Annotated in this window: 49 protein-coding genes and 1 riboswitch (1 of these 50 running past the window's edge); of the genes, 18 read left to right on the top strand and 31 right to left on the bottom strand. The window is 67.3% G+C overall.

Annotated features, from left to right (window positions below; all coding sequences use genetic code 11):
- From ompR to Q0S71_RS20385, 5 genes are all read left to right on the top strand, one after another.
- Nucleotides 1-416: the 3' portion of a two-component system response regulator OmpR gene (gene ompR / locus Q0S71_RS20405; RefSeq protein ID WP_295999880.1), read on the top strand. It extends 286 nt beyond the left edge of the window; the window shows 416 of its 702 coding nt (coding positions 287-702); its start codon lies beyond the left edge, outside the window; it ends in the stop codon at nucleotides 414-416.
- 13 nt (nucleotides 417-429) lie between these two features.
- A complete protein-coding gene (locus tag Q0S71_RS20400) occupies nucleotides 430-1788 on the top strand; it encodes a sensor histidine kinase (protein ID WP_295999879.1) in 1359 nt (452 codons plus the stop codon).
- Between the two features lie 23 nt (nucleotides 1789-1811).
- Nucleotides 1812-2501: a hypothetical protein gene (locus Q0S71_RS20395; protein WP_295999878.1), complete on the top strand. Its 690-nt coding sequence runs from the start codon at nucleotides 1812-1814 to the stop codon at nucleotides 2499-2501.
- Nucleotides 2502-2567: 66 nt separating this feature from the next.
- On the top strand, nucleotides 2568-4619 hold the full coding sequence (locus Q0S71_RS20390) for a serine hydrolase (RefSeq protein WP_295999877.1): 2052 nt from the start codon (nucleotides 2568-2570) through the stop codon (nucleotides 4617-4619).
- Entirely contained in the window at nucleotides 4619-5836 is a 1218-nt protein-coding gene (locus Q0S71_RS20385; protein WP_295999876.1) for a diguanylate cyclase, read from the top strand. The genes Q0S71_RS20390 and Q0S71_RS20385 overlap by 1 nt, the downstream gene beginning before the upstream one ends.
- A gap of 27 nt (nucleotides 5837-5863) precedes the next feature.
- Here the strand turns inward: Q0S71_RS20385 and Q0S71_RS20380 are convergent, their stop codons facing one another.
- Nucleotides 5864-6322 carry an Imm26 family immunity protein gene (locus Q0S71_RS20380; RefSeq protein ID WP_295999875.1) on the bottom strand — a complete coding sequence of 153 codons (459 nt, stop codon included), beginning with the start codon at nucleotides 6320-6322 and terminating at the stop codon, nucleotides 5864-5866.
- A 56-nt stretch (nucleotides 6323-6378) separates the two neighbouring features.
- Complete coding sequence (locus tag Q0S71_RS20375) at nucleotides 6379-6702, bottom strand: hypothetical protein (protein ID WP_295999874.1); 324 nt, start codon at nucleotides 6700-6702, stop codon at nucleotides 6379-6381.
- Nucleotides 6703-6814: 112 nt separating this feature from the next.
- A riboswitch (TPP riboswitch) is annotated at nucleotides 6815-6922 on the top strand.
- Nucleotides 6923-7010: 88 nt separating this feature from the next.
- On the opposite strand from Q0S71_RS20375, the gene Q0S71_RS20370 reads away from it, so the two are divergent.
- On the top strand, nucleotides 7011-9131 hold the full coding sequence (locus tag Q0S71_RS20370) for a TonB-dependent siderophore receptor (protein ID WP_295999873.1): 2121 nt from the start codon (nucleotides 7011-7013) through the stop codon (nucleotides 9129-9131).
- Nucleotides 9132-9200: 69 nt separating this feature from the next.
- On the opposite strand, the gene Q0S71_RS20365 is transcribed toward Q0S71_RS20370, so the two are convergent.
- The 9 genes from Q0S71_RS20365 to Q0S71_RS20325 form a co-directional block, all read right to left on the bottom strand.
- On the bottom strand, nucleotides 9201-9917 hold the full coding sequence (locus Q0S71_RS20365) for a hypothetical protein (protein ID WP_295999872.1): 717 nt from the start codon (nucleotides 9915-9917) through the stop codon (nucleotides 9201-9203).
- A 74-nt stretch (nucleotides 9918-9991) separates the two neighbouring features.
- Nucleotides 9992-10504, bottom strand: coding sequence for an ATP-binding protein (locus Q0S71_RS20360; protein WP_295999871.1), 513 nt, complete (start codon nucleotides 10502-10504; stop codon nucleotides 9992-9994).
- Entirely contained in the window at nucleotides 10501-11160 is a 660-nt protein-coding gene (pnuC, locus tag Q0S71_RS20355; RefSeq protein ID WP_295999870.1) for a nicotinamide riboside transporter PnuC, read from the bottom strand. The genes Q0S71_RS20360 and pnuC overlap by 4 nt, the downstream gene beginning before the upstream one ends.
- Nucleotides 11161-11162: 2 nt before the next feature.
- The gene (locus tag Q0S71_RS20350; protein WP_295999869.1) at nucleotides 11163-13304 is read right to left on the bottom strand and encodes a S46 family peptidase; all 2142 of its coding nucleotides are present in this window, start codon (nucleotides 13302-13304) and stop codon (nucleotides 11163-11165) included.
- A gap of 70 nt (nucleotides 13305-13374) precedes the next feature.
- The gene (locus tag Q0S71_RS20345) at nucleotides 13375-17064 is read right to left on the bottom strand and encodes a chemotaxis protein CheB (RefSeq protein ID WP_295999868.1); all 3690 of its coding nucleotides are present in this window, start codon (nucleotides 17062-17064) and stop codon (nucleotides 13375-13377) included.
- 275 nt (nucleotides 17065-17339) lie between these two features.
- A complete protein-coding gene (locus tag Q0S71_RS20340; protein ID WP_295999867.1) occupies nucleotides 17340-18785 on the bottom strand; it encodes an efflux transporter outer membrane subunit in 1446 nt (481 codons plus the stop codon).
- Nucleotides 18782-22087: an efflux RND transporter permease subunit gene (locus Q0S71_RS20335; protein WP_295999866.1), complete on the bottom strand. Its 3306-nt coding sequence runs from the start codon at nucleotides 22085-22087 to the stop codon at nucleotides 18782-18784. Before Q0S71_RS20335 ends, Q0S71_RS20340 begins: the two co-directional genes overlap by 4 nt.
- On the bottom strand, nucleotides 22084-25200 hold the full coding sequence (locus Q0S71_RS20330) for an efflux RND transporter permease subunit (RefSeq protein WP_295999865.1): 3117 nt from the start codon (nucleotides 25198-25200) through the stop codon (nucleotides 22084-22086). The genes Q0S71_RS20335 and Q0S71_RS20330 overlap by 4 nt, the downstream gene beginning before the upstream one ends.
- 30 nt (nucleotides 25201-25230) lie before the next feature.
- Complete coding sequence (locus Q0S71_RS20325; protein WP_295999864.1) at nucleotides 25231-26709, bottom strand: efflux RND transporter periplasmic adaptor subunit; 1479 nt, start codon at nucleotides 26707-26709, stop codon at nucleotides 25231-25233.
- A gap of 438 nt (nucleotides 26710-27147) precedes the next feature.
- Here Q0S71_RS20325 and Q0S71_RS20320 point away from each other — a divergent pair, with 438 nt between their 5' ends.
- The 3 genes from Q0S71_RS20320 to Q0S71_RS20310 are packed head-to-tail and all read left to right on the top strand — an operon-like array spanning nucleotide 27148 to nucleotide 29616.
- On the top strand, nucleotides 27148-27621 hold the full coding sequence (locus tag Q0S71_RS20320; protein WP_295999863.1) for a Spy/CpxP family protein refolding chaperone: 474 nt from the start codon (nucleotides 27148-27150) through the stop codon (nucleotides 27619-27621).
- Nucleotides 27622-27640: 19 nt separating this feature from the next.
- Complete coding sequence (locus Q0S71_RS20315) at nucleotides 27641-28360, top strand: response regulator transcription factor (protein WP_295999862.1); 720 nt, start codon at nucleotides 27641-27643, stop codon at nucleotides 28358-28360.
- The gene (locus Q0S71_RS20310) at nucleotides 28360-29616 is read left to right on the top strand and encodes a HAMP domain-containing sensor histidine kinase (protein WP_295999861.1); all 1257 of its coding nucleotides are present in this window, start codon (nucleotides 28360-28362) and stop codon (nucleotides 29614-29616) included. The genes Q0S71_RS20315 and Q0S71_RS20310 overlap by 1 nt, the downstream gene beginning before the upstream one ends.
- A 132-nt stretch (nucleotides 29617-29748) precedes the next feature.
- Here the strand turns inward: Q0S71_RS20310 and sppA are convergent, their stop codons facing one another.
- From sppA to Q0S71_RS20295, 3 genes are all read right to left on the bottom strand, one after another.
- Nucleotides 29749-31608, bottom strand: a complete 1860-nt coding sequence (sppA, locus tag Q0S71_RS20305; protein ID WP_295999860.1) for a signal peptide peptidase SppA — start codon at nucleotides 31606-31608, stop codon at nucleotides 29749-29751.
- A 78-nt stretch (nucleotides 31609-31686) separates the two neighbouring features.
- Entirely contained in the window at nucleotides 31687-33135 is a 1449-nt protein-coding gene (locus tag Q0S71_RS20300; protein WP_295999859.1) for a sodium:solute symporter, read from the bottom strand.
- Nucleotides 33136-33264: 129 nt separating this feature from the next.
- Nucleotides 33265-34476, bottom strand: coding sequence for an MFS transporter (locus tag Q0S71_RS20295; protein WP_295999858.1), 1212 nt, complete (start codon nucleotides 34474-34476; stop codon nucleotides 33265-33267).
- 146 nt (nucleotides 34477-34622) lie between these two features.
- Between Q0S71_RS20295 and Q0S71_RS20290 the strand changes: the two genes are divergently transcribed.
- The gene (locus Q0S71_RS20290) at nucleotides 34623-34856 is read left to right on the top strand and encodes a DUF3820 family protein (RefSeq protein WP_295999857.1); all 234 of its coding nucleotides are present in this window, start codon (nucleotides 34623-34625) and stop codon (nucleotides 34854-34856) included.
- Nucleotides 34857-34962: 106 nt separating this feature from the next.
- Here the strand turns inward: Q0S71_RS20290 and Q0S71_RS20285 are convergent, their stop codons facing one another.
- The 7 genes from Q0S71_RS20285 to Q0S71_RS20255 all read right to left on the bottom strand — a co-directional run bounded on the left by Q0S71_RS20285 (nucleotide 34963) and on the right by Q0S71_RS20255 (nucleotide 41560).
- Nucleotides 34963-35976: a S41 family peptidase gene (locus Q0S71_RS20285; protein ID WP_295999856.1), complete on the bottom strand. Its 1014-nt coding sequence runs from the start codon at nucleotides 35974-35976 to the stop codon at nucleotides 34963-34965.
- Nucleotides 35973-36422, bottom strand: a complete 450-nt coding sequence (locus tag Q0S71_RS20280) for a PPC domain-containing DNA-binding protein (RefSeq protein WP_295999855.1) — start codon at nucleotides 36420-36422, stop codon at nucleotides 35973-35975. The genes Q0S71_RS20285 and Q0S71_RS20280 overlap by 4 nt, the downstream gene beginning before the upstream one ends.
- Nucleotides 36422-36796, bottom strand: coding sequence for a glutaredoxin (locus Q0S71_RS20275; protein WP_295999854.1), 375 nt, complete (start codon nucleotides 36794-36796; stop codon nucleotides 36422-36424). Before Q0S71_RS20275 ends, Q0S71_RS20280 begins: the two co-directional genes overlap by 1 nt.
- A 13-nt stretch (nucleotides 36797-36809) precedes the next feature.
- Entirely contained in the window at nucleotides 36810-37235 is a 426-nt protein-coding gene (locus Q0S71_RS20270; RefSeq protein WP_295999853.1) for a DUF1810 domain-containing protein, read from the bottom strand.
- Between the two features lie 64 nt (nucleotides 37236-37299).
- A complete protein-coding gene (locus tag Q0S71_RS20265) occupies nucleotides 37300-39453 on the bottom strand; it encodes an EAL domain-containing protein (protein WP_295999852.1) in 2154 nt (717 codons plus the stop codon).
- On the bottom strand, nucleotides 39446-40414 hold the full coding sequence (locus Q0S71_RS20260; protein ID WP_295999851.1) for an EAL and HDOD domain-containing protein: 969 nt from the start codon (nucleotides 40412-40414) through the stop codon (nucleotides 39446-39448). Before Q0S71_RS20260 ends, Q0S71_RS20265 begins: the two co-directional genes overlap by 8 nt.
- 213 nt (nucleotides 40415-40627) lie before the next feature.
- Nucleotides 40628-41560, bottom strand: a complete 933-nt coding sequence (locus Q0S71_RS20255; protein WP_295999850.1) for a LysR substrate-binding domain-containing protein — start codon at nucleotides 41558-41560, stop codon at nucleotides 40628-40630.
- Nucleotides 41561-41724: 164 nt separating this feature from the next.
- Here Q0S71_RS20255 and Q0S71_RS20250 point away from each other — a divergent pair, with 164 nt between their 5' ends.
- The 4 genes from Q0S71_RS20250 (at nucleotide 41725) to Q0S71_RS20235 (ending at nucleotide 45648) form a co-directional block, all read left to right on the top strand.
- Nucleotides 41725-42429 carry a pirin family protein gene (locus Q0S71_RS20250; protein ID WP_295999849.1) on the top strand — a complete coding sequence of 235 codons (705 nt, stop codon included), beginning with the start codon at nucleotides 41725-41727 and terminating at the stop codon, nucleotides 42427-42429.
- 137 nt (nucleotides 42430-42566) lie between these two features.
- Nucleotides 42567-43220, top strand: coding sequence for a GTP cyclohydrolase II (ribA, locus tag Q0S71_RS20245; RefSeq protein WP_295999848.1), 654 nt, complete (start codon nucleotides 42567-42569; stop codon nucleotides 43218-43220).
- Nucleotides 43221-43237: 17 nt separating this feature from the next.
- On the top strand, nucleotides 43238-44674 hold the full coding sequence (locus tag Q0S71_RS20240; protein ID WP_295999847.1) for a serine protease: 1437 nt from the start codon (nucleotides 43238-43240) through the stop codon (nucleotides 44672-44674).
- Nucleotides 44671-45648, top strand: a complete 978-nt coding sequence (locus Q0S71_RS20235) for an FHA domain-containing protein (RefSeq protein WP_295999846.1) — start codon at nucleotides 44671-44673, stop codon at nucleotides 45646-45648. The genes Q0S71_RS20240 and Q0S71_RS20235 overlap by 4 nt, the downstream gene beginning before the upstream one ends.
- A 56-nt stretch (nucleotides 45649-45704) precedes the next feature.
- Here the strand turns inward: Q0S71_RS20235 and Q0S71_RS20230 are convergent, their stop codons facing one another.
- Nucleotides 45705-46352 (bottom strand): TetR/AcrR family transcriptional regulator, encoded by a 648-nt coding sequence (locus Q0S71_RS20230; RefSeq protein ID WP_295999845.1) that lies wholly within the window; start codon nucleotides 46350-46352, stop codon nucleotides 45705-45707.
- A 127-nt stretch (nucleotides 46353-46479) separates the two neighbouring features.
- Between Q0S71_RS20230 and Q0S71_RS20225 the strand changes: the two genes are divergently transcribed.
- Entirely contained in the window at nucleotides 46480-47709 is a 1230-nt protein-coding gene (locus tag Q0S71_RS20225) for an MFS transporter (protein WP_295999844.1), read from the top strand.
- 10 nt (nucleotides 47710-47719) lie between these two features.
- Here Q0S71_RS20225 and Q0S71_RS20220 read toward each other — a convergent pair whose 3' ends face one another.
- Together Q0S71_RS20220 and Q0S71_RS20215 are read right to left on the bottom strand one after the other, a co-directional pair.
- Complete coding sequence (locus tag Q0S71_RS20220; protein ID WP_295999843.1) at nucleotides 47720-48022, bottom strand: hypothetical protein; 303 nt, start codon at nucleotides 48020-48022, stop codon at nucleotides 47720-47722.
- Nucleotides 48023-48464: 442 nt separating this feature from the next.
- Nucleotides 48465-49373 (bottom strand): LysR family transcriptional regulator, encoded by a 909-nt coding sequence (locus Q0S71_RS20215; RefSeq protein WP_295999842.1) that lies wholly within the window; start codon nucleotides 49371-49373, stop codon nucleotides 48465-48467.
- 112 nt (nucleotides 49374-49485) lie between these two features.
- On the opposite strand from Q0S71_RS20215, the gene Q0S71_RS20210 reads away from it, so the two are divergent.
- The 3 genes from Q0S71_RS20210 (at nucleotide 49486) to Q0S71_RS20200 (ending at nucleotide 51071) form a co-directional block, all read left to right on the top strand.
- Nucleotides 49486-50346 carry an NAD(P)H-binding protein gene (locus Q0S71_RS20210; protein ID WP_295999841.1) on the top strand — a complete coding sequence of 287 codons (861 nt, stop codon included), beginning with the start codon at nucleotides 49486-49488 and terminating at the stop codon, nucleotides 50344-50346.
- 163 nt (nucleotides 50347-50509) lie between these two features.
- Entirely contained in the window at nucleotides 50510-50794 is a 285-nt protein-coding gene (locus tag Q0S71_RS20205; RefSeq protein WP_295999840.1) for a BrnT family toxin, read from the top strand.
- Nucleotides 50718-51071 (top strand): BrnA antitoxin family protein, encoded by a 354-nt coding sequence (locus tag Q0S71_RS20200; protein ID WP_295999839.1) that lies wholly within the window; start codon nucleotides 50718-50720, stop codon nucleotides 51069-51071. The genes Q0S71_RS20205 and Q0S71_RS20200 overlap by 77 nt, the downstream gene beginning before the upstream one ends.
- 4 nt (nucleotides 51072-51075) lie before the next feature.
- Here Q0S71_RS20200 and ispF read toward each other — a convergent pair whose 3' ends face one another.
- From ispF to Q0S71_RS20165, 7 genes are all read right to left on the bottom strand, one after another.
- Complete coding sequence (ispF, locus tag Q0S71_RS20195; RefSeq protein ID WP_295999838.1) at nucleotides 51076-51600, bottom strand: 2-C-methyl-D-erythritol 2,4-cyclodiphosphate synthase; 525 nt, start codon at nucleotides 51598-51600, stop codon at nucleotides 51076-51078.
- A gap of 31 nt (nucleotides 51601-51631) precedes the next feature.
- On the bottom strand, nucleotides 51632-52300 hold the full coding sequence (gene ispD, locus Q0S71_RS20190; protein ID WP_295999890.1) for a 2-C-methyl-D-erythritol 4-phosphate cytidylyltransferase: 669 nt from the start codon (nucleotides 52298-52300) through the stop codon (nucleotides 51632-51634).
- Nucleotides 52301-52394: 94 nt separating this feature from the next.
- Entirely contained in the window at nucleotides 52395-53177 is a 783-nt protein-coding gene (locus Q0S71_RS20185) for a hypothetical protein (RefSeq protein ID WP_295999889.1), read from the bottom strand.
- A gap of 13 nt (nucleotides 53178-53190) precedes the next feature.
- Nucleotides 53191-53745 (bottom strand): NUDIX hydrolase, encoded by a 555-nt coding sequence (locus tag Q0S71_RS20180; protein ID WP_295999837.1) that lies wholly within the window; start codon nucleotides 53743-53745, stop codon nucleotides 53191-53193.
- Between the two features lie 34 nt (nucleotides 53746-53779).
- On the bottom strand, nucleotides 53780-54103 hold the full coding sequence (locus tag Q0S71_RS20175; protein ID WP_295999836.1) for a DUF2818 family protein: 324 nt from the start codon (nucleotides 54101-54103) through the stop codon (nucleotides 53780-53782).
- Nucleotides 54103-55608: an NADH-quinone oxidoreductase subunit NuoN gene (gene nuoN, locus Q0S71_RS20170; RefSeq protein WP_295999835.1), complete on the bottom strand. Its 1506-nt coding sequence runs from the start codon at nucleotides 55606-55608 to the stop codon at nucleotides 54103-54105. Before nuoN ends, Q0S71_RS20175 begins: the two co-directional genes overlap by 1 nt.
- A gap of 21 nt (nucleotides 55609-55629) precedes the next feature.
- On the bottom strand, nucleotides 55630-56363 hold a 734-nt coding region (locus Q0S71_RS20165; RefSeq protein ID WP_295999834.1), incomplete at its 5' end, for an NADH-quinone oxidoreductase subunit M.

The following is a 56363-nucleotide window of genomic DNA, read 5'->3' as shown; positions in this document are numbered from 1 at the left end:
TGCCGAAACCGTTCAACCCGCGCGAGCTGGTGGCCCGCATCGGCGCCGTGCTGCGCCGCAAAGGCCCGGACGAGATTCCCGGCGCGCCGTCGGAGACGCCGCAATCGTTCGAGTTCGGCCAGTTCGTGCTCGACCTGGGCACCCGCACGCTGAAGAAAAACGGCGAAACGGTGCCGCTGACGACCGGCGAATTCTCGGTCCTCAAAGTGTTCGCGCGCCACGCGCGCCAGCCGCTGTCGCGCGAAAAGCTGATGGAGCTGGCGCGCGGCCGCGAATACGAGGTGTTCGACCGCAGCCTGGACGTGCAGATTTCGCGCCTGCGCAAGCTGATCGAACCCGATCCGTCCAGCCCCCTCTACATACAAACCGTGTGGGGCCTGGGCTACGTCTTCATCCCGGAGGGGCAGCCACGCTGACCGGCGGCCCGCGATGTTCGCGTCTTATTTTTCCCGCGTGCGCTGGCTGCGTAGTGGCCTGTTCTGGCGCACCTTCTTCCTGCTCGGCGCGTTGACGACGATGAGCATGTCGGCCTGGGTCGGCATGATCAGCATCGTCGAGCGCGAGCCGCAGGCGCAGCAGATTTCGGCCCAGGTGATTTCGGTCGTCACCATCACCCACGCCGCGCTCACGCATTCGGCGCCCGAGCTGCGGCGCGAACTGCTGTTCGACCTGGTGTCCAACGAAGGTATACGCGTGTTTCCGCTGGAGGACGACGACAAGGTCGAGCCGCCGGCCAAGAACGCGCTGATGCCCGACATCGAACGGCTGGTCAAGGCCAAGCTCGGGCCGCAGACGCGCTTCTCGTCCGAAGTCAATGGCGTGGCCGGCTTCTGGATCAGCTTCAATATCGACGGCGACCAATACTGGCTGATGCTGGAACGCGAGCGCATACGCGGCCTGACCGGCGTGCAGTGGCTGGGCTGGGCCAGCGTGGTGTCGCTGCTGTCGCTGGTCGGCGCGGCGCTCATTTCCAGCTTGATTAACCGCCCGCTGGCGCGCCTGACGGCCGCCGCGCGCCAGATCGCCGAAGGCAAACGGCCCGACCCGCTGCCCGAAAAAGGCCCGCGCGAAATCCTGCAGGCGAACCGCAGCTTCAACCAGATGGTCGACGACCTGCAACAGGTCGAGTCGGACCGCGCCGTGATTTTGGCCGGCATCTCGCACGACCTGCGCACGCCGCTCGCGCGCATGCAGCTGGAAGTGGAGTTGGCCCATTTGTCGGACGAGGCGCGAGTAGGCATACAGTCCGACATCGGCCAGATGGACGCCATCATCGGCCAGTTCCTCGACTACGCCAAGCCGACCGAGGCCGCCAGTTTCATCAACGTCGATCTCGGCGCGCTGCTGGCCGAAACGGCGCGCGAGGCCGAGCGCCTGGCCGACGTGCGCATCCACACCGACATCGCCGACCGGGCCCACGTGATGGGCAACGGCACCGACCTGAAACGCGTCATCAACAACTTGATCGAGAACGCGCGCCGCTACGGCAAAACGCCCGGCACCGACGTCACCGAGATCGACATCAAGTGCAGCGTCAAAGGCATGCACACGTCCAAGCGCGTCATCGTCGACATCGGCGACCATGGCGGCGGCGTGCCGGACGATAAACTGGGCGAGCTATTGAAACCGTTCACGCGGCTCGACACCGCGCGCGGCCAGGCCAACGGCGCCGGCCTCGGACTGGCTATCGTCGACCGCGTGCTGCTGCGCCACGGCGCCGAACTCCATGTCAGCAACCGCGATGGCGGCGGCCTGCAATTCCAGATCATCTTGCGCGCCGTCGCCTGAACCATCCCTCCTTGACCATGCCGATGCGCCCCGCCCTCCTGCCGCTGCTGCTGGCCGTCGCCGCCGGCGCGGCAGCACCAGCACCCGAAGCAGCCACCGAAACGCGCGCCGCCACCGCGCAGGAAATCGCGTCCTTCGACGCCTACCGCCGCGCGCTGCCCGCCGATCCCGCCGACGCCGCCGATGCAGACCATGCCGCGCCGCGATTCGACATCCAGCGCCAGCATCGCGCCCGCGCCTGGACCATCGCCGCCTACGTCGACGCGGCGCCGCTGCGCTCCTCGCCGGCGCTGTGCCGCATGCGCCGGCGCGCCTATGATTACTCCGCCGCCGCGCCCAAAGACCAGCGCTGGAGCGCGCGCCTGCCGGAGCAGCAGTTGGTCTGGCTCGCCAACGGCGCCGCCTGCGCCGCGCCGACGCAGCCGGTCGAACTGACGCGGCCCTTGCCGGACGCCGCCATCGTCGGCCTGCTGCGCCAGCATCCGGCGCTGATGCAGCGCGCGCGCCTGCTCCTGGCCGGGAACAGCGCATGCATCGGCCTGCGTTCGCTGCCCTTCCATCCGATCGCGCTCGGCCCGGCCGCGCCGGCGCCGGGCGCCGTCGCCATGTATAGCCTGACGTTCCAGAGCGACCGCGATAGCACGGCCCAGGTCACGGTGCGCAACAGCGGCGCGGAACTCAGCGCGTGGGGCGTCAGCTGCCGCGCGCATTGACAGCGCCGCCCATCCATGGGACGATCCTGCAGTTGTCGATTTAGTCACAACCCAGGAGCCCAGCCCATGCATCCTTCCCCACTGTCCGCCGTCTCCGCGCTCGCGCTTGCGCTGCTGGCGACGCCGTGCCGCGCCGACGATGCGGCGGCGGCCCACGCCATCGCCGCCGACGCCGCCAGCATCACCGGCAAGCTCGATGCCGACCATCCTTTGCTGACCGCCGGCGGCACCGCGCTGACCGCGCCGCGCGACTGGAGCGTGCGGCGCGCCGCCGGCATGCTGCTGCTCGACGCGCCCGAAACGGACAGCCACGTCGTCATCGTCGACCTGGCCGCCGGCGGCGCCGACAACGCCGCCGCCGCCATCGCGCAGGCCTGGGCCATCTACCGCCCCGCCGACCACCACATCTACCACCTGCTGACGGAACGGGCCGCGCACGAAGGCTGGGACGAACGCCGCGTCGCCGACTACGACATTCCGCCCAACGAGCGCGCCGTCATCGAAGCCATCGCCTCGCGCCATGGCGATGGCTGGAACGTGATCCTGGTCGATGCCGCCGAAGCCACCGCTTCCAAGCGGAACACGGCCATCTCCCTGATCGTCGACAGCGCGCGGCCGCCCGGCTACACGGCCGAAACCTTCGCCGGCCGCGCGCCGCATCCGCTGAGCCCCGAGCGCATCGAACAGCTGCGCGCCTTCGTGGCCGAATCGATGAAGCAGCTCGGCATCCCCGGCGCCGGCCTGGCGCTGATGGACCACAACCGCATCGTCTACGAAGGCGGCATCGGCGTGCGCGAACTGGGCAAGCCGGAAGCGGTCGACGCCGACACCCTGTTCATGGCCGCCTCCAACACCAAGGGCATGAGCACCCTGCTGCTGGCGACACTGGTCGACGACGGCAAACTGCGCTGGGACGAGCCGGCCATCGAGGCCTATCCCCGCTTCAAACTGGGCGACGCCGCCGTCACGCCCAAGGTGCAGATCCGCCACCTGGTGTGCGCCTGCACCGGCCTGCCGCGCCAGGACTTCGAGTGGCTGTTCAACTTCGGATCGGCCACGCCGGCCACCTCCTTCACGCTGCTGGCCGTGGCCAAACCGACCAGCGGCTTCGGCGAGGTTTTCCAATACAATAATCTGATGGCGTCGGCCGCCGGCTACATCGCCGCCGCGCAGATCTATCCGAAGATGGCGCTCGGGCCGGCCTACGACAAGGCCATGCGGACCCGCATCTTCGACCCGCTCGGCATGGACTCGACCACCTTCGACATGGCCGCCGCGCTGGCCGCCAACCACGCCAGCCCGCACGCCATGGACCTCGACGGCCAGGTGGCCGTGGCGCAGATGGCCAACAACTACAGCGTGCTGCCGTTCCGGCCCGCCGGCGGCGCGTGGACCTCGGCCCATGACCTGATCCGCTACGTGCAGCTCGAAGCGAACGGCGGCAAGCTGCCCGACGGCAGCCAGCTGGTCTCGGCCGAGAACCTGCTGCGGCGGCGCGCGCCCGGCGTCGCCTCCGGCCCACACGAGCATTACGGCATGGGCCTGGAAACCGGGGACCAGTGGGGCGTCAACGTGGTGCGCCACGGCGGCAGCCTGTTCGGCTACAAAAGCGACATCTACCTGCTGCCCGACGAGGGCATAGGCGCGGTCCTGCTGACCAATGCCGACGAAGGCCGGCCGCTGCTCGGGCCCTTTTTGCGGCGCCTGCTCGAACTGCTCTACGACGGCAAGCCGGAAGCGGCCGACGCGGTCCGCATCGCCGCCGCCAACGACGCCGCCGAACGCGCCAGCGACCGCGCCCTGCTGACGGCGCCGGCCAGCGCGGACTTGAGCGCGCAGCTGGCGCAGCGCTACCGCAGCGCCGAACTGGGCCAGCTGACGGTGCTGCATAAGGGGCGCGACACCATCTTCGACTTCGGCGCCTGGCAGTCGCCGGTCGGCTCGCGCCGCAACGCCGACGGCAGCATCTCCTTCATCACCACGCGCGCGGCCGTCGACGGCTTCGACTTCGTCGCCGCCACCGACGCCGGCGCCCGCGCCGGCAAAACCAAGGCCAAGCGCGCGCTGATCGTGCGCGACGGCCAGCACGAATACCGCTATATCGAGCAAGGAAAATAATGGATGCCTACACGCTGACCCTCGCCACCGGCATCGCCGCCGCCATCATGGCGATGACGATGGCGCTGCTGCACAACGCCAGCCCGCGTGAAACCTGCCTGCTCGACTGGGCCATGGTCGGCATCCTCAACGTCGCCTCCAACGGCGTGGCCATGCTGATGATGGCGCTGCACATCGACAGCTTCCTCATGCCCGCCCTCATCAACACGCTCTACATCGCCGGCCACTACGCCATCCTGGCCGGCCTGCGCCGCCATTTCGGCCTGGCGCCGCGCTGGCGTCCCGTGGCGCTGCTGGCGCTCGCCATCCTGGCCACGCACTTGTCGGGGTACGCGCAGGCGTCGGTCACGCACCGGCTGATGCTGTTCTACCCGGTCATCATCACCCTGAATATTTTCATCATCAAACTGCTGTGGCGCGCGCCGGACAACGAGGCCAGGCCGGCCTACCGCGCGCTGCTGGTGCTGGAATCGGCGTTCTTGCTGCAGACGGTGCTGCGCTTCGGCTTCATCCTGTTCGGCGACCCGTCGGCGCTGACGCCGGGCGGCAGCCAGTTCCTGCAGACTTCCGGCTCGCTGGCGACGTTCATCTTCCTGTCGGTGGCGACGATGAGCTGCGCCCTGATCGTGATCCGGCACCAGGAGGTGGCGCTGCGCCGGGCCTCGCTGACCGACAGCCTGACCGGCTGGCTCAATCGCCGCGCGCTGCAGGACATCGCCGAGCGCGAATTCCTGCGCTGCCGCCGCATCCGCGCCGGCATGTCGTTCATGATCTTCGACATCGACCACTTCAAGTCCGTCAACGACCGCCACGGCCACGCCATCGGCGACGCCGCGATCCGCCACGTGACCGACCTGGCGGCGCACGCGATGCGCGGCTACGATGGCCTGTTCCGCATCGGCGGCGAGGAATTCGCCGTCATCGTCGCCGGCGTCACGCTGGAAGAACTGCTGCTGATCGGCGAGCGCCTGCGCGCGCTGATCGCCGACCAGCCGCTGGTCATCGACGACAAGACCGGCCGCATCACCGTCGGCGTCACCGTCAGCGTCGGCCTGGCCACGCTGGAACACGGCGACGCCGGCTGGGAAAGCATCTTGCGCCGCGCCGACGACGCGCTGTACCGCGCCAAGAAAAATGGCCGCAACCAGGTCAATCTATACCACCACAGCCTGGCCGAAAACCCGGCCGAGCGCCGCCCCTTGCAGGCCGCCGCATGAGGTGACGGGATGGGATGCGCCGCGCCGCTAGGCCAGCAATTTCGTCAGCAGCAATTCGATCGAGCCGTAACCGTAGAGCAGGTCGATATCGAGTCCCGTCATATCGTAAGGCACCGACACTTCGCGCTCGGGCCGGCCCGGATCGGTGTCGGCATAGACCGCGCGCCACGCGTGGCGCACCGGCTCGGAACGGCGGATGAAGGCCGGGATCGGCCACAGCTCGCGCTGCCAGTCGGGCGCGTCGCCGATCACCTGCCAGCGGCCATTGGCCAGGCCCATGTCGCCGGTGCGCGCCACCTTGACGGCGTCGCCGGGCCGCATGCCGGCCAGTTCGGCCAACGTCGGTAGCGCGGCCCTTTTGGGACCGTAAAAATATGCCAGCACCACCTTGCCGCCGGGGGCCATGCGCGCCAGCAGCCCGGCCGCGTAACCGCCTTGATTCAGTGGCACGGCAAACCACGTGCCCTCGCGGTATGATTGTTTCATGCATGTCCTCTCTGATACGGAGCTGCGGGCGGGCGATACCGCGATACGCCGGGCGCCTATTCGTAATGAAATTGCGCCGCGATCGGTCCGGCCTTGAACAGCACCGCCTTCATCTCCTGGTCCAACTTGGGATCGCGCCGGCGCACCCACTCCAACAACATCGCCATGTGCAGACGCGTGCTGTCGCGCTGGTGCGCCAGCACCAGTTTCAATTCGGGATCGGTGCACGTCTCGTGGCGCTGGTTGAGCGCATCGAGCGCGCCCACCTTCTCGGCCAGCGACGTCAACGCGCGGTGCATGTCCAGCGTCGGCGCCGACAAACTGTCGGGCGCCTCGGCCAGCGCCGCGTGATCCGTGATGCTCATCGATTGCGGGGCCATGGCGTTTCCTTGCTGGTGAATGATGACGCTATTGTCGGCGTCCACGGCCCAAAGTTCAAGTTTAACGGCGCACGACTTTATGCGTCGCACGCGACCGCGATGTGCTAAACTCGCGCTTCGCTAGGGGTCCTGGATCGGTGGTCTACACTGTTCCGGGTGAGAGATACCCTTCGTACCTGATCTGGATAATGCCAGCGAAGGAAAGCGCAAAGTGGTCCCCCTCCTTTGAAATGCTCCTGCGTTGGCTCCGGCCGAATAAGCATCAAACGCAGCAAGCCGGCAGCACCGGCCTGACACAAGAGCACACCATGCCCACACCAAAATTCGCACTCTCCGCCGTCGCCGTCGCGCTGTTGCAGGCCTACGCCGCCCACGCCGCCGGCGCACCGTCCACCCCTGCCGCCGCCGACGCGGCCGACCAGCCGCTGCCCGAAGTGATCGTCAGCGCCAGGGCGCCGGGCGCGCGCGCCGCCGTCGGCGGCTTCGCCGACACGCCGCTGATGCAGACGCCGGCCTCGGTCAGCGTATTGAGCGCGCAGCAGATGCAGGACCGCGACATCCACTCCACCACCGACGCCGCCCGCTACGACGCCAGCATCAGCGACTCCTACAACGCGGTCGGCTACGCCGAGCAGTTCTCGATCCGCGGCTTCGACCTCGATCCGGCGTCGAGCTACCGCAAGGACGGCATGGCCATCAGCGGCGACACCCAGATCCCGCTGGAGAACAAGGAGCGCATCGAAATCCTCAAGGGCCTGGCCGGACTGGAAGCGGGCATCGCCGCGCCGGGCGGCATCGTCAACTACGTGACCAAGCGCCCGACCGCCACGCCGCTGCGCAGCGTCGTCTTCGAGGAGCGCGAGCGCGGCACCCTGTACGGCGCCATCGACCTCGGTGGCCGCTTCGACGATCCCGCCTTCGGCTACCGCATCAACGCCGCCGCCGAACGCCTGCGCTCCTCCATCAAGGGCGCCGACGGCAACCGCAAATTCATCTCCGGCGCCTTCGACTGGCAGATTTCGCCGCAGGCCCTGCTGCAACTGGACGCCGACTACCAATACAAATCGCAGATCACCGCGCCCGGTTTCCAGCTCATCGACGGCGCCACGCTGCCGAAGGTCGATCCCGACACGCTGCTCAACAACCAGCCCTGGACCAAGCCGGTGACGACCACCAGCAGCAATATCGGCCTGCGCTTCGAGTACACCTTCACGCCGCAGTGGAAAGCCACCTTCAGCGCCAACCAGCACCAGTTCCGCCGCGACGACTACACCGCCTTCCCCGAAGGCTGCGGCGACATGGACCCCGGTTTTTGCGCCAACGGCGACTACAACGTCTACGACTACATCAGCGTCGGCGAACGCAAGTCGCCGCTGACGGCGCAAGCCATGGTGCAGGGGCAGTTCGCCACCGGCGCGCTGACCCACGACGTCACCGGCGGCTACTCCTTCTTCCGCAACCGCGAACAGTGGGGCGACGATTTCTACACGCTGGCGGGCCTGAGCAACATCTACCACCCGGTGGTGGTGGCGCCGCCGGAAGGCGGCAGCGGCCCGGTCACCGTGCGCCGCACCGACCACGAACGGGCCCTGTTCGCGCAAGACATCGTCGGCTTGAGCAGCACCGTCAAGCTGCACCTGGGCGCGCGCTACACCCAGGTCAAGCGCGACGAGGCCGACGCCCTGACCCAGGTCGACCAGGGCTTCTGGCTGCCCAACGCGGCGCTGGTGTACAGCCCGACGGGCGGCCTGTCGCTGTACGGATCGTACGCCCAGGGACTGGAGCACGGCGGCATCGCGCCGATCGGCACCAACAACGAACAGGACGCGCTCAATCCGAGCAAGTCGAAGCAGATCGAAGTGGGCATCAAGGCCAATATCACGCCGGAGCTGAACCTGACGGCCGCGCTGTACCAGATCCGCAAGGGACTCGAATACATCGACGGCGACAACAACTACGTGCGCAACGGCCAGGCGCAGCATCGCGGCATCGAGCTGGGGGCCAACGGCCGCGTCACGCGCGCGCTGGAAATCGGCGCCTCGGCGGCGGCGCTCAACACCAAGCAAAGCGGCACCGGCGACGGCGACATCGACGGCAAGCGCGTGACCAATGTGCCGGCGTTCAAATCGACCGTGTACGCGGAATACGCGCTGCCGCAGTTGGAGGGCGTGAAGCTGAACGCCAACTGGCAGTACGCCAGCAAGAAAGCGTTCGACGTGCAGAACACCGTGTTCGTGCCGGGCTACCACGTGCTCAATCTGGGCGGCTCGTATGCGACGCGGGTGGGCAAGACGGCGGCGACGTTCCGCGCCTATGTCGACAACGCGCTGAACCGCTACTACTGGCGCGACGTCACGCCGCAGCTGGGCGGCTACCTGCTGCCCGGCGCGACGCGCACCTTCCGCATCTCCGCGCAGTTCGACCTGTAATGGCAAGTTGACGCGCGGCGCGGACAGCGGGGTTCCGTCCCCGTTTTCGCACCGCGTGGCATGGGGGCCTTAGAAGATGTACTGGACCCGCATCGTGAAGCTCTTCGCGGGGCGGTCCGAATTTTTGCCGAACAGGTAAGCCGCTTCGTACTTGAGCTCCTGCTTGGCGCCGACGTCGCGGCTGCCGAAAAACGCCGGCCCGATGCGGTGCGATTGCTGGTCGCGCGGCAGCGGACTATCCCACTTCCCCACTTCGCCGAAACCCTGCAAGCCCGGCTGGAACCAGCTTTTCCAGCGATGCTTGACCTGCCACTGGTACGTCAGCTGCAAGGGATTACTTTCATCGGTCCGGTAATCGCGCTGGAAAAACACATTGAAATTCAATTGCGTGCGCCCGATTTCCGTTTGCAGCACCGGCCCGAATTCCACGCCGTATCCCTCGCTGCTGGTGCGCGGACGCTCGATCTTCGTATGCAGCGCCAGGTCGAAATCGTACTGGCCCTGGGTGAGCATGAAGTCGTTCTGCCACGCCGTCTCGTGCCACTTGCTGCCGCCGCCGTTGATCTTGACCGCCGTCGCGTAAAGCTCCGTGTACCAGCGCGACGTCACGCCGTAGCCGACGCCGATCTCCGGCGCGGCCACGGTGAGCGCGGCGTAGTGGGCGTTCCAGTATTTGTAATCGATCGACGTCTGTCCCTCGACATCGTAGGTCGACACCAGGTAATAGCCGGTGTCGGCCAGCGCAAACTGCGGCAGGATCGCTGCCAGCAGGACCAGCTTCTTCATGGGTGGCCTTTGACACGGCTTGTTCGGAACGGCCCTCAATTTAGCGCGCACCGCATGGCTTGGCAATACAAAAATTAATTCTGTAGCAGTTCTTCCACCTGCGCCAGGCGCGCATCGAGGCTGCCCGACACCAGCAGGTAGGGAATCGCCCTCGCCTCGAGCTCCTCGAACAGCATGGCGTCGACGATGCGGCTGACGTCTTCGGACTCGCGCTGCAAGCCGTCCGCCACCCACGGGATATCGGGCGCGCAGACCAGCGTGACATCGTAGCGGTGGCGCTCGACCAGGGCGGCCAGCCGCGCGTCGATACCGTGAAAATAATGGCGGCTGTAGATCGCCGTCATCAGCGGCGTGGTGTCGCAAAACAGGTAGCGGCGGGCGCCGGCCAGCGCCGCCTCCTCGCGCGCGACCTGCATGCTGGCGATGGGGAACTGGTCCGCCGCCACCGGCACGCGGGCTTGCACGTCGACGAATTCGCGCAGGTATTCGCGCACCCAGACGGTCTGATAACGGGTCGCCAGCGCGGCGGCCAGGGTCGACTTTCCGGACGACGCGGTGCCGACGATGGCCACGCGCAGCGCCTTCATTTCAGCACCATGCCCGCCGCCACATCGCGCCGATCGCCTCCGTGTTCGCCCTCCTCGCCGCCGTCGCCATCGGAAGCGGCGCCGCGCCACGCGCGCAGGCCGATCACCGCCATCGCCACGAACACCGCCGACAGGATCGCCGTCAGCGTCAGGTGCTTGTGCAGGTAGAGCGCCACATACAGCACGTCGACGATGATCCACACATGCCAGTTCTCGACTTTTTTACGCGACAGCAGGAACTGCCCCACCAGGCTGCCGGCGGTGAGGAAGCCGTCGGCGTAGGGCACGTCGGTGTCGGTGTACGATTTCAGGAACCACGCCAGCGCCGCGAAGCCGCACAGCCAGCCGGCGACGGCGGCCACGCGGCCGCGCCCATCGAGGCGCGACACGCGCAGCGCGTCATGATGTTCGCCCCCGTGCAGCCACTGATACCAGCCCCACACCGAGACCACGATGAAGACCAGTTGCAGCCCCATGTCGCCGTACAGCCGCGCGTCGAGGAACACCAGTCCATACAGGGCCGACGAGAGTATCGAGAACAGCCAGGCCCAGTGGTTCTGGCGGATGTTGAGCCAGACCGTCAGCACCGACAGCAGGAACGAGACCAGTTCCAGCGGCGTGGTGCCAAAGCCCAGCAGGACAAAGGGGTCGTTCATGCCTAGCGCTTGCCGTGCTTCGGATATTTCACCGTCATCTCGGCGATCACGTTGTCGGCGTGGTCGACTTCCTTCATCACCCACAGCATGTAGCGGATGTCGAGATGGATGGCGCGCGTGATGGCGGGGTCGAAGTACCAGTCCTTGGTGATCGATTCATAGGTCGAGTCGAAATTGAGGCCGATTAATTCGCCGCGCCGGTTCATCACGGCCGAACCGGAATTGCCGCCGGTGGTGTCGGCGCTGGTCAGGAAATCGACCGGCACGGTGCCCAGCGCCGGGTCCTTGAACTGGCCGTAACGCTTCTGGGCGATGGCGTCGAGCAGCGCCTGCGGCGCGTCGAACGGCGCCTTGCCGGTGTTCTTTTCGGCGATGCCTTCGATGGTCGTGAACGGGCCCTTGGTGACGCCGTCGCGCGGCGCGTAGGCCGAGACGGTGCCGAAGGTCACGCGCAGCGTCGAATTGGCGTCGGCGTAGACCGGCTTGCCCTGCGATTGCTTCCACGCGATCACGGCCTGCATGTATTGCGGGATCACGAGTTCGAGGTTGCCGTCGACTTCCTTGCGGCGGTGCTCCAGCGCCAGCGCGACGTCGTTCAAGGTCACCGCCAGTTTCAGGAAGGCGTCGTCCGATGCCGCGATCGCCGCCGCGTCCTGGTCCATCCACGCCACGCGGCGCGCGGTGTCGCCGAGCTGCGAGCGCTGATACAGCGCCGGCACCGCGTCGGCCGCCGGCAGCAGGGCGTCGAGTCCCCGCACGTGCATGGCCGGCGCCAGCGCCCCATAGCGCCGCAGGCCGGCGACGTAGCGGGCCTGGTCGACCGCGCCGGCGTAGGACTGCTCCAGCCGGTTCAGGCGCGCCTTGATGAAGGCCGCGTCGCGCTGCTGGAAGCCGGGCTCGCGCTCGGCGTCCGGCTGGCGCCGCTCCAGCGCCAGCCGATACAGGCTGCGCGCGCTTTTCAGCAGCTCGCTATTGGTGGCGACGGACCAGCCGAATTCCTCGTCGGCCAGCGCGAGGTCGGCGCCGATGACGGCGTCGAGTTCCCTGAGCATGGCCGGCGCGGCGTCGGGCTGTTGCGCGTACCAGGCGCGGAAGCCGGCGTCCTGCACGTCCTTGATGGCGGCGATGTCCTTGCGCGCGAAGCCGTCCAGCAGGCCCTGGGTTTTCTTCATCACGTTGTTGATGCTCTTGACGACGCTGGCGTAGCGCACCACGTCGGCCGGATTGCCGGCGCTGGCGGCGCCGATCACGTCGAGGTCCGCGCGCAGCTCGGCCACCTTGGCCGGATAGGCCGCGTCGCGCGCGGCGCGCACTTCGCTGGCCAGCTTGTAGCGGCTGGTGCGGCCGGGATAACCGGCCAGCAGTATCGGATCGCCGTTCTTCAAGCCTTCGGCCGACACCACCAGGAAGTCCTTCGAGTGATAGGGCAGGTTGTCCGGCGACGGATCGGCCGGCCGGCCGTCCCTGCCGACGTAGGCGCGCAGGAAGGCGTAGTCGCCGACGTGGCGCGGCCACTCGTAGTTGTCGATGTCGCCGCCGAAATCGCCGATGGCGTTGGCCGGCGCGTACACCAGGCGCACGTCGCGGATCAGCATCTGGCGCACGCGATAATATTCGAGGCCGCGATGGAAGGCCGGCACCGAGCAGCGGTAGGCCGGGTCGCTTTCGCATTCGGCGATGATGGCCTTGATGTGGCCCTCGACGGCTTCGTGGCGGGCGCGCCCGCTCATGCCGGCGCCCAGGCCGGCCAGCACGCGCGCGGTGACGTTGTCGACCTTGTCGGTCAGGTAGACCAGCGTGTTCGGGCCGCCGGCCAGTTCCTCGGCGCGGCTGTGGGCCAGGTAGCCGTCGGCGATGTAGTTGTGCTGCGGCGTCGAGTTGCGCTGGATCGCGCCGTAGCCGCAGTGGTGGTTGGTGACGATCAGGCCCGCGTCGGACACGAAGGCGGCCGAGCAGCCGCCCAGCGACACCATGGCGCTCATCGGATGGCGCGACAGGTCGGCCAGTTGTTCGGCCGGGATCGTGATGCCGACCCGCTTCAATTCGGATTTCAGCTGCGGCAGCTGGTAGGGTTGCCACTGGCCTTCATCGGCGTGCGCGGCGGCGCACAGCAGTGCGGCGGGGAGGAATAAATATTTCAGCAAGATGGTGGCCTCGGATTAAAAACGCTGCGGCAGTATACCAGTCCAGCCGCAGTCCATAAGCGGCGGGCGCCTACAGCGCCAGCGCCTGGCCCGGCAAGGCGAAGCTCATCGTCAAGGTGCAGCCGCTGCCGGCGGCATAGGCGCCGATGTCGAAGCGTCCGCCCAGCGCGCCCACCCGCTCGCCGATGCCGATCAAGCCGAAGGAACCGTTTTTAGCGCGCTGCTCGGGCGCGATGCCGAGGCCGTTGTCGCTCACGCTCAGCGCCAGCCTGCCCTCGCTGAGCGCCAGCCGCACTTCGACCTGCGTGGCGCTGGAATGGCGCTGCACATTGGTCAGCGATTCCTGCAGGCTGCGGAACAGCACGATTTCCACCTCCGCCGGGATCGCCGCGAACACCGCGCCGTCCGGCATCACCAGCTGGCAGACCAACCCGCTGCGCTTGCGGAATTCGCCGACCTGCCATTCGATGGCCGCCTGCAAACCGAGGTCCAGCACCGGCGGGCGCAGTTCGTTCATGATGCCGCGCACGCTGCGTATCGTCGTGTCGACATTCTGCAGCACCGCGTTGACGCGCTTGTGCAGGCGCGGATGCGTGCTCTCGGTGCGGGCCCGCAGCATTGAAATATCGATGCGCAGCGCCAGCAGGTTCTGTCCCAGTTCGTCGTGGATTTCACGGGCGATGCGGCGCCGCTCGTTTTCCTTGACCGTCGCCAGATGCTCGGCCAGCTGGCGCATCTGCTCGCGCGAGCGGCGCAGCGCCGCCTCGGCGCGGATGCGCTCGGCCACTTCCAACATCAGCTTGCGGTTGGCGTCGGTCAGCTCGGCGGTACGCGCCAGCACGCGCGCATCGAGTTCGCGCGTCAGTTCCTGCAAGGCCGTTTCGGACTGCTTGCGGGCGCTGATGTCGGAAAACACGGCGACGAAATTGCCGATCGCGCCGTCGTCGGCGCGCATCGCCGTCAACGACATGCCGGCCACGAAGGTGGTGCCGTCCTTGCGCGCGTTGACCACTTCGCCGTGCCAGCGGCCCTGCCCCAGCAAGGCGCGCCACGCCGCCGCGTGCAGTTTCGGCGGATTGATGCCGCGCCCGAGGAAGGAGGGGTCGCGGCCCAGCGTTTCCTCGGCCAGGAAGCCGGTGATGCGGCTGAAGGCCGGGTTGACGGCGACGATGCGGTTGGCGGCGTCGGTCACCATGACCGCCTCGTCGATGTTGTCGAGCACCGCGTAGGCGCGCCGGCGGCCGTCCTCGCGCAGATCGCGGTCGCTGATGTCGCTGACGATCATGCGGCCGTCGCCGGTGGCGGTCTGGCGCTCGCTGAACAGCAGGGTGCGCAGCACTCCCTGCGCATCGCGCGCCAGTTCCGGGTATTGCAGCTCGGTGGCGATGTCGCTCAGCGGCCGGTTCAAATCGCTCGGGATCAGCTTGTAAATCTGCGTGGCCTGGTTGGTGAAGCGGCGGGTGCGCAGATTATTGTCGAGGAAGATGGTGGCGATGTCGGTGCTGTTGAGCAGATTCTTCATGTCGCCGTTGACCAGCGACAGGTCGTCGACCTTCGATTGCAGCTCGGCGTTGACGGTGTAGAGTTCCTCGTTCAGGGACTGCATTTCCTCCTTCGACGTGGTCAGTTCCTCGTTGGTCGATTGCAGTTCCTCGTTGGTCGATTGCAGTTCCTCGTTGGCCGACTTGAGTTCTTCGCGCGAGGCCTGCATCTCGTCGCGCACGGCCTGGATTTCGAGGCGGGCCTGGGCCAGCTGCTGTTCGAGCTCGATCAGCAGCGGATTGGTGGCGCGCGAACGGCGCTTGGCCGGCGGCAGCGCCACGGCGGCGAAGGTGATGACGATCATGCCGGCCAGCGCGTCGGTCACGCCGATGGCCTCGGCCGTCAGGTCGAGCGCCTGGGTCTGGCCGGCGTCGTCGCTGACGATCAGGCCGCGCTTGGCGATCAGGCCGTCGGCCTCGCCGGCGCGCTTGATCAGGTCGGCCAGCTCGTAGCGCAAGCCGTCGCGCGCCATCGCATGGATGTTCCAGTTGGCCTTGCCGGCGGCCGGCTCCAAAAAAGCGCCCGTGCGGCCGTGGATGTAGAGGATGTCGCCCAGCGTGTTGAGCACCACGCAGGCGGGCGTGTGCTTTTTCAGCAGCAGTTGTTCAAGCTGGGATTGCAGATTACCGGTCATGGCGACGCTTCTCGTTTCGCTGGGTGGGGGAAGGACCACGCTGGCATCGCGCGTCGGGAAGTAGTGGGCCACGCGCTGCACCGACGCGTCGAGCCGGCGGTAGATGCGGCCGTTGCCCGATAGCGGTGAGAACAGGTCGTTGAAACGGCCCGGCGTGTCGGCGCTGCCCAGCATCAGCAAGCCCCTGTCCTTGAGCGCGTAGTGGAACAGCGGAATGAGCTGCTCTTGCAGGGTCGGATTAAAGTAGATCAGCAGATTGCGGCAGCACAGTATATCGAGCTTGGTGAACGGCGGGTCGGAAATCACGTTCTGCTGCGCGAAAATGATGGAATTGCGCAGATCCTTGCGGATGCGGTAGCCCTTCTCCGTCGGCAGGAAATAGCGCTGCAGGCGCTCGGTGGAGACGTCGGCCTCGATGGTGGCGGCGAACACGCCGGTGCGGGCGCGGGCGATGGCGTCGGGATCGAGGTCGGTGGCGAAAATCTGCAGCGTGTAGCGGGCCTTGGGCGCGAGCCGCTCTATCACCTCCTGGAACACGATGGCCAGCGAATAGGCTTCCTCGCCGGTCGAGCAGGCCGGTATCCAGGCCTTCAGCGCCAGTCCCTGCGGATGGGCCGTCAGCAGCTGCGGCAGCGCCGTCGACGCCATGTGCTCCCATATTTTCTGGTCGCGGAAGAACTGCGTCACGCCGATCAGCAGTTCCTTGAACAGCAGCTCGACTTCGGCCGGATTCTGATGCAGGTGATCGACATATTGCTCCAGCGTGCGCAGTTGTTGCAGCTTGATGCGGCGCTCGATGCGGCGCAGCACCGTGTTCAGTTTATAGTCGGCGAAGTTGGCGCCGGTCTGCGCCAGCAGCAGCTGGAACAGCTCGTGGAGGCTGTCGCGCCGCTGCGCCAGCAAGGGCAGCGGCAATTTCAGCGGCCGCCGGTAGGCCAGGATATGGGCCGGCATATCGACCGGCAGCGCCACCAGGTCGGCGGCGCCGGCGGCGATGGCGCTGCGCGGCATGGGGTCGAACTTGGCCGACGACGGCAGCTGCGCCAGCGTCAGGCCGCCGTGCTGCTTGATCGCTTGCAGGCCGAGCGTGCCATCGCCGCCCATGCCGGACAAGACGACGCCGGCGGCCAGCTCGCCGCGCTCGCGCGCCAGCGCCTGGAAAAAGGTGTCGATGGGCAGGCGGTGGCCGCGCTCCTGCTGCGGCACTTGCAGCACCAGCAGGCCGTCGGCGAAACCGAGGTCGGTATTGGGCGGAATCACGTAGACGCTGTCGGCCGCCACCTCGGTGCGGTCGACGATTTCGATCACGCGCATCGCCGTCACGCGTTGCAGCAGTTCGGGCAGCATGCCCTTGTGCAGCGGGTCGAGGTGCTGGATCACGACGTAGGCGGCGCCGCTGCCCGGCTGCACGCTGGCCAGCAGTTCGCAGATGGGATCGAGGCCGCCGGCCGAGGCGCCGATGCCGACGATGGGCACGGCCGGCAAGCTCGGCGCGGCGGCCCTGGCGGCCGGTGGGGCGACCAGGGCGGCGGCGGGCGACGGCAGGCCTGCCGGCACCGGGGCATCGGCGGCGCGGTTGCTCATCGTGACTTCCTGCCTGACTTCTTGCGTGACTTGCTGCGGATACTGCGCATGCTGTGGCCTGCCGTGGTTCGATCGAATCATTCATCCAAAATTGTAAATTTGGATACTTTATTCAACCGATTATACAAAGGCCGACCATAAAAACCAAGCACCTCCTCGTAACCGTGCCGGCGTCACGGCATCGGGGCCGTTCCGCGGCGGCGGCCGCGGTCGGGCCGGCTGCGCAGCTGGCTTATTGTGCGCTCATTGTGCGCTTACCGTGATAGACCGCGCCTTTAGCGCACACCCTCCTGCGCGTGCCAGCCGCCGCCCAGCGACTGGATCAGCGCCACCGCCGTCGTCTGGCGGTCGGCCTGGGCCTGCACCAGCGCGCGCCGCGCGGCCAGCGCCGTGTTCTGCGCCGTCACCACGTCGGTGTAGCTGACCTGGCCCGAACGGTAGCGGTTCAGCAGCTGGGCCTCGACCTGGTCGGCCGCCTCGGAGGCGATGCGGTACAAATCCTGCTGCCGCATCAGCGCGCGCGTGGCCGTCAGCTGGTTTTCGACGTCGGCGAAGGCCGCCAGCACGGTCTGGCGATACTGGGCGATGGCGGCGTCGCGGCCGGCCTCGGCCTGCGTCACGCGGGCCGAGATGGCGCCGGCGTCGAACACCGTCTGCGCCGCCGACAGGCCCAGCGACCAGGCGTTGTTGGAGGCGTTGAACAGGCCGCCCACCTTGCTGGCGCCGTAGCCGTAGGAGGCGCTCAGGCTGATGTCCGGGAAGTAGGCGGCGCGGGCCACGCCGATCTGCTCGTTGGCGGCGGCCACGCGGCGTTCGGCGCCGGCGATGTCGGGCCGGCGCTGCAACAGGGTGGACGGCAGGCCCAGCGGCACGTCCGGCACCTGGACCCGCCACGGACCGGCGACCAGCGTGAACTCGGCCGGCGCCTTGCCCAGCAAAACGGCGATGGCGTGTTCCAGCACGGCGCGCTGGCGCTGGGCCGTGATCTGGTCGATCTGGGCGTTGGTCAGCTGCGTCTGCGCCTGCAACACGTCGGACTTGGCGGCGATGCCGGCGTTGAAGCGGTTCTGCGTGATCGTCAGCACCCGCTGGTAGCCGTCGGTGGTCGACGCCAGCAGCGTGATTTGCGCGTCGTACTGGCGCAGCGAGATGTAGTCGGTGGCCAGTTCGCCCTGCGCCGACAGGCGCGCGGCGGCCAGGTCGGCGGCGCTGGCCTGGGCGTTGGCGCTGGCGCCGTTGACGCCGGAACGCAGCTTGCCCCAGATGTCAGGCTCCCAGCTGGCGCCGATGTTGGCGCGGTACTGGTTGCTGGCGGTCGAGCCGCCGCCCGCCGGATTGGAGGCCGAGCCGGCGCCGCTGCGGGTGGCGCCGCCGGTCAGGTCGACGCTGGGGAACAGCGAGGCGCGCTGCTCGGCCACCAGCGCGCGCGCCTGGGCGTAGTTGGCGATGGCGGCGGCGATGTTCTGGTTCGACACTTCGATGCTGGCGGCGAGGTCGTTCAATATCGGGTCGCCGAACAACTGCCACCACGGGCCGCGTTCGAGCGCGTCGGCTGGCGCGGCCGGCAGCCAGTCCTGCCCTTCCTTGTAGACGGCCGGCGCCGGCGTGGCCGGCACGTGGTAGGCCGGCGCCAGGGCGCAGCCGCTGACGGCGCAGGCGGCCAGCAGGGCCAGCGCCAGCGGCTGAAGACGAAGGGAGTTGCGGAATGCTTGGATTTTCATGATGCGGTAACCTGTTCGCTATGGATGCGGCTCAGTTGTTGTTCGGACGGGCCGGGGCGGCGCAGCTTGTCCATCAAAATGTAGACGACCGGCGTGGTCAACAGCGTCAGCAGCTGGCTGGCGATCAAGCCGCCGATGATGGCCACGCCCAGCGGCTGGCGCAGCTCCGAGCCTTCGCCGAAGCCTATCGCCAGCGGCAAGGCGCCCAGGCCGGCGGCCATGGTCGTCATCAGGATGGGGCGGAAGCGCAGCAGGCACGCTTCGCGCACCGCTTCGCGCGCCGTCAGGTTGCGCGCCCGTTCGGCTTCGAGCGCAAAGTCGATAATCAGAATCGCGTTCTTCTTGACGATGCCGATCAGGAGGAAAATGCCGATCAGGGAAATGGTCGAGAACTCCATGTGGAACATCAGCAGCGCCAGCACGGCGCCGACGCCGGCCGACGGCAGCGTGGTCAGCACCGTCACCGGATGGACCAGGCTTTCGTACAGCACGCCGAGCACGATGTAGATGACGACGATGGCCGCCGCGATCAGCAGCGGCAGCGCGCTGTTGCCCTGCTGCGCCTGGAGCGCCGTGCCCTGGAAGCCGCCGCGCACATTGTTGGGCATGGCGATGTCGGCCTCGGCCTGCTTGATGTCGACCGTGGCGTCGGACAGGCTGGCGCCCTCGGCCAGGTTGAAGGCGATGGTGGTGGCCAGTTCGCCGTCCTGGTGGTTGATCGACGTCGCCGCCGAGCTTTCGGCGAACTTGGCGATGGCCGACAGCGGCACCATCGTCGTCGGCGTGGTGCTCAGGGCCGAACCGCTGGACGCGTCGCGCACGGCCGGCGCGGCCACGTTGGCGGCCAGCGCCGGCGTGCCGCTGGCGGCGGCGCTGGCGGTCGCCGTGGCGCCGGTGGTGGTGCCGGTGGCCGGCACCGTCGAGGCCACCGGCGCGCCGCTCGGGTTGGCGGAGGTCGGCGCCGGCAGGCCCTTGGACGGCACATACAGGTCGCGCAAGGCTTCCGGGCTGCGTGAATATTGCGGCGCCACTTCCATGATGACATGGTACTGGTTCAGCTCATCGTAGATGGTGGCGACCTGGCGCTGGCCGAAGCTGTCGTAGAGCGCGTTGTCGACGTCCTTGGTCGACAGGCCGAGGCGCGAGGCGCTGGCCTTGTCGATGGTGACGAAGGTTTCGACGCCGTTGTCGGCCTGGTCGGAATCGACGTCGGTGATCGACTTCTTGGTCTTCATCGCCGCCGCCAGCTTGGTGGCCCACAGTTTCAAATCGGCCTGGTTGTCGCTCTTGACCGTGTACTGGAAATTGGCGTTGGCCGAACGCCCGCCGGCGCGCAAGTCCTGCACGGGGCTGAGGAACAGCTGCACGCCGGTCACGCGCGCCAGCTTGGGACGCAGCCGCGCGATCACGGCCTGGCCGGCCACCTTGCGCTGGTTGGCCGGCTTCAGGCTGATGAACATGAAGCCGCCGCCGGCGCGCCGCCCGCCGGTGAAGCCGACCACGGTGTCGACGTCGGGATCGTCCTTGATGATGTTGACCAGCGCGCGCAGCTTGCCCTGCATGGCCTGGAAGGAGATGCTCTGGTCGGCGCGGATGCCGCCGGAAATCTGACCGGTGTCCTGCTGCGGGAAGCCGCCCTTGGGTATCGCCGCGAACAGGTAGATGTTCAAGCCGATGACGAAGACGAGGCTCAGCATGACCAGGGCGATGCTCGACAGGGCCCAGTCCAGCGCATGTTCGTAGGTGCTCAGCAGGTAGCCGAAGCCGCGCTCGAAGATGCGCGCCACGCGCCCCGGCGGCCGGGTGTCGTGCTCCGGCTTGAGCAGCCAGGCGCACAGCATCGGCGTGGTGGTCAGCGAGATCACCAGCGAAATCATCACCGCCGCCGACAGCGTCACCGCGAATTCGCGGAACAGCGCGCCGAGCTGGCCGCCCATGAACAGCAGCGGAATGAAGACGGCGATCAGCGAGAGGCTGATCGACAGCACGGTGAAGCCCACTTCGCGCGCGCCCAGCAAGGCCGCCTCCAAGCGGTTCATGCCGGCCTCGATGTGGCGGGTGGTATTTTCCAGCACCACGATGGCGTCGTCGACGACGAAGCCGGTGGCCACCGTCAGCGCCATCAGGCTCAGATTATTCAGGCTGAAGCCGAGCAGATACATGACGCCGAAGGTGCCGAGCAGCGACACCACCGTGGCCACGGCCGGCACGAAGGTGGCGCGCAGATTGCGCAAGAAGGCGCTCACCACCAGCACCACGAGGATGATGGAAATAATCAGCGTGACCTCGATTTCGTGCAGCGAGGAGCGGATCGAGTTGGTGCGGTCGGTCGCCACTTGCAGCGTCACGTCCGGCGGCAACTGCGCTTGCAGCGCGCCCATTTGCGCGCGCACGCTGTCGACGGTTTCGATGACGTTGGCGCCGGCCTGCGGCCGCAGCACCACGACGATGGCCGGCACGCCGTTGAACAGGCCCAGGTTGTTGACGTCTTCGACGCTGTCGATCACCTGCGCCACGTCCTGCAGGCGGATGGCGGTGTTGTTGCGCCAGCCGACCACCAGGTTCTGGTAGTCGGCGGCGTTGCGGCCGCCGCTGGCGGTGCTGGCGCCGGAATAAATCTGGAAGCGCAGGCCGCTGCCCTGCAAGGCGCCGCGCGGGCGGTTGGCGTTGGTGGCCTGGATGGCGGCGCGCACGTCCTCCATCGACAGGCCGTAGTTATTGAGCGCGTACGGCAGCAGCTCGACGCGCACGGCCGGCAGCGAACTGCCGCCCAGTTCCACGTCGCCTATGCCCTGCACCTGCGACAGCCGTTGCAGCACGATGTTGGAGACGGCGTCGAAGATCTGGCCGGGCGTGCGCGTTTTCGACGTCAGCGCCAAAATCATGATGGGCGCGCCGGAGGTGTTGGCCTTGCGGTAGCTCGGATTGCTGCGCAGCGTGGCCGGCAGGTCGGCGCGGCTGGCGTTGATGGCCGCCTGCACTTCGCGCGCGGCCGCGTCGACGTTGCGGCTCAAGTCGAATTGCAGGGTGACGTTGGTGGAGCTGGTGCTCGACTGCGACGTCATCTCGTTGACGCCGGCGATCACGCCGAGGTGGCGCTCGAGCGGCGTCGACACGCTCGACGCCATCGTCGACGGGCTGGCGCCGGGCAGCGTGGCGCTGACCGAGATGATGGGGAAGTCGACCTGCGGCAGCGGCGCCACCGGCAGCACGAAGAAGGCGCCGATGCCGGCCAGCGCGATGCCTATCGTCAGCAGGACGGTGGCGATGGGCCGCTTGACGAACGGTGCGGACAGATTCACGACGCACCGCCTTCGGGCACGCCCGGCTGCCCGCGGTTCTTGCCGAAGCGGCGGTTGACGCGCTGGGCCAGGCTGTCGAAGCCGAGGTAGATCACCGGCGTCGTGAACAGCGTCAGCAGCTGGCTCACTATCAGGCCGCCGAAGATGGCCAGGCCCAGTGGCCGGCGCAGTTCGGCGCCCTCGCCCCAGCCCAGCATCAGCGGCACGGCGGCGAACAGCGCGGCCAGCGTCGTCATCAAGATCGGACGGAAACGCAGCAGCGCGGCCTGGTGGATCGCTTCGCGCGGCGGCTTGTGCTGTTCGCGTTCGGCTTCGATGGCGAAGTCGATCATCATGATGGCGTTCTTTTTCACGATGCCGATCAGGAGGATGATGCCGATGATGCCGATCACGCCCAGGTCCTGGCCGCTGATCCACAGCGCCAGCAGCGCGCCGACGCCGGCCGACGGCAGCGTCGACAAGATCGTCAGCGGGTGGATATAGCTTTCATACAGCACGCCGAGCACGATGTAGACGCAGACCACGGCGGCCAGTATCAGCCACAGTTGGTTCGACAGCGAGGCCTGGTAGGCGCCGGACGCGCCGAGGAAGGTCAGGGTCACCGAGGCCGGGAAGTTGATTTCCTTGGCCGCCTCCTTGATGCTGTCGACGGCGGTGCCGAGCGAGACGCCGGTGGCCGTGTCGAAGCCCAGCGTGGTGGCCGGATACTGCGACACGTGCGTCACTTGCAGCGGCGCCGAACGTTCGGTGATGGTGGCCACCGCCGACAGCGGCGTGGCCTTGCCCGATCCGGTGCGCAGTTGCAGATTGCCCAGCAGCGCCGGCGTGTCCAGGCCTTCAGGCTTCGCTTCCAGGATCACGCGGTACTGGTTGGTTTCGGTGAAGATGGTCGAGACGATGCGCTGGCCGAAGGCGCTGTAGAGGGCGTCGTCGATGGAGGCGGCGCTGATCGACAGGCGCGAGGCGCTGTCGCGATCGACGCTGACGTAGGCCGCGTTGGCGCTGGCGCCGACGTCGGAGGTGACGTTGCGCAGCTGCGCCTTGGTGCGCATCTGCGCCGTCAGCTTGTTGGCCCACTCGCTGACGGAGGCGTTGTCGGCGCCCTCGACCGACACGCGGAACTGGGTCGGGCCGGTTTCGGCGTCGATGGTCAAGTCCTGCGTCGGTTGCAGATACAGGATCAGGCCCGGCACCTCGGCCACGCGGCGGCGCAGGCGCTCCATCGTCTCCGGCTGGCTGGTGGTGCGCGCGTGCTTGAGGTTAATCAGCATGCTGCCGGTATTGAGCATGGTGTTGTTGGCGGCGTCGACGCCGACCACGGAACTGAGGGTCTCGACGTCGGGATCGGCCAGGATGGCGCGCGCGGCGTCCTGCTGCAACTGCGCCATGCGGGTGTAGGACACGGCCCGCGTGGTTTCGATGCGCGCCTGCAGCTGGCCGGTGTCCTGGGTCGGGAACAGGCCCTTGGGAATGACGAGGTAGAGCAAGGCGGTCAGCAGCAGCGTCGCCAGCGCGACGATCAGCGTCAGGCCCTGGCGGTTCAGCACCCACGTCAGCGAACGGTCGTAGTGGCCGATCACCCAGTCGAAGAACTGCTGGAAGCGGCGGCCGAAGGCGGTCTGCTTTTCTTCGCCGTGCGGCTTGAGCCAGCGGCCCGACATCATCGGCACCAGCGTCAGCGAGACCACGGCCGAGATCAGGATCGTGATCGCCAGCGAAATAGCGAATTCGCGGAACAGGCGGCCGACCACGTCGCCCATGAACAGCAGCGGGATCAGCACGGCGATCAGCGACACGGTCAGCGAAATGATGGTGAAGCCGATCTGGGTCGCGCCCTTCAGGGCGGCGGCCATCGGCGACTCGCCCTCCTCGATGTAGCGGGCGATGTTTTCGATCATGACGATGGCGTCGTCGACGACGAAACCGGTGGCGATGGTCAGCGCCATCAGCGACAGGTTGTTCAGGCTATAGCCGAGCAAATACATGACGCCGCAGGTGCCGATCAGCGAGATCGGCACCGACAGGCTGGCGATCACGGTGGCGCGCACGCTGTGCAAAAAGGCGAAGATCACCAGCACCACCAGCAGCACGGCCAGCAGCAGTTCGGTCTCGACGTGTTCGACGGAGGCGCGGATGCCGGTGGTGCGGTCGCTCAGCACCTCGACCTTCATGGCGGCCGGCAGCGCGGCGCGCAGCTCGGGCAGGCGCTGTTTGATGGCGTCGACGGTGGCGATGACGTTGGCGCCGGGCTGGCGCTGCACGTTCAGAATGATGGCGGGCTTGGTGCCGGCCCAGGCGCCGAGCTCCATGTTTTCGGCGCCGTCGATCACCTGGGCGACGTCCTTGAGCCGCACCGGCGCGCCGTTTTTATACGACAGGATCAAGTCCTTGTATTCGCTGGCCGCGACCAGCTGGTCGTTGGCGTTGATGCTGTAGGCACGCGTGGGGCCGTCGAAATTGCCCTTGGCGCCGTTGGCGTTGGCCGCCGTGATGGCGGTGCGCAGCGTGTCCAGACCGAGGCCGTAGGACGCCATGGCCTGGGTGTCGGCCTGGATCCGGACGGCCGGACGCTGGCCGCCGTTGAGCGTGACCAGGCCGACGCCGCTGACCTGGCTGATTTTCAGCGCCAGGCGCGTGTTGACGATGTTTTGCACATCGGTCAGCGGCATGGTGTCGGAGGTGATCGCCAGCGTCAGCACCGGCGCGTCGGCCGGGTTGACCTTGGCGTACACCGGCGGCGCCGGCAGGTCGGTCGGCAGCAGCGAGTTGCCGGCGTTGATGGCGGCCTGCACTTCCTGCTCCGCCACGTCGAGCGTCTGGCCGAGGCCAAATTGCAGCGTGATGATGGAGACGCCGGCGGCGCTGGTGGAGCTCATGCGCGCCAGCCCGGCCATCTCGCCGAACTGGCGTTCCAGCGGCGCGGTCACGGTCTGGCCCATCACTTCGGGACTGGCGCCGGGATACAGCGTCTGCACCTGGATGGTCGGGAAGTCGACCTGCGGCAGCGCCGACAGCGGCAGGAACTTGAAGCCGACGACGCCGGCCAATACGATGGCCAGCATCAGCAGCGAAGTCGCTACCGGCCGCTGGATAAAGGGTGCTGAGGGACTCATAGTCTTATACCTGTCGATTCAAAGGCGCCATTACTGAGCTGGCGCCGATGCGGCCGCCGATGCGTCGCGGCGGTGATGATGGTGCGCGGCCGCGTCGGAGGAAGCGGCGTCGCTGGCGGCGGCAGCGGCGGCGGCGGCCGACTTGGCGGCGGCCGTCGCATCGGCCGCCGTGGCGGCGTTGGTGGCGTTGGTGGCATTGGCTGCGGTGGCTGCACTGGCTGCGGCCGGAGCATCGGCTGCGCCGCGACCCTTGCCGCCTTTGCCGCCGGCGCCACGGGGTTTGTCGCCCGGCAGGATCACCTTGGCGCCGTCCTTCAGACGGTCGGCGCCTTCGGTGATGACTTGTTCGCCCACTTGCAGGCCGGTGACGATCTGGATTTTGTCGACGGTGGCCTGGCCGCGCGTGACGGGACGCAGCGAGACGGTTTTGTCGGCCTTGAGCACGTAGACGAAGTCGCCGTTGGAACCGTGGCGCAGCGCCGTCACCGGCACCATCACGGCGTCCTTGATGGTGCGCAGTTGCAGGCGCACGTTGACGAACTGGCTGGGGAACAGCGCGAACTTGGTGTTGGCGAAACGCGCCTTGGCCTTGACGGTGCCGGTCTGCGTGTCGACCTGGTTGTCGAGCGCGGCGAAGCGGCCGCTGTCGAGCGTATTGACGCGGGTGCGATCGAGCGCGATGGCCGGCAGCGCGGCGCCGGCGATGGCGCGCTGCTGCACTTCCGGCACGTTATCCTGCGGGATCGAGAATTCGACGTCGATCGGCGACAGCTCCGTGATGACGGCCAGGCCGTTGGCGTCGCCGGAGCCGACCAGATTGCCGATGTCGACCACGCGCAGGCCCACGCGGCCGCTGATCGGCGCGATCACCTTGGTGTAGCCCAGGTTCAGGCGCGCCGCGCCTTCGGCGGCGAGGTCGGTCTTGACGGTGCCGTCGAGCTGTTTGACCAGCGCGGCCTGGGTGTCGACGTCCTGGCGCGCGATCGAGTCTTGCGTCAGCAACGTTTGATAGCGCGTCAGCGTCAGTTTGGCGATGTCGCGCTGGGCCTCGTCGCGCTGGCGCTGGCCGGTGGCCTGCAGCAGCGCCATCTCGAACTGGCGCGGATCGATCTGCGCCAGCACCTGGCCGGCCTTGACCATCTGGCCCTCGGTGAACAGCACCTTCTGCAAAATGCCCGACACTTGCGCGCGCACCGTGGCGGTGGCTGCCGCCGTGACGGTGCCGAGGGCGTCGAGCACCACCGGCACGTCGGCCTTTTCCGCCGCCGCCACGCCCACCGTGCTGGCCACTTCGCCGCCCGGGCCGCCGGGGCCGCCGCGCCGTCCGCCCGCGCCGCCGGGACCGCCCTTGCCGCCGGCCGCCTCGTCGCTGCGGTGCGTCAGGTGCCAGGCGAAGCCGCCCAGCGCGGCCATCACGGCGATGGCGATCAGGTTGCGCACGATTTTTTTACGCTTGCTCTGTTGCGGTGGGGGGCTGGTCAATGCTGCGGGCGTTGCGTGCGAATCCATCACTTATCCTTATTTGGGCCGCGTCAGCGCGGCGTTTTTTGTACTGGCCGATGATGCCGGCATCGTTGCATTGCGAGCCGCGGCACCATGCCTGGTCGGTTCGATGCGGGGACTCTAGCATAAGAGCGCTATTTTAGTGGCTCAAAGTGAAACAATAAAGCCATCCCATGTCGGGCTGGCGCGGGACGAATCGGCTTGGTCCCGACCGTGGTCCCCGGTTCGATCCGGGCGCGGCATGCGAGTTTGCCCGGATTTTTCGCGCGCGTGTGGGCGAGATACAAAGCCGCTACAAATTTGTGAGTCACTCCCCGGCACGGGTCTGCGCGCTTTACAAATCTTTACGCGGCCGACACGCCGCCTTGACGCGGCGGGCGCACAGTGGGGGCGTTGTCTCTTTAACGATCCCTCCACCCTCCACCCTACTGACAAGGATATGCGATGAACATCTTCAACCGCGGCACCCTCTCCGCCTTCGTTCTCGGCGCCGCGCTGGCGGCCGGCGTCGGCGCGTTCGCCGCCGGCGAAGTCGCCATGCCGGGCCACGGCCAGCACGGCGACATGACGGCCCACATCGACCACGCGCTGAAACACTTATATGTGGACCTCGACGCCACCGACGCGCAAAAAACCCAAATCGACCCGCTGGTGCATCAGGCCTTGCAGGATCTGAAGCCGCTGCACCAGCAGCTGCTGGCCGGGCACCGGCAAGCCATCGCGCTGCTGACGCAGCCGACGCTGGACCGCGCGGCGATGGAATCGGCGCGCGCGCAAAACATGGCGCTGGCCGACCAGGCCTCTAAGCGCATCGTGCAGCTGCTGGCCGACGTCGGCGACGTGCTGACGCCGGCCCAGCGCCAAAAGCTGGCCGACCATTTCAGCAAAATGCACGGCATGCGCGCCATGCACGGTTAGAGGCATTAGAATCAGCCGCATGAGCGAACATATTTTATTGGTGGAAGACGACCCGCGCCTGGCCGAGATGCTGCAAGAGTATCTGGGCCAGGCCGGCCTGCGCGTCACGCACGCGGCGCTGGGACAGGCCGCGCTGGAACTGCTGCGCACGGCGGGCGCGCCGTTCAACGCCGTCATCCTCGACCTGATGCTGCCCGATATGGATGGTCTCGACGTCTGCCGCCAGCTGCGCGCCGCCCACGACACGCCGGTGCTGATGCTGACGGCGCGCGGCGACGCCATCGACCGCATCGTCGGCCTCGAACTGGGCGCCGACGACTACCTGCCCAAGCCCTTCGAGCCGCGCGAGCTGCTGGCGCGGCTGCGCGCCATCCTGCGCCGGCGCGTCGACGTCGATGGCGGGCGCGCCGGCGCCCATGGCGGCGGCGCCACCACGCTGCGCTACGGCCGCCTGGAAATCGCGCCCGACGCCCACGCCGTCACGCTGGCCGGCGCGCCGTGCGAGCTCACCGCCTACCAATACGAGCTGCTGCTCGCGCTGGCGCGCAACGCCGGCCGCGTGCTGTCGCGCGAGACGCTGATGGAACTGGTCAAGGGCGAGCAGCTCGAAGCCTTCGACCGCTCGATCGACGTCCACATGTCGCGCATCCGCGCCGCCGTCGAAGACGATCCGAAAAAACCGCGCCGCATCATCACCGTGCGCGGCGCCGGCTACGTGTTCGCCAAGGTGCAGGATTGATGCCGCGCCTGTACATCCGTTTTTACCTGGCGCTGATGGGCAGCCTGCTGCTGTTCGCGCTGGCCACGGTGTTCGTCTGGCACCGCGCCGGCGGGCCGATGGAGCGGGCCGGCGCGACGATGGGCCAGATCGTGCAGAACGTGCTGGCGCCGGCCGACGCGCCGCCCGCCGAGCAGCAGGCCGCGCTCGAACGCGTGGCGCGCGGGCTGGGCGCCGACATCAGCTTGTACAGCGCGGACTGGCGCTTGCTGGCGGCGGTAGGCCAGCCCATCGCGCGGCCGCAATGGAGGATGACGGCGCTGGCCGGCCCGCCGCCCTACTACAGCCTGCGCGCGGCCGATGGCCGGCGGCTGCTATCGAGCCAGCCGCTCGGCTACATCCAGCCCAAGCTGCTGATGCACACGCTGCTGCTGATACTGGCGCTGGCCATCGGCGTCGGCGCGTTCCCCATCGTGCGGCATTTGACGCGGCGCCTGGAGCGGCTGCAGCGCGGCGTCGAATCGCTGGGCGCGGGCGACCTGACGGCGCGGGTGGCGGTCGAGGGCCGCGACGAGGTGGCGGCGCTGGCGCACAGCTTCAACCGCGCCGCCAATCAGATCGAGCAGCTGGTCGGCGCGCACAAGGCGCTGCTGGCCAACGCCTCGCACGAATTGCGCACGCCGCTGGCGCGCATCCGGCTGGCGCTGGAGCTGGTCAAGGAATCGATCGACGGCAAACGCAAGGCCGGGCTGGAACAGGACATCGCCGAACTCGATCACCTGCTCGACGAGATTTTGCTGGCCAGCCGGCTGGGCGCGGCCAGCGACCGCATGGACCACGAGGAGATCGACCTGCTGGCGCTGGCGGCGGAAGAGTGCGCGCGGTATGACGATGTGCAGCTCGATGCGCGGCTGGCGGCCGGGCCGGCGCTGGTCAGCGGCGACGCGCGGCTGCTGCGCCGGGTGCTGCGCAATTTGCTGGAGAACGCGCGGCGGCACGGCGTGGCGCCGACGTCGGTGCGGATCGCCAGCGACGCGGCGGGAATGTTGACGCTGTGGGTGTGGGATAGCGGGCCGGGAATTCCGGTGGCCGAGTTTGAGCGGGTGTTCGAGCCGTTTTACCGGCGTCCCGGCGCGCACGGTGGCGGCACGGGACTGGGCCTGGCGCTGGTGCGGCAGATCGCGCGGCGCCATGGCGGTGAAGCGCGCTGCGTGGCGATGGCCGATGGCCGCAGCGGGTTTGTGGTGACGCTGCCGGCGCGGCCGGCGCCGCGCTGAGCGACGGCCGGCGGCTCAACATCGGGGTCAGACCCCGCCACCGTTCAGCGGCCGGAAGTCGGCGCCGGCGACAGCGGGGTCTGACCCCAAGTCACTGGCGCGGACTCACGGCGGCGCTGGCGCCGCGCCCTCTTACGGCGATGCGCACAGGCAGTGGGTCACCGCCATGAACGGTTGCTGGCGGGTGTTCAGTTCCGCCAGCCAGCCCAGGTCGTGCGCGATGTCGGCGGCGGCCGCCGGCGGCAGGCCGGTGCCCGCCAGTCCCAGCTTGACGTGCACCCCCAGCGCCTGCGCCACCGAGCCGTCGAACAGGTCGAGCAGGCGGTCGAACTTGCTGGTCTCGCGCTCGATGTACACCACCCGATAATCGCCGCCCAGCTTGGCCCGGCGCGCGGCCGATTTCAGCGCGTCGCCATAGCTGCCCAGCGTATCGACCAGGCCGCGGTCCTTGGCCTGCGCGCCGGTCCACACGCGCCCCTGCGCGACGTCGTTGATTTTTTCCGGCGTCGTCTTGCGCGCCTGCGCGGCCTTGCCGGTGAACTCGGCGTAAATATGGTTGATGCTGGCCTGGATCACCTGGCCAAAACGCGGGTCGAGCGGCCGCAAAGGATTGCCGGCGTCGGCCAGCCACGTGGTCGGGTTGCCGCCCGTGTGGATGCCCAGTTTGTCGATCACCTTGTCGGCCGTCGGCAGGATGGCGAACACGCCGATGGAGCCGGTGATGGTGGTCGGCTCGGCGATCACTTCGTCGGACGCCATCGAGATCCAGTAGCCGCCCGAGGCGGCGACGTTGCCCATCGAGACCACCACCGGCTTGCCGGCGGCGCGTGTCAGCTCCAGTTCGTGGCGTATCAGTTCGGAGGCGAAGGCGCTGCCGCCGGGCGAGTCGACGCGCAGCACGATGGCCTTGATCTTGTCGTCTTCGCGCGCCTGGCGGATCAGGTTCGAGGTCGAGGTGCCGCCGATGGCGCCGGGGCCGGCCACGCCATCGCTGATTTCGCCGGCGGCGACGATGACGCCGACGGCGTCGCCGGTCAGCTTGGGATGCAAACGCGCCAGGTAGTCGTCGAAATGGATCTGGCGGAAGGTCTTGCCGTCGCTGTCGCTGGCGCCGCTGTGCATCATCATCTGGCGGATTTCATCGCGCGCCTTGATGCCGTCGACCAGTTTTTCGGTCAGCGCCAGCTTGGCCAGGTCGCCGTCGACGGCGGCCACGCGGGCCGGCAGGTCGTCGATGCCGCGCATGATGGCGCCGGCCGGCAGCTTGCGCTGCTGTTCGATCTGGCTCGTGTAGCTGCTCCACAGCGCCGTGTTCAGATAGGTTTCCGCTTCGCTGGCGGCCGGCGACGGGCCGTTGGCGATATACGGTTCGCCGAAGCTCTTGTAGGTGCCCACGCGCAGCAGGTTGACGGTCACACCCAGCTTGTCGAGCGCGTCGTGGTAGTAGTTGCGGTAGTGGCCGAAGCCTTGCAGCATCACCGCGCCCATCGGGTGCAGATAGACCTGGCTGGCGTGGGCGGCCAGCAGGTACTGGCTCTGGTCGTAGCTCGATCCCCAGGCGATGACGGGCTTGCCGGTGGCCTTGAAGCGGTCGATGCCGGCCGCCACTTCGCGCAACATGGCCTGGCCGCCGCCCTGCATGTCGTCGACCAGCAGCACGGCGCTGCCGATGTTGGCGTCCTTGCCGGCGGCGTCGAGCACGGCCAGCACGTCGCGCAACTGGATCATCTTCTTGCTGTCGCCGCCGCGCACGCTCGACAACAGCGCTTCGCGCGCGCTGCTGCTAGCCTGTTCGACCAGCTGGCCCTTCAAGTCCAGCACCAGCGCCGTCTTGGCCGCCAGCGGCTTGGCCGCGCCGCCGAAGATGGCGTACAGCACGACGATCAGCAGCCCCAGGAACAGCAGGTTCAGGACGGCGCGGCGACCCGCGTCGAGCGCGCGCCAGCACCAGCCCAGGCCACGGCGTACATAGGAAAACGGGGATCGTGACATGGATGCTCCTGTTGAGGCGGATTGAGTGTGGTGTCAAGCTTGAACTATATGCAACTATAAGCGAAAAACGCCGCCCTGTCAGTCCGGCGCCGGCGTCGAGATCAGCCACAGGCCGGCCAGCACCAGCGCGCCGTTCATGATGAGCAGTTCCAGGCCGAGGTGGTAACTGCCGAACAGCGACTTTTGATTGACGTCGATGGCATAGCACAGCAGCGGTCCGGCCAGCACGGCGGCCGGCACCCAGCGGTCGCGCACGCCGCGCCGGCTCAGCAGGCCGAAGGCGAACAGCCCCAGCAGCGGGCCGTAGGTGTAGCCGGCCAGCTTCAGGATCACGCCTATCATGCTGGGATTATCCATCCATTTGAAGACCATCACCAACACCAGAAACAGGGCGCAAAAGCCGAGGTGGACGCGGTGGCGCCACACGGTCTTGCGCCGCTCGCTCAGGTCGCCGCGGCGCGCCAGGCCGAGCAGGTCGAGGCAGACCGTGGAGGTCAGCGCCGTGATGGCGCCGTCCGCGCTGGGGAACAGCGCCGACACCAGCGCGATCAGGAAGATCAGCTGCACGGCGGCCGGCAACTGGCCCATGACGACGGCGGGGAACAGCTTGTCGCCGGTGGCGGCGACGCCGGCCAGCGGCGCGTACAGCGACAGCAGGCCGCCCAGGTAGAGGAACAGCATCAGCACGGCCGTCAGCACGACGGTCAGCGTCAGCATGTTTTTTTGCGCGTCGGCCAGGGTGCGCACCGAGATATTCTTTTGCATCATTTCCTGGTCCATGCCCGTCATCGCGACGGTGATGAAGATGCCGGCCAGCACTTGCTTCCACAGGTAGACCGGGCTGTCGACGTCGAACGTGAAGATGCGCGTCAGGCCGTGTTCGCTCATCCGCGCCAGGCTTTGCGGCAGGCTCAAGTCGAGGCGCAGCAGCACGATGGCGACGCAGCTGACCAGGCCGATCAACATGGCGCTCGTTTGCAGCGTGTCGGTCCAGACGATGGTCTTGACGCCGCCTTCGTAGGTGTAGAGCAGTATCATCAGCAGGATCACCATGCTGGTCAGCCAGAACGGCACGCCCAGGCTGTCGAGTATCGTCAGTTGCAGGATGTTGACGACCAGGTAGAGGCGCGCGGTCGAACCGAGCGTGCGCGACAGGATGAAGAAGACGGCCCCGCTCTGGCCGGCGCGCCGGCCGAGGCGGAAGTCGAGGTAGTGGTAGATCGACGTCAGCTTGAGGCGGTAGTACAGCGGCAGCAGGATGACGATGATGGCCAGGTAGCCGAGCACGTAGCCGGCCATGATTTGCAGGTAGCCGAAGCCGTTGGCGCCGACCGCGCCCGGCACGCTGATGAAGGTGACGCCGGTCAGCGTGGTGCCTATCATGCCGAAGGCGACCAGCTTCCAGTTGCTGCGCTTGTTGCCGATGAAGTAGCTGTCGTTGGTGGCGTGGCGCGAGGTGCGCCAGGCGACGCCCAGCAGCAGCGTGAAATAGGCGAGGACGGCGAGGAAAAGTGCGGCTGGCGACATGGGTGTTCGGTGTGGGTGCGATGGCAAGGGCAGCAATATACACCGGCGCGGCGGCAACCGTGCCGCCGCCGTGGGCCGGGATCCGATACCGCTGGTCCGAGCCGCTTGCTCAGCCCGGGCGCACCGCCCTCAGTGCGCGGCGACGCGGACCTTGCGCGGCGCTGCGGCCGGCACCGCGCGCGGGTCGCGGCGGTCGAGGCGGCCGCTCAGCGCCGTCAGCCCGAACGCCGCCAGCACGACGATGGCGCCTATCCACCCGGTATGCACCAGTCCCATCTGCTCGACGATGAGCCCGCCGCCCCACGCGCCGCCGGCGATGCCCAGATTGAAGGCGGCGATATTCAGTCCCGACGCCACATCGACCGCTTGCGGCGCGAAGCGCTCGGCCTGCTGCACGACGTAGACCTGCAAGCCGGCGACGTTGCCGAACGCGAAAGCGCCCCACACCAGCACCGTCGCCAGCACCAGCGCCGGATGCGGCGCGGTGAACGTCAGCACCAACAGCACGGCGGCCAGACCGAGGAAGATGATCTTCAGCGCGCTGATCGGACCGCGGCGGTCGGCCAGCTTGCCGCCCCAGATATTGCCGACGGCGACGGACAGGCCGTACACCAGCATCACCAGCCCGACCGCGTCGGCGCCGAAGCCGGAGACGTTCTGCAAAATCGGCGCCAGATAAGTGAAGGCGGTGAACGAGCCGCCGTAGCCGACCGCCGTCATCGCGTACACCAGCAGCAGACGCGGCTGGCCCAACACCTTCACTTGTCGCAGCAGCGACGCCGGCTTGCTGTGCGCTATCGTCGACGGCACGAAGGCCAGGCTGCCGAGAAAGGCGATCACGCCCAGCGCCGACACGGCGAGGAAGCTGGCGCGCCAGCCCAAATGCTGGCCGATGAAGGTGCCCAGCGGCACGCCCGTCACCAGCGCCACCGTCAGGCCGGTGAACATGATGGCGATCGCGCTGGCCGCTTTTTCCTTGCTCACCAGCGAGGTGGCGATGGTCGAGCCTATCGAAAAGAACACGCCGTGCGCCAGCCCGGTCAGGATGCGCGCCACCACCAGCGTGGCGTAGCCGGGCGCCTGCCAGGCCAGCAGATTGCCGAGCGTGAACAGCACCATCAGCGCCAGCAGCAGCGTTTTGCGCGGCAGCTTGCCGGTCAGCGCGGTGAGCACCGGCGCGCCGACGGCCACGCCGAGCGCGTACAGGCTCACGAGCAGGCCGGCCGACGGCAGGTTCACGCCCAGATCGGCGGCGATGGTCGGCAGCAGCCCGACGATGACGAATTCGGTGGTCCCGATGGCGAACGCGCTGATGGTCAGCGCTAGCAGTGCAATAGGCATGGCAGCTTCCTTTAAAGTGTATGTGCGGAAGTATCCATGCTTTCTTTATCGCGAATAAGACTGTGGAAGGCAGAATATATTTGCGGCAGCAGCAACAATTGACCACTGACCGCCGTGGCGGCCGCCCGCCTGCTATATTTCGCCCCATGAACTCGGAAAAACTCGCCCTGCTGCTCACCTACGAAATGCCCTACGGTAAATACAAGGGCCGCAAGCTGGCCGACCTGCCCGGCCACTATCTGGGCTGGTTCGCGCGCGAAGGCTTTCCGTCCGGCGAACTGGGCGCGCTGATCGCGCTGATGTACGAGCTCGACCACAACGACTTGCGCGGCCTGCTCGACCCTCTGCGTCCTCCGCATCCTGCGCGGCCACGCCGCTGAAGGTGGGCTCTCAAGCGGATTGTTGATCGAGCTCTTGAACGGCCGCTCATGACATGAAATCGCTGATGGACGACGAGGACTGAGGCGGCACGGCGTCGTCCATCCCTCAATCCGTCGCCGGCTGGGCGGCCGGCGGGACGGCGATCTCCCGGCGTATCAATTCCATGACCGCCGCGCGCTCGGTGTCGGGCTCGGTGGACACGTCGGGCACCACGCCCGTGCCTTCCCAGCCTGCGCTGCTGTGCGGCGCCACGATCATCTTCACCGGCAGGAATACCGTCATCTTGTTCGGCAGCGGCCGGAAGTCGCCCGCGATGCCGGCGCCGGCCGTGGTCTGGCCGACGATGGTGGCGCGCTTCAGCTGCTGCATCGCGTAGGCGAAGCCCTCGGTGGCCGACGCCGTTTTCTTGTTGACCAGGATGTAGAGTTTGGCGTCCGGCAGGCGCGGTCCCGGCACGTAGGCATAGGTCCATTCCTGCTGGTTGTGCTCGCGGTCTTTTTCGAAACCGTATAAATAGTATTTTTCTTCGCCGTCAGGATAGAAGTAGGAGGCCAGGAAGCGCCCCACTTCGCCGTTGCCGCCCGGATTGCCGCGCAGGTCGATGATGACGTATTTGGCCTGCGACGCCAGGTTCATGGCGGCGGCCGCCGTACGGAAGGTGTCGGCGTTGGCGCGCCAGCCGCCCTGCGAACGGATGTAGGCGGTCGACAAGTCCATGTCCAGCTCCACCGACTCGAAGCCGAGGTCCTTCATTTTGGGCGTGCCGGCGGCATCGGTCTTGGGCGCCAGTTTTTTGGACAGCACGGCATCGCAGAATATCCGCAGATGCACATCCTGATGCACGGCGTGCAGGTCGTCGGTCATGTGCGTGGCCAGGTCGCAATCGTCGAGGCCGCGATAGGCGCCAGCCTTGGCCTTCGCCGCCAGGGCCTTGGCGTAGCGCTCGGCGATGTCGGGGAAGGGATAGGCGGCGTGGAGCTGTTCGCCGACCGAGCGGGCGACGGCTTGCGCGTCGGCGTCGGAAACGATGGCGGGCTGGGCGATGGCCAGGGCCGGCAACAGGGAAACGAGGGAGGCGAAGGCTGCGAGGGCGAGGTTGTGGCGTGGGATCAGGGTCATGGAGTAAGGGCTGGGTTGATGAGCTGCGGGTAGATGGTCAATTCCTTGAAGCCGGTCAGCGCGTCGTGCTCGCGGGCGAAGCGGTGTTCGGGCAGCAGCGCCAGCAGTAGCTCGGCGGTGGTGCGGACGATGCAGCCGGCGCCGACGTGGCCGCCGAAGACGCGGCCCTGCGCGTCCGCCACCGACATGTGCAGGTGGGCGCCGTCGGGCGAGACGGAGCCGGCCAGCGTGAGGATTTCCAGGTCGCCGCGCAGCTCGGTCGGCTGCGGCAGGCCGGCGTAGCGCAGTTGCGCGACGCTGAGGCTGCCGATGCCTTGCAGGACGAAGGCGGCGCCGGCCGGCTGGTCGACGCCCTCGCCCTGCCCGGCTTGCGCAGCCCCGATGGCGGCCTCGATGGCGGCCTTCAGGTCGTCGCCGGGATTGAGGCGCAGCGGCAGCGCCTGCATCAGGCCGGCGTTTTCAGCAGGCTGGAAAATTCGCCGCGCTCGACCAGCGCCTGCAATTCCTGGGCACCGCCGATCAGCATGCCGTTCACGAAGATCATCGGGAAGGTGCCCCAACCGGTCCACATCTTCAGGGCGCTGCGCGGCCGCCATTTCGACAGGTAGCTGCCGTAGCCGAGGTACTGGTAGGGCGTGCCGAGGCTGTCGAGGATCTTGCGGGCCTTGCGCGGAAACGGGTTCTGCCCCATGCCGACGACGACGATGGCGTTGGCGGCGACGGCGGCCTGCACTTCGCGCACGATGGCGGCGTTGCTGTCGCTGATCTTGGCGCGGATGGCCGGGTGGATGTGCGCTTCGTCGAGGATGCTGCGGCTCATAAAGTTGTCCCGTCTAGGTTTTTAATAGCGCAAGAGTAGCCGCATCCGGCCGGCCGTCAAAGTATTTTTGCAGGCAGGCGTCGAAAATCGGCTGTTCGGGCCGCGCCTGCGCGAACAGTGTCATGCTGGAGTGGAATTTGAGGTCGTCGGGACTGCCGAAGATGGCGCCGATGTCGCGCCCGGAAATCGCGCTCACCAGCGCGCTGCACTCGAACAGCCGCGCGCCCAGCACCGGATGGGCCAGGTAGGAGCGGGCGTCGGCCAGGCCGTCGAGGGCGTAGCGGCGCGCCATGTCGCTGCGGCCCAGGCCGCGCAACTGCGGGAAGATGAACCACATCCAGTGGCTGCGTTTGCGCCCGCCGCGCAACTCGGCCAGCACGGTGTCGTACACGGCCGCCTGCGCGTCGACGAAGTGTTGCAGTTTATGGGTGGCGGTCATGTTCCCTCCCCTTTTAGCTTGGACCGCGCGCCGGCGCCGGCGTTCACGGCCGGGTGTCTTGCGTTTATCGCGATGCGAAGGCCAGGCGCTTGCCTTCGCGCAGCATGCGCTCGAAATCGGCCGCCGGCACGGGCTGGCTGAACAGATAGCCTTGCAGCTGGTCGCAGCCGAGCTCGCGCAGAAAGCTCATCTGCTCGGCCGTCTCGACGCCCTCGGCCACGATTTCCTGGCGCAGCTGCTGGGCCATGGTAACGATGGCGCGCGCGATGGCGCAATCGTTTTCCTCGTGCGGCAGGCCGATCACGAAGGAGCGGTCTATCTTCAGCGTGCTGATCGGGAATTTCTTCAGGTAGGCCAGGCTGGAATAGCCGGTGCCGAAGTCGTCCAGCGCCAGCGACAAGCCCATCGCGACGAGCTGGTTCATGATGGCGACGACGTTGTCGGTGCCGCGCATGAGCAGGCTTTCCGTGATTTCCAGCATCAGCTGCTCGGGCTGCACGCAGTGGCGTTCGAGCACCGCCGCGATGCGGCCCGGCAGGCCGGCGTCGAACTGGCGCGCCGACAGGTTGACGGCCACGGGCGGCATGATGAGGTTGGCGTCCTTCCAGGCGCGCACCTGGCGGCAGGCTTCCTCCAGCACCCAGGTGCCGAGGTCGAGGATCAGGCCGGTTTCCTCGGCGACGGGGATGAACACGCCCGGCGACACCAGGCCGCGCACCGGGTGGCGCCAGCGCAGCAACGCCTCGGCGCCGACGATGCGGCCGCTGCGCAAGCTCACCTTGGGCTGGTAGTAGAGCGCCAGCTCGTCGTTGACGAGGGCCAGGCGCAGCTCGCTTTCCAGGCGCAGGTGTTCCTGGGCGCGCTGGTTCATTTCCTCGCTGTAGAACAACATGGCCGAATCGACGCCCTTGGCCTTGGCGGCGGCCACGTCGGCATAGCGTATCAGCGAGGACGTGTCGACGCCGTCCTCCGGGTAGACGGCGATGCCGATGGTGGCGCCTACCTGCAGGTGGTGGGCGCCGATGACGATGGGCGCGGCCAGCGCGTCGAGCAGTTTTTGCGCGACGATGGCGGCGTGCTCGCGCTTTTCGATGTGCAGCAGCGCGACGGCGAACTTGGCGCCGTCGAGCCGGGCCAGGATGTCGGCCTCGCGCAGCGCCAGGCGCAGCAGGCGGCCGATCTGGCACAGCAGCTCGTTGCCCGTTTCGTGGCCCAGGGTGTCGGCGATGGCGCCGATGCGGCTGATCTCGATCACCATCATGGCGCCGTGCTGCTGGCTGCGGCGGGCCTCGGTCAAGCCCTGGTCGACCAGCTGGGTCAGCAGGCAGAGGTTGGGCAGGCCGGACAGGCTGTCGTAATTGGCCATGCGCTGCATGCGCGCCTCGGCGTCCTTGTGTACGCTGATGTCGGAAAACAGCGAGAAGGTGTGGCTGATCTGGCCGGCGCGGTCGCGCACCACGCTGATCGTCACCGACTGCGGGAACAGCTCGCCGTTCTTGCGCTTGCCGATGATCTCGCCGCGCCACGGGCCATAGCCCTGCATGGCGGCGCGCACCTGGGCCCGGAAGTCGGCGTCGTGCACGCCCGAGCGCAGCAGGTCCGGGGTCTGGCCTATCGATTCGGCCGGCGAGTAGCCGGTGATGCGCGTGAAGGAACTGTTGATGGAGACGATGCGCTCGCTGGCGTCGGTGATGAGCACGCCCTGGTCGCTGTCTTCGATGATGCGGGCGTGCAGGTGGACCTTGTCCTCGTCCGACAGCGGCTCGCTGACCGTGTTGAAGCGCACGCGCATGCCGCACGGCTCGCCGCCGGCGTCCGCGATCAGCGCCAGCGCCAGGCGCACCCACACCAGCTCGCCCGACTTCTTGCGGCGCCGCACTTCGGCAACGGCGTTGGCGGGGTCGACGAACAGCTCGGCGATATTGCCGTCCTCGTCATCGTCGGCGTACAGGAACAGGATGTGCTGGCCCAGCGCTTCCGGCGCGGCGTAGCCGAACAGCTGCGCGGCGCCGCCGTTCCAGCCGGTCAGGTAGCCGGACAGGTCCAGTTCCAGCTCCGCTTCCGGCGCTTGTTCGGCGGGGCCTGCGGCGAGGCGCTCGGCTTGCAGTTGCAGCAGCGCCGCGTCGAGCTCGGCCAGCGTCTGCGTCAACGCGTCGCCCTGCTGGCCGCGCGCCAGCCGGCCCAGCGCGACGCAGCGCGCGATCGCCGCCTCAAGCATGGGAACGGCCCGCGCCGGCGGCCACGCCTTGCATCCACAGCGTGGCGTCGGCGATGCAGCGGTTGTAATCGTTCACATCGATTTGCAGCGCGGCCAGGCCAGCGCTCAGCGCCGCGAAGTCGCCCCGCTCGGCCTGCTCGACCAGCGCCAGCAATGCGCCCAGCTCGCCGTCCCGCGCCAGCAGCGCGGCGCGCACGGCGTCGCTGATGACGAGCGGCTGCAACAGCTCGTCGAGCGCCAGGCCGAACAGGGCACCCAGCAGAGAAAACATGCCGGCCATGAAAGCCTGGTCCTGGTCGGTCCGGTTCAGGCCGGCGCACCGGGCCAGCAATTCCATCGCGTGGGCGCGCAGGGCCGCGCGCGACAGCAACATGGACGCGCGCGGATCGTCGGCGCGCGAGGCGAACAGCATCAGGTTGAGCCAGCGCCGCAATTGCTGGCGGCCGAGTATCAGGATCGCCTGCGAAAAACTGCTGACGCGCCGGCCGCCGCCCACGCCCAGGGAATTGACCAGGCGCAGCAGGTGGTAGGACAGCGTCGGGTCCTGGCGCAGCACGGCTTCGATTTCATGGTTGTCGGCGTCGGCGTTGACCAGTTGCACCAGCCGCAGCGCCAGCGCGCGCGACGCCGCCTGCTGGCCGATGGGCTTGGGCGGCGGCGCCAGATACCAGTCGCCCTCCAGCCAGGCGATGGCGGGCGGCAGGTCGCGGTCCAGGCCGTCGTCCAGGCGGGCCACGGCGCCGGCCGGCAATGCCTGCCAGCCGGCTTGCTGCAAGGCCGGCGCGGCGGCGCACGGCAAGCGGTAGAAACAGGGGCCGCCGGCGGCCAGCGCTTGCAGCGCGTCCAGCGGCCAGTCGCCGGCGTCGCCCTCGGCGCAGGCCAGCAGCAAACCGGCGGACGCGCCGCTGCGGTCGGCCAAAGGCAGCAGGAACAGGGGCGGCGCGGCGGACATGGTGGTCATGGCGAAGTCCTGGAGACTGGGGTGGCGAACGATCGGCGATTCATATGGTACTCCGAAATTATTGGCGTCGGCCAACAACTGTCAAGATTGCAGTAAATGCACGTTAATGGCCGCCGACGTGATGTCGGGTCAGTCCCTACTCGACCGCGCCCCGATTCGAGCCTGTGGCCGAGCCGGATCTTACCGCCTTTTTCCCCGGCGGCAGCACACCCCTCACTCCATCAAGGGCAGGCGCGGCAAATGCCGCAGCAAACGCTCGAACAAGCCCGGTGCGCGCATGCGCTCTATCCACCAGCTCAGCGCGGCGCCGGCCTCGCCGGTGCGCCAGGCCAGGTAAAAGGTTTCGGCCGGCTTCGGTTCCTGCACCTGCTTTTCGACCAGCAAGCCGGCGGCGATGGCGGCGCGGGCGCACGGTTCGGGCAGGAAGCCGAAGCCCAGCCCGGCCAGCTGATAGTCGAACTTGCTCTGCATGGTCGGCAGCGCCAGCGTATCCTGCCCCAGCAGCAGGCCGACCGTGCGCGGCGCCATCTGGCGCGCCGAATCGGCCACGGTGATGGCGCGATACTGTTGCAATTGCGTGCGCTGCAAGGGTTCCTCGACGTCCGCCAGCGGATGGCCGGGCGCGACGGCGAACACGAAGGAAATCGTGCCGATGGGCTGCGACACGTAGCCGCCGCCGGCCGGACCGTCGCCGGGCGCGCCGATCAGCAGGTCGACGCGGCGGTCCAGCAGCGCTTCCCAGGTGCCGGACAGGGCTTCGTGCACGACGCGCAGCCGGGTCTGCTGCGCCACCTCGTAAAAGGCGCAGATGTCCTGGCGCAGCAGCAGCGTCGAAAACATCGAATCCATGCCGATGGCCAGCTCGGTTTCCCAGCCGGAGGCGACGCGCCGCACGCGGTGCTCCAGGTCTTGCGCCGCCTTGAGCAGGTAGCGCCCCTCCTTGAGCAATTCCTGGCCGGCGCGCGTGAGCAGCACGCGCGGGCCGTTGCGCTCGAACACTTGCACGCCGAGGTCGTCTTCGAGCTTGCTGACGGTGTAGGAGATGGTCGACGGCACCCGGTGCAATTCCTTGCCGGCGGCGGAAAACGAGCCGCGCCGGTCGATCGCATCGACGATTTGCAACGCTTCCAGGCTTAATCTCAGCATTCGATTTTTTCGACAGTAGAGAGGTAAATTTTCCGTTTTTTAATCGCACGGCGCCGGCGTATGATGAATTCATCGGTGCAGCGATGGCAAGATTCAGGTCGGTCCATCCCGAAGCGAGGCTTCGAAATTATCGCACATTAACTTGAAAAAAAATGGAGTCCACCATGTTGCAAATTCGTAAAAGTGAAGCACGCGGCGCCGCCAACCACGGCTGGCTCGATTCGCGCCACACCTTCTCCTTCGGCCACTATCACGATCCCGAGCACGTCGGTTTCGGCCCGCTGCTGGTCATCAATGAAGACAAGGTCACGCAGGCCCAGGGTTTCGGCACCCACGGCCACCGCGACATGGAAATCATTTCCTACGTGCTGAACGGCGCGCTCGAGCACAAGGACAGCATGGGCACCGGTTCCGTGTTGCACTACGGCGACGTGCAGCGCATGAGCGCGGGCACCGGCGTGCGGCACAGCGAGTTCAACCACTCGCGCACCGACGGCCTGCACTTCCTGCAAATCTGGATACAGCCGAATGAACTGGGCATCGCACCGAGCTATGAAGAGAAAAACTTCACGCCGGACAGCAAAAAAGGCCAGCTGCGCCTGATCGCTTCCGGCGACGGCCGCGAAGGCTCGGTGCTGATCCACCAGAACGCCGCCATCTACGCCACCATCATCGACGGCGCGGACAAGCTCGAGCATCCGCTGGCGCCGGGCCGCATCGCCTATGCCCATGTGATCCGTGGCGAGGTCGTCATCAACGGCACCGCGCTCAAAGGCGGCGACGCCCTCAAGCTGACCGAGGAGACGCTGGTCACGCTGGAGCAGGCCCGCGATGCGGAAGTGCTGCTGTTCGACTTGCCACAGCAATAAGGAGGTATCGGCGGCCGAAAAGCGCCGTCACATTTCTTCCGGTCTAAGTTTTGGTATGATGGCGGGGCGCGCCGGATCGGATCGATCAGTCCGGCGCGCCTTTTTACTTTGATACCGCCACCTTGAAGAGCTCAGCCATGCCGCACAGCGCCGATACCCCCGCAAAAGAAACCTTGGAATACATGACCTCTTGCGCGCTGCCGACCCCGTGGGCCCAGTTCACGCTGCACGCCTTCGTCGAGCACGCCACGGGCAAGGAACACCTGGCCATGGTGCTGGGCGACGTCGGCAACGGCGAGCCGGTGCTGGCGCGCGTGCACTCGGAATGCCTGACCGGCGACGTGCTGTTCTCGCAGCGCTGCGACTGCGGCGCCCAGCTCGAAGGCGCGCTCAAGCGCATCGCCGCCGAGGGCCGCGGCATCTTGCTGTACCTGCGCCAGGAGGGCCGCGGTATCGGCCTCATCAACAAGATCCGCGCCTACCGCCTGCAAGAGGCCGGCGCCGACACGGTGCAGGCCAACGAACAGCTCGGCTTCAAGGCCGACCAGCGCACCTACACGCTGGTGCAACCGATGTTCGCCCAATTCGGCGTGCACAGCCTGCGCCTGATGACGAATAATCCGCGTAAGATAGCGGCGATGGAAAACCTCGGCATCAGCGTCGCCGAGCGGGTGCCGCTGCTGGTCAACCGCAACGCCTTCAACCAGCACTACCTGAACACCAAGGCCGCCAAGCTGGGCCACATGATGACGCCGCTGACGCCGGAACCGGCCGAGGACGGCGAACTGTAACTCACCGTCGGGACGGCATGAAACTGCACCAGCTTGCAAGCCTCACCACCCTGTCCCTGATCTGCGCCGGCGCGCTGGCCGCGCCGCCCGGCATGGCCAAACCGGTCGCGCCGAGCGCCGCCCTGGTCCACGCACCGGCCGCCACGCCGCCAGCCAGTCCAACGATACCCACCATTCCAGCGACCGGCGGCGCCAAGCCGGGCGCGGCGGCGGCCGCCGACAGCGCGCCGCTGCCGCCGCCATCGAGCGCCGCGCAACAACTCTACGCCTCGGCCCGCAACGACATCCTGCAAGTGCGCTCGCTGCTCAAAAGCGGCCGCACCCAGTCGTCGGTCGGCTCCGGCTTTTTGATCGGCACCAGCAACCTCGTCGGCACCAACTACCACGTGGTGTCGCAGTTCGCGCTCGAACCGGCCACCTACGTCGGCGAATGGGTGGACACCGGCGGCCAGCGCGGCAACGTCGAACTGCTGGCCGTCGACGTGTTGCACGACCTGGCCGTGCTGCGCGTGAGCCGCAACGGCACCGGCTTCTTCAAGCTGCCCGAACCGCTGGCCAAGCTCAGCCAGGGACAATATCTGTACTCGCTCGGCAATCCGCTCGACCTCGGCTTCGCCATTTCCGAAGGCGCTTACAACGGCGTCGTCACGCGCAGTTTTTACGAACAGCTGATGTTCACCGGCCCGATCAACGCCGGCATGAGCGGCGGCCCCAGCGTGACCGTCAACGGCGCCGTGGCCGGCATCAACGTGTCCAAGCGCCTGGACGGCGAACTGGTCAGCTTCCTGGTGCCGGCCCGCTACGCGCAGGCGCTGCTGGCCACCGTCGCCCGCCAGGGCAAGCCGCCGGCCGATTTCAACGCCGTCGTCGGCGCGCAATTGCTGGCCCACCAGGGCGCGATGGTCGACCAGTTGCTGGCCACGCCGCTCAGCCTGAAGGCCATGGGGCCCTACCAGGTGCCGGTGCGCGAATCGGAACAGATGCGCTGCTGGGGCCGCTCCTCCTCGGCGGCGGAGCAACCCTTCAGCGTCGACGACACCGATTGCGCGATGGAATCGGCCATCTTCGTCAGCGGCCAGTTGCAGACCGGCCAGATCGGCATCCGCCACCAGTACATGCGCGCCACCACGCTCGACGCGCTGCGCTTTTCGCAGCAGGCCAGCGCCTCGTTCAAGAATGAAGACTTCGGCAGCGACAAAAGCAGCCACCTGACCGGCCCGCGCTGCACCGAGCAATTCATCGACAACAAAAAACTGCCGCTGCGCGCCGTGCTGTGCGTGCGCGCCTACAGCAAGTTCACCGGCCTCTACGATTTCGCCCTGCTGACGGCCAGCACCGACGAGGGCAGGATGAGTCTGCAAAGCCGGCTCGACGCGCACGGCGTTTCCTACGACAACGGCCTGCGCCTGTCGCGCGCCTTTTTGTCGGCGCTGGCGCGCGGGGCGCGGCCATGAGGCCGCCCTACTTCATCGAAGTGCTGGCCCGCAACGGCGACGTGTTGCAGCGGCATATGATCGCGGCCCTGCCGATCCGCCTCGGGCGCGGCTACGACAACGACTTCATCCTCGACGACGCCCACACGGCCGCGCGCCACGCCGTCATCGACATCGACGAGAACGGACAGTTGCAGTTGCGCGACCTCGGCGGCCGGAACGGCACGGTCCACCTCGGCCAGCGCCGCAGCGTCGTCACGCTCGACGGCGACACCGTCGTGCGGCTGGGCCACACGCGGCTGCGCGTGCGCGGCGCCGACTTCCCGGTCGCGCCGGAGCGCACCGACACCACCATGCACGGCTGGGAAGGCGCGGCGCCCGCGCTGCTGGGGCTGCTGCTGATCGCCCTGTTCACGGCCGTCGAATACTGGATGTCGCACGTGCAGCCGGTGCAGGCGGCGCCGTATCTGCTGGTGATCGCCTCCGGCCTGGGCGGCGGCCTGGTGTGGAGCAGCGTGTGGGCGCTGGGCAACCGCCTGTTCGGCGGCCACGCGCGGCTGGGGCGCCACCTGTTCATCCTCGGCGGCGGCATGCTGGCCGTCGGCGCCTGGCGCGCGCTGAGCGACGTGGCGGCCTACGCCTGGTCGGCCGAATGGCTGACCCGCTACGGCAACCTGGTGTCGATCGCGCTGGTGTGCTGCATGATTTTCTTCCACCTGTGGACCATCAAGCCCCACCATCCGAAACGCCTGGCGCTGGCCAGCTGGATCTTGCTGCTGGCCGGCTGCGGCCTGGCGCTCATCAGCAATCTGCAAAACAGCGGCCACGCCGCCGACGAGTTGTACATGTCGGTGCTGCTGCCGCCGGCCGTGCGGCACAGCCCGAATCACAGCGTCGATGAATTCCTCGGCCACGCCGCCAAACTCAAGGCGGGCGCCGACGCCGCGCGCAGCAAGCCGGGCAAGGATGACGGCGACGGCGACCAGGGAGGCTGAGCGCGCGGCGCCGAGCAGCGCCGCCGGCTCATCGCCCGACGGCGGCGCACGTCAGTTCAGGCCGGCCAGCCGCGCAGTACCAGCGCGACCACCTCGTGCAATTGTTCGCGGGTGGCGCCGGCGGCGGCCTGCACGGCCATGCCGTTCGAGACCGTCATCACATAGCGCGCCAGCTGGCCGGCGCAGGTGTCGGCCGGCAGGTCGCCGTCCGTCTTCGCCTGCAGCAGGCGGTCGCGCAGGCGCGCTTCGTTGCCGCTGCGGTGGGCGATCAATTCTTCGCGGATGGGCTGGGCGTCGTCGCTGCACGCCAGCGCGCCGTTGATGACCAGGCAGCCATGCGGCTGGTCCGATTCGGTCTGGCCGTCGGCGTTGCTGTGCAGCAGATATTCGACGACGGCGCGCGCCGTCGGCTGCGCCAGCGCGGCGGCGAACAGCTGTTCGCGCGGCAAGGCGTAGCGCTCCAGCGCCTTGTGGAACAGGTTTTCCTTGTTGCCGAACACGGCGTACAGGCTGGGCCGGTTCATGCCCATCGCCTCGGTCAGCTCCGGCAGCGACGCGCCTTCGTAGCCTTTTTCCCAGAATACCTTCATGGCCTGGTCGAGCGCGTGGTCGGCGTCGAAGGTGCGCGGACGGCCGCTCTTGCGCGGCGCGGCGGCGGCATCGACGGGAGCATCTGCCTGGGTATCGCTGTGAATATTTTTCATACCGATCGGTTAAAAACTAGTTGACAAGGTCTGCTGCGTGACCGATTATGAACCGATCAGTAAAAAACTCAAGGGTTTTTTACGCCGTACTTCTCAATCTGCCACCCACACTCTCCGAGGATGACTCATGCAAGCCAATAACAACGCGGCCGCGCCGCTGCCGGACCCGTCGTCGCCCGTCGAAACGCCCACCGGCGCGGCCTGGCTGGCCGTGCTGTCGGTCGCGCTCGGCGCCTTCGCGCTGGTCACCACTGAATTCCTGCCGGTCGGCCTGCTGCCCAGCATCGCCGCCGAATTGCGCGTCACCGAGGGCGTGGCCGGCATGATGGTGACCATCCCCGGCCTGGTGGCGACGCTGGCCGCGCTGCTAGTGCCGCTGGCCGCCGGCAAGAGCGACCGCCGCTACGTGATCGTCGGCCTGATGGTGTTGCTGGCGGTGTCGAACGGCATCGTGGCGCTGTCGTCCTCGTTCGCGCTGACGCTGTTCGGCCGGGCCCTGCTCGGTATCGGCGTCGGCGGCTTCTGGGCCATCGGCGGCGGACTGGGCCCGCGCCTGGTGCCGGCGGCGTCGGGCGCGCGCGCCACCTCGCTGATCTTCGCCGGCATTTCGCTCGGCACCGTGGCCGGCGTGCCGGCCGGCGCGCTGATCGGGGAACTGGTCGGCTGGCGCGTGGCGTTCGGCGCCGGCGTCGTGCTGGCCGTGCTGGGCGTGGTCGCCATGCTGGCGCTGATGCCGGCGCTGCCGACGGCCGTGGCGATGAAGGCGCGCGACCTGCCGCAGCTGCTGAAGATTAAAAAAGCCCGTCTCGGCATGCTGGCCACGGCGCTGATCTTCATCGGCCAGTTCGCCACCTACACCTACATCACGCCCTTCCTCGCGCAGGTCGGCGGCATGTCGGCCAAGACCATCAGCGCGCTGCTGCTGACCTATGGCGCGGCCGGCTTCATCGGCAACATCATCGGCGGCTGGGCCGTGGCGCGCAGCGTGCGCGGCGCGCTGATCGCCACCGGACTGGTGCTGGGCCTGTCGGCGCTGGTGATGCCGCTGTTCGGCACCAGCATGGTCGCCGTCAGCGCGCTGATCGTGATCTGGGGCCTGGCGTTCGGCTCGATGCCGATCTCGGTGCAGACCTGGATGTTCCAGGCCGCGCCGCACGCGATGGAAAGCGGCGGCGCCGTCTTCGTCGCCACCGCGCAGATTTCGCTGGCGTCGGGCGCGCTGGTGGGCGGCGTCGCCGTCGACCATCTCGGCGTGTCGAGCGCGATGGTGGTCGGCGGCCTGTTCGCCATCGCGATGGCGCTGCTGATCTGGCGCCACGGCCACGACCGCGCCACGCATCTGCACGCGGTCGGCTGATCGAAGACCGCTAAATCCGGCCGCGCTTGAATTCGGCCAGGAAGGCCTTCGCTTCCTGCGCCAACAGCACGACGTCGGCGTCGCCGTGCCAGGCGTAGAGAAAGGGCGTGCCGCCCAATCGGTCCGTCAGCTTGGCGAACAGCAGGAAGCGCGTCCCCAGCGGATACAGGGCGGTGTCGCCGAGGCGGCGCGAACACTGCACCATCAATTCGGGCGAGTAAGCCTGGCCTGGCATCGGATGCACTTCGACGCCGCCGGCGCGCTGCACCGACTGCACGGCCACGTGCCGGTATGCGTAAATATCCCGCGCCATTTCACTTCTCCCGTTGACCTGCGTTGCTATCAGGCCGCCATGGTAGCAGAGCGCGCAAAATGATTCATCGGGTGCATCGATGCTTGCGCATCGCCCTGAACAACCATGCGCATACTGCGCGATGAGTCCTTACCGAGAGAAATGAAGCGCGCGCTGCCCGGACAGGAGGTGCGGACCGTTGTCGAATGCGGATGGTCGGGATAGAAGAACGGACAATTGCTGAGAATCGCAGCCAGTCGATTCGACGTATTTTGCACCGCCGACCAAAATATCCCTTATCAGCAGAACCGTCGGACGCTACCGATTTCTGTCGTGATGCTGGTCAGCGCGAACAATCGCCTGGACACTTTACGGCCGCTCTTTCCCCCACTGCTCGCCATACTGAACCAGCTGGCGCCCCGCACCATCACCCATATTCGATAAGAGCGAAGCTCGCGCTTATCTACCCATGGCTCAGCGATTCGATGAACGCCAGGAAGGCCCGCGTCTTGGCGGGCGCGTGGCGGCGCGACGGGTACAGCGCGTACAGCGGGAAGCGCTCGTCGCTCCAGTCGGGCAGCAACTGCACCAGCTGGCCCGAGGCCAGCATGGGCTGCACCGCCAGATCCATCACCTGGGCCATGCCGTAGCCGGCCAGGCAGACGCTGTACAGCGTGCCGGCGTCATTGACCATCAGCTGGCTGTCCGGCGCGACGACGACGCGCTCGGCGCCGCGGTGGAACTCCCAGTCGAAGGCCTTGCCGGTGTGCGGGTCGCGGAAGTGGATGCAGGTGTGGCGGCCGTTTTCCAGGTCGGCCGGCACGCGCGGCAAGCCGCAGCGGCGCACGTAATCGGGCGTGGCGACGGTAAGTATGCGCGGCGACATCAGCTGGCGCGCGATCAGCGTCGACGCCTGCAACTGGCCGAAGCGCAGCGCGAGGTCGAAGCCGTCGCCTATCATGTCGCCCAGCTGGTCGCGCGTGGTCAGCTCCAGCTCCAGGTCGGGATGCCGCGCCAGAAACGCGCCCAGTCGCGGCCCCAGCACGATGCGCGAAAAATACGGGTCGACATTGATGCGCAGCCGGCCCCGCACCGCCACCGCGCCCCTGCCGGCCGACGCCACCGCCTCCTCCAGCCCCGCCAGCAGCGGTCCTATCTGCGCATAAAAGCGCCGGCCCTCGTCGGTCAGCGCGACCTTGCGCGTGGTGCGGTCGAACAGGCGGATTTTCAGTCGCGCCTCCAACTTGGCCAGCGCGCGGCTGACACCCGACTGCGACATCCCCAGCAGCTCGCCGGCGCCGACGAAACTGCCGCTGTCGACGATCGCATCGAGCACGCGCATGCCGTTCACCACCCGTTCATCGAATGTCATTGATGCCCCTTAGTCATGAATGATATGAGCGCCATGCTATCGGAGAATCGAGCGCCGCGCAGCATACTTCTTCCATGCGGCAGCGGCCGCCATCACCCCACAGGAGCTCACCATGTATGCAATCACCGGTATCACCGGCCAAGTCGGCGGCGCCCTCGCCCACCACCTGCTGGCCGCCGGCCTGCCCGTGCGCGCCATCGTGCGCGACGCCGCCAAGGGCGCGGCCTGGGCCGGGCGCGGCTGCGAAATCGCTCTGGCCGACATGCACGGCACTGCGGCGCTGACCCACGCCTTCACCGGCGCCAGCGCCGTCTTCGTGCTGCTGCCGCCGAACTTCGACCCAACCGACGGCTTCCCGGAATCGCGCGCCGTCATCGCCTCGCTGCGCATGGCGCTGCAAGCGGCGCGTCCCGAACGCGTGGTCTGCCTGTCGACCGTCGGCGCCCAGGCAACGCAGCCCAACCTGCTCAACCAGCTCGGCATCATGGAGCGCGAACTGGGCACGCTGGCGCTGCCGGTCGCCTTTCTGCGCGCCGCCTGGTTCATCGAAAACAGCCTGTGGGACGTGGCGGCCGCGCGCGATGGCGTGATCCCCAACTTCCTGCAACCGCTGGACCGCGAGGTGCCGATGGTCGCTTGCGCCGATATCGCGGCCCTGGCGGCGGAGCTGATGCAGGCGCGTTGGGACGGCGTGCGCGTGGTCGAACTGGAGGCGCAGGAGCGCGTCAGCCCGAACGATATCGCGGCCGGCTTCGCGCGGCTGCTGGGCCACCCGGTCGCCGCCACGGCCGTGCCGCGCGACACCTGGCATGATTTATTGACGTCGCAGGGCATGCGCAATCCGGTCCCGCGCAGCCAGATGCTGGACGGCTTCAACCAAGGCTGGATCGATTTCGAAGGCGGCCCGCACATGTCGCGCAAGGGCGGCACGACGCTCGACGCGGCACTGCGCGCGCTGCTCGAACGCGCCTGATAATGCGCAGAGGGCGCCCGCGACGACGCACAGCGAACCTGGCGGCGGCCGCGCGGCGCCGGCGTGATCGGCTTGCGCTAGTCGACAGCGGGACGGGCGCCGCGCGGATACAGTTTCAGGACAAGCCCTCGGCTTGCTTGATGTGTCTGCGGAGCGGCCTACAATGAAGCAGCAGCGGTTCACCTGGGATGAAAAGAAACGGCTGCTCAACCTGAAAAAGCATGGCTACGATTTCGCCCAAGCTGAAGCAGTGTTCCTCCGCGAAAATTATGTTCGTGAAGACAAGCGCCACTTTTATTCCGAGCGGCGCTTTATCACACTAGGTTTTTTGGGCAGCACAGCCGTAGCCATCACCCACACGGAGACCGATTATGAAATCCGAATCATCTCGTTCCGCAGAGCCGATCGGCGAGAAACCGAAATTCTCTATTCACAGGTCATCCGGTGAAACGGATCTGCGGCGGGTCTTTAATATGAAGGACAGCGACATCGAGCTTACCGGAGAGGATTCCGAAGCCCGTCCCGAAGATATGGAGAATGGAATTGTGCGTATGAACTTTGGCCCGCCGCCGCCCAAGGTGGCCGTCGAACTGCGCATCGATGAAGATGTGCTGTCATGGTTCCAAAGGCGCGAGCCTGAGTACTACAAAGTTTTAATCAACATCGCGCTGCGCGAGTACTACGACGAGCTGCGCCAATATTACGAGCCTCCCTTGGACCGCTGAGTCCTCAGCGGCGCACCAGCAGCGCCACGGCTTCGGCCGCGATGCCTTCTTCGCGGCCCAAATACCCCAGCTTCTCGTTGGTCTTGGCCTTGATGTTGACCTGGCCCACCGTCACGCCCACATCGTCGGCCACGTGCGCGCACATGGCGCCGATGTGCGGCGCCATCTTCGGGCGCTGCGCGATGATGGTGGCGTCGATGTTGCCGATGTCGTAGCCGGTCGCCCGCACCCGGCGCGCCGCTTCGCGCAGCAGCGTGCGCGAGTCGGCGCCCTTGAATTGCGGGTCGGTGTCGGGGAAGTGCTTGCCGATGTCGCCCAGCGCGGCGGCGCCGAGGATGGCGTCGGTGATCGCGTGCAGCAGCGCGTCGGCGTCGGAGTGGCCCAGCAGGCCGAGGTGGTGAGGGATCGTCACCCCGCCCAGAATCAACAGCCGGTTTTCCACCAGCGCGTGGCAGTCGTAACCCTGGCCGATGCGGAACGGGAGTGCGGCGGCTGCGGCGACTGCGTTGGATGTGTCGGTGGTGCTCATGGTGTGCCTCGTGGATGCGTATTCAATGGTTTTAGTCGGATGAATCGGCCAGGTACATCTCGGCGATGCGGACGTCGGCCGGCAGCGTCACTTTCAAATTGCGCGGGTGGCCTTCGACCAGCACCGGCGACAGGCCCAGCGCTTCGACGGCGCTGGCGTCGTCGGTGACGAGGGTGGCGTCGGTGGCGGCGGCCAGCGCGCGCGTCAGCAGGCGATAGGAAAACATTTGCGGCGTCTGCGCCAGCCACAGGCCGTCGCGCGGCACGGTGCCGACGGCGGCGCCGGGCGCGGCGCGCTTGACGGTGTCGACCACCGGCAGCGCCAGCAGGCCGCCGGCCGCCGCCGTGCCGACGCCGGCGATCAGTTTCGCGATCAGCGCCGGCGTCAGGCCGGGTCGGGCCGCGTCGTGCACCAGCACCCAGTCGTCGTCGCCGACTTGGTCGCGCAGCGCGCGCAAGGCGTTCCGCACCGAGTCCATGCGGGTGGCGCCGCCGCAGCGCAGCACCGTCACGCCGGACGGCGGCAGCAGCGCGTCGATATAGGGATCGTCGGCGCTGACGACGACGTAGGTGTGGGCGATCAGCGCGCTGCCGAGGAAGGCGTTCAGCGTGTGGCGCAACATCGGCTGGCCGGCCAGCGGCAGGTATTGTTTGGGGCCGCCGGCGGCCATGCGGGCGCCGACGCCGGCGGCCGGGATCAGCGCGAAGTAGCGCGGCGCGGGCGATGCGGCGGCAGTGGGGGAAGCGGCGGCAGTGGTGGAGGCGGCGGTGGTCGGGTTCACGATGGGCTTTCGATTAGGGCCGGCGGGCCGGGACGGCGGGCCGCAGCTTGCCGAGGATGGTGGCGATTTCGCTGCCGCAGACTTTGCCGAGGCGCGCATATTCTTCGGGCGCGTCGATCAGCGCCTGCTGCTCTTCGACCCGGGCCAGCTCGCCGCGGATATACGGCAGCCAGCCGCTGTTGATTTCATGTTCCAGCGCCGACATGGCGGTGCCGGACGGCGCGTACAGCGGCTTGTCGCCGAAGCGTTTGGTGAGCGCCTCGCGCACCTGCTGGTCGACCTTGGGCAGATGGTCGGTGTAGGCTTGCAGGTGGCGCATCTCGTGCGCCAGCACTTCCTTGTAGGCGCAGCTGTCGGGCGGCAGTTCCCTGGCGATGTAGATCACCACCGGCATGTAATAGAGCTCGACGTCGATCTGCGGCGCGACGCATTCGTAGCCGCTGGCCGGGTCTTGCAGGATGGGGCCACCCAGCGCCACTTCGACGCGCGACTCGGTGCGGGTCAGGCCGGCGGCGAAGGAATAGGCCGGCGCCACGTCCTTCATCACCGTCAGCGCGCGCGCGGACAAATGGGTGTCGATGCTGTAGCCGTGCTTTTGCGAGACCAGCACGGTGACGGTTTTTTTGATCGTGTCTTCGCAGCGGACCTGGAACGGGGTGCGCTCGGCGGCTTCGGCGGCGCGGCCGACGAACAGGCTGAAAAACAGGCCGGCCACCATCACCGCCCGCAAGCCGGTGAAACGCGGGCGGCGGCCAACCGGCCTCCCCCAACCGCTGGAACGGTGCGGCGCAGTCACGGTGTTCAACCTGTTATTGAGGCCAGGCGCCGGAGCGGATTTTGTCGAGCCAGAAAATGCCGATCACGGTTTTGACGTCGGTGATGCGGCGGTCCCTCACCCATTCGAGCAATTCGTCGATGGTGGCGGTGAAGGTTTCGAGGAACTCGCCGTCGTCGAGCCTGGCCGCGCCGGCGCTCAGGCCGCGCGCCAGGAACAGTTCCAGGTGCTCATCCGAATAGGCGATGGCGTTGTGGATGGTGCTGACGAACTGCCACTCGGTGGCCGTGTAGCCGGTTTCTTCTTCGAGCTCGCGCTTGGCGCAGGCCAGCGCGTCTTCGCCGGCGTCGATTTTACCGGCCGGGAATTCGATGAACACGCGGTCGAGCGGATAGCGGAACTGGCGCTCCATGAGCACGCTGCCGTCGGCCAGCAGTGGCAGGATCACGACGGCGCCGGGATGCTTGATGTATTCGCGGGCGGTGATTTTACCGTCGGGCAGCGTCACGCGGTCGCGCTGCACTTTGAGGAAGTGGCCGTCGTAGACCGGACCGCCGTCGATGCGGGTTTCTTTCAGATGCAGATCCATGCCGGCTCCGTCGATGAACTATGGTGGCAGTGTATCAGCCGTGCCGCTTGCGCAGGTAGCGCATCACGAAACCGGGAAAGGCCAGCACCAGGAACAGGCAGGCGCCGATGGCGTAGAACTCCCAGGTTTGCACGAAGGCGTTGCCGAGTTTGGCTTCGAGGGCGCAGCCGATGGCGCCGACGACGAAGTACAGCACGATCAGTTCCAGCAGGCGGATAAAGAGGGGCTTGCGCGCCCGCCCCTGCGCGGCGGCGTTCTTCAAGGGCACGACGGCGAACAGCTTGTCGTTGAAGAACGGCAGGTTGGCGGCCGCGATTGCGAGCACGATCACCAACCAGCTGGCGGACGCGACTTCCATTACGAGTTCAGCGTCTTGGTCATGGCGCTCAGGCAGGCGCCCAGCAGCGGACCGGGCAGCACGCCCATCAGGACGATGGCCGCGCCGTTCAGGCTGAGGATGAAGCGGGTGTCGCCGTTGGTGACGATGGGCGCATGGTCGAGCGGCTCATCGAACCACATCATCTTGACCACGCGCAGGTAGTAGAATGCGCCGATCAGCGAGAACATCACGGCCAGCACGGTCAGCCAGATCTGGCTGGTGGCCAGCACCGAGCTCAATACCGAGAACTTGGCCATGAAGCCCATCATCGGCGGCACGCCGGCCAGCGAGAACATCAAAATCGACATGACGACCGCGAACCACGGGCTGCGCTGGCTCAGGCCCTTGAAGTCGGCCAGTTCTTCCGCTTCGAAGCCGTTGCGGGCCAGCAGCATGATGACGCCGAAGCTGCCCAGCGTCGTCATCACGTAGGTGATGGCGTAGTACATGGCGCCGGCGTAGGCGGCCGGGGCGAAGTCGGAACGGGTGCCGACCACGCCGGACAACAGGCCCAGCAGCACGAAGCCCATTTGCGCGATGGTCGAGTAAGCCAGCATGCGCTTGATGTTGGTCTGGGCGATGGCGGTCAGGTTGCCGATGGCCAGCGACATGACGGCCAGCACCATCAGCATCTGCTGCCAGTCGACGGCCATCGGCAGCAAGCCTTCGACCAGCAAGCGGATGCAGATGGCGAAGGTGGCCAGTTTCGGCGCACCGCCCAGCAGCAGCGTGACGGCCGTCGGCGCGCCCTGGTAGACGTCCGGCACCCACATGTGGAAGGGCACCACGCCGAGCTTGAAGGCCAGGCCGGCGACCAGGAACACCAGGCCGAAGATCAGGATGGTCGGCTTGATGGTGCCGCTGGCGGCGGCCTTGGCGATCAGGGTCAGGTCCAGCGTGCCGGTGGCGCCGTACAGCATGGAGATGCCGTACAACAGGAAGCCGGAGGCCAGCGCGCCGAGGATGAAGTATTTCATCGCCGCTTCGGTCGAGCGGCCGTCGTCGCGGCGCAGCGCGATCAGCGCGTACAGCGACAGCGACATCAGTTCGACGCCGAGGTAGATCGACAGCATGTTATTGCCGGAGATCATGACCATCTGGCCCAGCAGCGAGAACAGGGCCAGCACGTAGAACTCGCCGCCGAGGTTGCCGCCCAACATGCCACGGTCGGTGGCGTAGCTGCGCGAGTAGATCAGCGTCAGGCCGACGGCCAGGTAGGAGAACAGTTTCAGCAGATTGGCCATCGGGTCCGAGATGAACATGTTCGAGAACGTGTACACCGTGGTGCCGGCGTTGTAGTCGGCGAAGCTGAACCAGCCGCAGACCAGCAGCGTGGCCAGCGACAGCAGATAGGTGATGTGGCGCTTGCTGTCGGACAGGAACATATCGATCAGCAGGATCGCCGACGCGGCGACCAGCAAAAAGATCTCCGCCGACAGCGGGGCCATGTCAGGCGTAACCTGGGGAATCACAGAGGTAATCATGTATGCGTTTCCGTTTTCTTCTTAGTAAGGCAGCTTGCTCGCGGCGACATGCTTGAGCAGGTCGGCGACGGAGGTTTGCATGGTGTCGGTGAACGGCGCTGGATACAGGCCCATCACCAGCACGGCGATCGCCAGGATGCCCAGCATCAGGAACTCGCGGCCGTTGATGTCGACCAGCTCGGCCACATGGTGGTTGGTGACCTTGCCGAAGATGACGCGCTTGGCCATCCACAGCGAGTAGGCGGCGCCCAGGATCAGGGCGGTGGCGGCCAGCAGGCCGATCCAGAAGTTGAACTGGACCGCGCCGAGGATGACCATGAACTCGCCGACGAAGCCGGAGGTGGCGGGCAGGCCGCAGTTGGCCATCGAGAAGAAGATGAACAGGGCCGCGAACTTCGGCATCTTGTTGACCACTCCTCCGTAGTCGGCGATCTGGCGCGAGTGGGCCTGATCGTAGAGCACGCCGATGCACAGGAACATGGCGCCGGAGATGAAGCCGTGCGAAATCATTTGCACGATGCCGCCCTGCATGGCGATGTCGTTGAAGACGAAGAAGCCCAGCGTGACGAAGCCCATGTGGGCGATCGACGAATAGGCGACCAGTTTTTTCATGTCCTTCTGGACCAGGGCCACCAGGCCGATGTAGATCACGGCGATCAGCGACAGCGTGATCATGAAGCCGGACAGGTAGTGGCTCGCATCAGGCGTGATCGGCAGCGAAAACCGCACGAAGCCGTAGCCGCCGAGTTTCAGCA

Origin of the sequence: Rugamonas sp., from assembly GCF_025354735.1 — a bacterium.
In the GTDB taxonomy this organism is placed as follows: Bacteria; Pseudomonadota; Gammaproteobacteria; order Burkholderiales; family Burkholderiaceae_D; genus Rugamonas.
This window is presented reverse-complemented; position numbering and strand designations above follow the sequence as displayed.

Coding starts and splice junctions, on each gene's coding strand:
- Q0S71_RS20400 (WP_295999879.1), top strand. CDS start 430: ATGTTCGCGTCTTATTTTTCCCGCGTGCGCTGGCTGCGTAGTGGCCTG.
- Q0S71_RS20395 (WP_295999878.1), top strand. CDS start 1,812: ATGCGCCCCGCCCTCCTGCCGCTGCTGCTGGCCGTCGCCGCCGGCGCG.
- Q0S71_RS20390 (WP_295999877.1), top strand. CDS start 2,568: ATGCATCCTTCCCCACTGTCCGCCGTCTCCGCGCTCGCGCTTGCGCTG.
- Q0S71_RS20385 (WP_295999876.1), top strand. CDS start 4,619: ATGGATGCCTACACGCTGACCCTCGCCACCGGCATCGCCGCCGCCATC.
- Q0S71_RS20380 (WP_295999875.1), bottom strand. CDS start 6,322: ATGAAACAATCATACCGCGAGGGCACGTGGTTTGCCGTGCCACTGAAT.
- Q0S71_RS20375 (WP_295999874.1), bottom strand. CDS start 6,702: ATGGCCCCGCAATCGATGAGCATCACGGATCACGCGGCGCTGGCCGAG.
- Q0S71_RS20370 (WP_295999873.1), top strand. CDS start 7,011: ATGCCCACACCAAAATTCGCACTCTCCGCCGTCGCCGTCGCGCTGTTG.
- Q0S71_RS20365 (WP_295999872.1), bottom strand. CDS start 9,917: ATGAAGAAGCTGGTCCTGCTGGCAGCGATCCTGCCGCAGTTTGCGCTG.
- Q0S71_RS20360 (WP_295999871.1), bottom strand. CDS start 10,504: ATGAAGGCGCTGCGCGTGGCCATCGTCGGCACCGCGTCGTCCGGAAAG.
- pnuC (WP_295999870.1), bottom strand. CDS start 11,160: ATGAACGACCCCTTTGTCCTGCTGGGCTTTGGCACCACGCCGCTGGAA.
- Q0S71_RS20345 (WP_295999868.1), bottom strand. CDS start 17,064: ATGAGCAACCGCGCCGCCGATGCCCCGGTGCCGGCAGGCCTGCCGTCG.
- Q0S71_RS20340 (WP_295999867.1), bottom strand. CDS start 18,785: ATGAAAATCCAAGCATTCCGCAACTCCCTTCGTCTTCAGCCGCTGGCG.
- Q0S71_RS20330 (WP_295999865.1), bottom strand. CDS start 25,200: ATGAGTCCCTCAGCACCCTTTATCCAGCGGCCGGTAGCGACTTCGCTG.
- Q0S71_RS20325 (WP_295999864.1), bottom strand. CDS start 26,709: ATGGATTCGCACGCAACGCCCGCAGCATTGACCAGCCCCCCACCGCAA.
- Q0S71_RS20320 (WP_295999863.1), top strand. CDS start 27,148: ATGAACATCTTCAACCGCGGCACCCTCTCCGCCTTCGTTCTCGGCGCC.
- Q0S71_RS20315 (WP_295999862.1), top strand. CDS start 27,641: ATGAGCGAACATATTTTATTGGTGGAAGACGACCCGCGCCTGGCCGAG.
- Q0S71_RS20310 (WP_295999861.1), top strand. CDS start 28,360: ATGCCGCGCCTGTACATCCGTTTTTACCTGGCGCTGATGGGCAGCCTG.
- sppA (WP_295999860.1), bottom strand. CDS start 31,608: ATGTCACGATCCCCGTTTTCCTATGTACGCCGTGGCCTGGGCTGGTGC.
- Q0S71_RS20300 (WP_295999859.1), bottom strand. CDS start 33,135: ATGTCGCCAGCCGCACTTTTCCTCGCCGTCCTCGCCTATTTCACGCTG.
- Q0S71_RS20295 (WP_295999858.1), bottom strand. CDS start 34,476: ATGCCTATTGCACTGCTAGCGCTGACCATCAGCGCGTTCGCCATCGGG.
- Q0S71_RS20290 (WP_295999857.1), top strand. CDS start 34,623: ATGAACTCGGAAAAACTCGCCCTGCTGCTCACCTACGAAATGCCCTAC.
- Q0S71_RS20285 (WP_295999856.1), bottom strand. CDS start 35,976: ATGACCCTGATCCCACGCCACAACCTCGCCCTCGCAGCCTTCGCCTCC.
- Q0S71_RS20280 (WP_295999855.1), bottom strand. CDS start 36,422: ATGCAGGCGCTGCCGCTGCGCCTCAATCCCGGCGACGACCTGAAGGCC.
- Q0S71_RS20275 (WP_295999854.1), bottom strand. CDS start 36,796: ATGAGCCGCAGCATCCTCGACGAAGCGCACATCCACCCGGCCATCCGC.
- Q0S71_RS20270 (WP_295999853.1), bottom strand. CDS start 37,235: ATGACCGCCACCCATAAACTGCAACACTTCGTCGACGCGCAGGCGGCC.
- Q0S71_RS20265 (WP_295999852.1), bottom strand. CDS start 39,453: ATGCTTGAGGCGGCGATCGCGCGCTGCGTCGCGCTGGGCCGGCTGGCG.
- Q0S71_RS20260 (WP_295999851.1), bottom strand. CDS start 40,414: ATGACCACCATGTCCGCCGCGCCGCCCCTGTTCCTGCTGCCTTTGGCC.
- Q0S71_RS20255 (WP_295999850.1), bottom strand. CDS start 41,560: ATGCTGAGATTAAGCCTGGAAGCGTTGCAAATCGTCGATGCGATCGAC.
- Q0S71_RS20250 (WP_295999849.1), top strand. CDS start 41,725: ATGTTGCAAATTCGTAAAAGTGAAGCACGCGGCGCCGCCAACCACGGC.
- ribA (WP_295999848.1), top strand. CDS start 42,567: ATGCCGCACAGCGCCGATACCCCCGCAAAAGAAACCTTGGAATACATG.
- Q0S71_RS20240 (WP_295999847.1), top strand. CDS start 43,238: ATGAAACTGCACCAGCTTGCAAGCCTCACCACCCTGTCCCTGATCTGC.
- Q0S71_RS20235 (WP_295999846.1), top strand. CDS start 44,671: ATGAGGCCGCCCTACTTCATCGAAGTGCTGGCCCGCAACGGCGACGTG.
- Q0S71_RS20230 (WP_295999845.1), bottom strand. CDS start 46,352: ATGAAAAATATTCACAGCGATACCCAGGCAGATGCTCCCGTCGATGCC.
- Q0S71_RS20225 (WP_295999844.1), top strand. CDS start 46,480: ATGCAAGCCAATAACAACGCGGCCGCGCCGCTGCCGGACCCGTCGTCG.
- Q0S71_RS20220 (WP_295999843.1), bottom strand. CDS start 48,022: ATGGCGCGGGATATTTACGCATACCGGCACGTGGCCGTGCAGTCGGTG.
- Q0S71_RS20215 (WP_295999842.1), bottom strand. CDS start 49,373: ATGACATTCGATGAACGGGTGGTGAACGGCATGCGCGTGCTCGATGCG.
- Q0S71_RS20210 (WP_295999841.1), top strand. CDS start 49,486: ATGTATGCAATCACCGGTATCACCGGCCAAGTCGGCGGCGCCCTCGCC.
- Q0S71_RS20205 (WP_295999840.1), top strand. CDS start 50,510: ATGAAGCAGCAGCGGTTCACCTGGGATGAAAAGAAACGGCTGCTCAAC.
- Q0S71_RS20200 (WP_295999839.1), top strand. CDS start 50,718: ATGAAATCCGAATCATCTCGTTCCGCAGAGCCGATCGGCGAGAAACCG.
- ispF (WP_295999838.1), bottom strand. CDS start 51,600: ATGAGCACCACCGACACATCCAACGCAGTCGCCGCAGCCGCCGCACTC.
- Q0S71_RS20180 (WP_295999837.1), bottom strand. CDS start 53,745: ATGGATCTGCATCTGAAAGAAACCCGCATCGACGGCGGTCCGGTCTAC.
- Q0S71_RS20175 (WP_295999836.1), bottom strand. CDS start 54,103: ATGGAAGTCGCGTCCGCCAGCTGGTTGGTGATCGTGCTCGCAATCGCG.
- nuoN (WP_295999835.1), bottom strand. CDS start 55,608: ATGATTACCTCTGTGATTCCCCAGGTTACGCCTGACATGGCCCCGCTG.